Source organism: Streptomyces sp. NPDC005925 (genome assembly GCF_040638805.1).
GTDB lineage: Bacteria > Actinomycetota > Actinomycetes > Streptomycetales > Streptomycetaceae > Streptomyces.
In genome coordinates this window covers 282748-339205 of the sequence record NZ_JBEXVL010000005.1, presented here as the reverse complement: position 1 = coordinate 339205, position 56458 = coordinate 282748, and the positions used below count along the sequence as shown (strand labels likewise).

Below are 56458 nucleotides of genomic sequence, written 5' to 3'. Positions count from 1 at the left end.
GCAGGCGATGCCGAGTCGTCCGGTGCCGTCGACAAGGGTCCACAGGGTCGGCGCGTCGGGGCCCTCGCCCCGTACCGCCTCGCGCAGTGCGGCGAGGACCAGCTCGCGGTCCTGGGGACCGCCGTGGCAGGCGAGGACGCGTCCGGCGGCGGCGCCCAGCGGGTCGGGCCGGTGCACCCAGCGGCGGGCGCGCTCGACGGCGGCGGCGCCGCGCATCCGTTCGAAGGCGTCGACGGCGGCGTCCGCGACGGCGCCCGGGCCGGTGGCGACCCCGCTCTCGATCAGGTCCAGCGCGCGGGGGTCGTCGCCGTCGGCGAGATAGCGCAGGGCGGTGCAGCGGGCGCCGTCGGTGCCGGACGCGGCGGCCGTGAGGATCTCGGACCGGTCCTCGGGTCCGGCGACGGCGGCGAGGCAGCGGGCGGCGGGCACGTGCAGCGCGGCGCCCCGCTCGAGGCCCTGCTGGGCCCAGTCGAAGACGGCCCGCACGCTCCACCCCGGCCGGGGACCGCTCGGCCGCATCTGCCGCTGCCATCGGTCGAAGCAGCCGGTCTCCTGCGCGGCACGCACGCGCGCGGCGATCGATTCGCGCGGGTCCTCGGCCCACAGCCGCCAGGGGCGGGGCTCGAAGGCGTCACGGACGGCGACGGCCAGTTCGGCCTCGCCCTCGGGGCCGGCGGGGAAGCGGGCGAGCACGGGCGCGGCGAGGGCGCGCAGTCCGGCGTCGTCGTCCCGCAGGGCCAGTTCGTCGAGGGCCCAGGCCCAGTTGGCGCCGTGGGCGGCGTACCGGCGCAGCAGTTCGAGGGCGTCCCGCCTGCCGTAGGAGGCGAGGTGCCCGAGGACGGCGAGGGCGAGGCCGGTGCGGCACTCCTCGGAGTCGAGGACGTCCTCGGCGTCGAAGAGGTGGGCCTCGACGGTGTCGAGTTCGCCGTTCAGGTCGAGGAAGAGGCGCGCGTAGTAGAGGGAGCGGTTCTCCAGCTGCCAGTCGTGGCGAGGGTCGCGCAGCACACAGTGGTTCAGTGCCGCGAGCGCCTCGTCCCGGGGCGCGGTGAGCGCGTGCAGCGTGCCGTCGCCGCGGCCCCTCTGGAGCAGACCGAGCAGCGTACCGCTGGGCGCTATGACCGGATCGAACATGGGAAACAGCCTCATATCAAGCGTCGACGCAACCGGGGGACGTGCCTTACCTGGCCGCGGGACGACACGTCGGGGCGTCCGCCGTTTCCTGCTTGCTGCAGACCATCTTCCTCTGCCTCTCGTCGGTGGCCCTCGCGGACCGCATCACGGCCCGCGCGGTGCGGCAACACCTGCCCAGCCATCACGTCCGTGAACCACGACGTCATGATGACCCGGCGGTAAGACCTGCCGCGACCGATATTTCGGCGGCCCTGTACCGCCTCCCCCGTTTTCCGTGTTTTCGCTGCTCAGAACGTGCGGACCGAGACCGTCCGGATAGACCGGCACCGGACGGCCGGACCTCTCGGCACCGTACGCGCGAGTCGACGGGCAGCGTACGGGCGGCACCGGACGGGCGCCGGATCAGTGCACGATCCGTACCGGATCAGAATCGGACGGAAGCGGACGGAACCGGGCCCGACCAGCTGTGGACCCGGTCGGGCCCCGTCGGGAGCGCCCGCGAACGGACCGTGCACCGGCTCACTGCTCGCCGAACAGCCGGAGCATGTCCGTCCGGCCGAACATACGGGCCGTGTCGACGGCCGAGGGGGTGCCCGCGCGCGGGTCCGCGCCGCCCTCCAGCAGCGCGCGGACCACGTCCGCGTCTCCCTTGAACACGGCTCCCGCGATCGGGGTCTGGCCACGGTCGTTGACGCGGTCGGCCCCGGCGCCGCGGGCGAGCAGTGCGCGGACGGCGTCGGCGTGTCCGTGGTAGGCGGCGAGCATGACGAGGCAGTCGCCGCGGTCGTTGGTGAGGTTGGCCGGGACACCGGCGTCGACGTACTCGACGAGAGCCTCCGTCCGCCCCTGCCGGGCCAGGTCGAAGATCTTGGTGGCGAGTTCCACGACCTCGGGATCGGGGGCCTCACTCATCGGCGACATCGGCGGGACCGCCTCTCACTGCGAACGCGACTCGACTCACTGCGAACTCCGGGGACTGCGCGCACGGGGCGAGGGGTGCGCCGCGCGGGTGAATCGCCAGGGTACTGGCTCGCGGGGCGCACGACGGGATGTGCCCGAGGCGAAGATCGGCACAGCACCGGCCGGGCGGGGCAGCGCACCCCGGCAGGCCGGGGGAGACTCACCGAACAAGGCCTATCACCCGCATTTCACCCAGTTGCACCTTTTGTCGTACAGATACATGCTGTGAGCCTGGACGTACTCATGGTGACTGTCCCGCGAACCAGGAGAACTCACATGATCCTCTCCATCTCAGGCGTGGTCCTGTTCGGCATCATCGTCTTCCTCTTCTTCCGCAAGGACGGCCTGAAGGCGTCGCACGCCATCGTGGCCACCCTCTTCGGGTTCTACCTGTCCAGCACGGCCATCGCCCCGGGCATCAGAGCGGGGGGCGAGAGCCTCGCGAGTCTGCTCGGCGGTATCAAGTTCTGATGCCCGTCCACCCGTCCGCACGTACTGTCTGGAGGCAGCGGTGGCCCGGCGCCCCCTCCCCCGCATGGTGAGCACCGGCTCGGCGCAGCTCGCCCGCAGCCGGGAACTGGCCCGGACGGCGGCCGACGGCGCCACCGACGTCCTCCAACCGCTGATCACGATCACCCGCGGGCTGCGCCGACTGGCCTCGGCCGCCCGGCGCAGGTGGTGCGACACCCCCAGGGACAGGCGCGGCTCGCTGCTGTTCCTGGTGGGGTCCGTGTCCCTGGTCGTGGCGCTGGTGCCCTACGGTCCCCTGTTCGCCGTCATCACCCTGATGGGCGCGGCGGCCTGGCAGGGCCGGGGCCGCACACGGTCCGCGTCCGACAGGCTCGACGAGCCACGGGCCCAGCGGCTGCGCTCGCTCTACGAGGCCCTCGTGCCGTACTTCTCGGCGACGGAGGACCCCGCCGCGCTGTACACGCACGGCGGCGAGTGGGACAAGGCCTTCTCGGCCTGGGCGTTCGACGACACGGGCCGGATCGCGCGGCTGGTGATCCACTACCCGGCGTACTTCGCCGACGGCGAGGCCGAGTCGCGCGTCCGCATCGAGCACCTGCTCGCCGCGAAGGCGGGGCGCGGACGCGAGTACCACTTCGCGTGGGACGAGGAGGGCAACCGGCTCACCCTCACCGTCCTCGCGCCGCTGCCCACCGACATCGCCGCCCAGCGTTTCGTCACCGCTCCCGGCGAGACGGTCCTGGGCTTCACCGACCCCACGCAGGTGCAGCGCACACTCCCCGTCGCCCACGGGGAGAAGCAGCGGGACGTGCCGCCCGTCGTCTGGCGCACCGGCGTCCGCTCCACCGAGCCGCACCTCCTCGTTCTCGGCCGGCCGGGCTGCGGCGCTTCCACGCTGCTGCGCTCGATCGCCCTGCAGGCGCTGCGGCACGGCGACGTCGTGATCGTGGACGGCGGCGGCACCGGCGACTACGCCTGCCTGGCCGGCCGGGACGGCGTGCTGGCCGTGGAGCTCGGCCTCGGCGGGGCGCTGGCGGGCCTGGAGTGGGCGGCGCAGGAGACCGAGCGGCGGCTGATCGCCGCCAACCACGCGCGTCAGGCCGGCAACCCGGAGGACCTCGGGCGACCCCTGTGGGTCCTGCTGGACCGGCCGAGCGCGTTCACGCACCTGGCCGCGGCGGACGGCGGCCGGGATCCGCAGTCGCTGCTCCAGGTCCCGCTGCGGCACGGCCGCGCCGCCAACGTGACCGTGGTCGTCGCCGACCAGCTGGACAGCACGGACACCCTGAGTGAGTCCGTCCTGCAGCACACGCGCGCGCGTGTCGTCCTCGGCCCGGCCACGCCGGACCAGCTGGCGGCCGTCCTGGGCGAAGCGCCGCGGACCACCCCCGCCACGCAGGTCCCGCCCGGCCGGGGGTACGCCCGGCTGGGCAGCGGCCCGGTGTACCGCCTCCAGGTCCCGGCGACCCCGGACCCGTACGACGAAGCGACGAGCGACGCGCAGCGCCGGGCGGTCCTGGAGCTGCTCCCGCCGGGCCCGGCCCCGGCGGACGCGGCCCCGGAACCGGCCCCGGCCGAGCCCCCGGGGCGGGAACCGGCACAGGAAGCGCCGCGGGAACCGGCACGGGAACCGAGACCGGTGCTTGTGCCGGAGACGCTGAGCCCTTAGACCGACGCGGACCAGCGGCCGAACGGCCGAGGTCTCGTAACCCGGCGACCGCCTCGCCCACGCCCGTTCCCGGGTCCTCGCCCGTTCCCGGCCCTCGCCCGTCCCGAACCCTGCCGCGCGGAGCCACCGCGGCAGGGCTCGTCGCTCGCCGGGGTGGTACGCCGCCGTCCCGCTACGCCACGAACGTCCGGGGCGGTTCGGCGCCCGCCGTGCCGCCGCTCTCCACCAGGCGGGCCGCCGCCGCGAGCCGTACGGCCGCTTCCTCGGCCACCGCTCCCCCGACCGTGAACGGCAGCCGCACATACCCCTCGAAGGCACCGTCGACACCGAAACGCGGCCCGGACGGCACCCGTACGCCGACGCGTTCGCCCGCCTCCGCGAGCCGCGAGCCCGACAGGCCGCCCGCGCGGACCCACAGCGTGAGACCGCCCCTGGGCACCTCGAACTCCCAGCCGGGCAGCTCACGCCGGACGGCGGCGACGAGCGCGTCCCTGTTCTCCCGGGCCTGGCGGCGCCGCACCTCCACTGCCTGTGCCCAGCCACCGGTGCTGAACAACCAGTTCACGGCCAGCTGCTCCAGCACGGGCGTGCCCAGGTCGGCGTAGGCCCGCGCGGCGACCAGGCTGCGGATCACGTCCGGGGCGGCCCGTACCCACCCGATACGCATGCCCGCCCAGAACGCCTTGCTCGCCGAGCCGACCGTGATCACGGTGGATCCGGCGGGGTCGAAGCCGCACACCGGGCGCGGCATGGCGGCGCCGTCCAGGTCCTCGTCCAGCCACAGCTCGCTCATCGTCTCGTCGGCGACGATCACGGTGCCCGCCGAGCGGGCGGCCTCCACGAGTCGGCGCCGCTGCTCCTCGCCGACGAGGGCGCCGGTCGGATTGTGGAAGTCGGCGACCACGTAGGCCAGCCGGGGCGCGGCGTCCCGCAGCACCTGCCGCCAGCGGTCCAGGTCCCACCCGCCGAGCCCCTCGGCCATCGCGACGGGCACCAGCCGGGCGCCCGCCTCCCGCATGAGCTGGAGGATGTTGGCGTAGGACGGCGACTCGACGGCGACGCGTTCGCCGCGGGGTGCGAAGAGGTGGCAGATGGCGTCGATGGCGCCCATCGCGCCGGTCGTGACCATGATCTGCTCGGGCATGGTGGGGATGCCGCGCGCGGTGTAGCGCTCGGCGATCATCGCGCGCAGCGCGGGCAGCCCGGCGGGATAGTCGCCGTGCGTGTGCGCGTACGGGGGCAGTTCCTCCAGCGCGCCCCGCACGGCGCGGGTGAGCCAGGGTTCGGGCGCGGGCAGTGAGGCGCAGCCCAGGTCGATCACGGAGCCGAGCGCCTCGGGGGGCAGCGGTTCGAGCCCGCGCGCGGGAAGCGGATTGCCGGCCGGGACGGCGGTCCAGCTGCCCGCGCCGCGCCGGGACTCCAGGAAGCCCTCGGTGCGCAGCGCCTCGTAGGCGGCGGCGACGGTGGTGCGGCTGACGGACAGGGCGACGGCGAGTTCCCGCTCGGCGGGCAGCCGCGCGGCGACCGGCACACGCCCTTCGAGCACGAGCAGCCGGATGCCGTCGGCGAGCGCCCGGTAGGCGGGCGGGCGACGGGTGCCCGGTCCGGCCGGACGGTCCTGCTGGGAGGTGAGCAGCCGGGCCAGCTGCGCGGCTCCCACCGCTGAGGTCCACTGAGCCATGTAAATCGGTCCACCTTCCCCGGATTGGCCATGGCTGGCACATCCATCCCGGCCACAGGGTGTCATGCGCAGGCCACTACCACCACTTCAGGGGGCCCATTGTGTTCGCGCGGCAGTCGAGACAGAGACACCTCACCCGGCGCCTGGTCCAGCTCTACGGCGGTCTCGTGCTCTACGGCGCCAGTTCGGCGCTGCTGGTCCGCTCCGGGCTCGGGCTGGAGCCGTGGAACGTGCTGCACCAGGGCCTGGCCGGGCAGACCGGGCTGTCGATGGGCGTGGTGCTGACGATCGTCGGCGCGGCGGTCCTGCTGCTCTGGATTCCGCTGCGCCAGCGGCCGGGCCTCGGCACGGTCTCCAACGTCCTGGTGATCGGGGCCGCCATGGACGCCGCCCTCGCCGTTCTCCCGGACGCCCACGGCCCGGCCCCGCGCATCGCGCTGCTGGTCGCGGGAATCGTCCTCAACGGCGCGGCGACCGGCCTCTACATCGCTGCGCGGTTCGGCCCCGGCCCGCGCGACGGTCTGATGACGGGGCTGACCCTGCGCACGGGGCTGTCGGTGCGCCTGGTGCGTACGGCGGTGGAGATCACGGTCGTCGCCACCGGCTTCGCCCTCGGCGGCACCGTCGGCGTGGGCACCCTGCTGTACGCGCTGTCGATAGGCCCGCTCGCCCAGCTCTTCCTGCGCGTCTTCGCCGTCCCGTCGGCACCGGACGGCGGCGCGGTCGTCGCCTGCGGGCGACCCCGGCGCGCGATACTGCGTCGGTGACCACGCCGACTCGCCACCCCTACCTCGACCATCCCGGCCCGATCGCCTTCGCCCACCGGGGCGGCGCGGCGGACGGCCTGGAGAACACCGTCCGCCAGTTCCGCAACGCCGTCGAGCTGGGCTACCGCTACATCGAGACCGACGTGCACGCCACCCGGGACGGCCGGCTCGTCGCCTTCCACGACGCGACACTGGACCGGGTGACGGACGGCGCGGGCCGCATCGCCGACCTGCCGTGGTCAGCGGTGCGGCGGGCCCGCGTGGCCGGCGAGGAGCCGGTGCCGCTGTTCGAGGAACTGCTGGAGCTGTTCCCCGACGTCCGCTGGAACGTCGACGTCAAGGCCGAACCGGCGCTGCGGCCCTTGCTGGACCTGGTCGAGCGCACCGGCTCCTGGGACCGCGTCTGCGTCGGCTCGTTCTCCGAGGCCCGGGTGGTCCGCGCGCAGCGACTGGCCGGGCCGCGCCTGGCCACCTCCTTCGGCACCCGGGGCGTGCTGGGGCTGCGGCTGCGTTCCTGGGGCCTGCCGGCCGCGCCGCGCCGCTCCGCCGTGGCGGCGCAGGTGCCCGAGTCGCAGTCGGGCATCCCGGTGGTGGACCGCCGTTTCGTACGCACCGCACACGCGCGTGGACTGCACGTACACGTGTGGACGGTCAACGATTCCGATCGCATCCACCGGCTTCTGGACCTGGGAGTGGATGGCATCATGACCGATCACATCGACACGTTGCGCAAGGTCATGGAGGACCGCGGCGTCTGGGTCTGAGGCCCTTCGGTACCGCGCCGCCCCGTCTTCGCGCGGCATTCTCACGGGGAAGCGAGGGCACGGGTGGACACCGACACCGTGCAGGCGCAGGAAGCCGACGGAGTTTCCGCGCGGCGGCGCGAGCAGCGTGGCTGGTACTTCTACGACTGGGCGTGCTCCGTCTACTCGACGAGCGTGCTCACCGTGTTCCTCGGCCCCTACCTGACGTCGGTCGCCGAGTCGGCGGCGGACGCGGACGGGTGCGTGCACCCGCTGGGCATCCCGGTGCGCGCCGGTTCCTTCTTCGCGTACTCCGTGTCCCTGTCGGTGATCCTCGCCGTGCTGGCGATGCCGCTGGTGGGCGCCGCCGCCGACCGCACCGGCCGCAAGAAGCCCCTGCTGGGAGCCGCCGCCTACACCGGGGCAGCCGCGACGGCGGGCATGTTCTTCCTGGACGGCGAGCGCTACCTGCTGGGCGGTCTCCTGCTGATCGTCGCGAACGCCGCGCAGTCCGTGGCGATGATGCTCTACAACTCCTACCTGCCGCAGATCGCCACGCCCGAGGAGCGCGACGCGGTCTCCTCCCGCGGCTGGGCCTTCGGCTACGCGGCGGGCGCCCTGGTCCTGGTCGCGAACCTGGTCCTCTACACCGGGCACGTCAGCTTCGGGCTCTCGGAGGGCGAGGCGGTCCGCATCTGCCTGGCGTCGGCCGGCCTGTGGTGGGGCGCCTTCGCCCTCGTACCGCTGCGGCGCCTGCGTGACCGGCGTACCGCCGTACGGGGCGCCGCGCCGGGCCTCTCCGGCTTCCGGCAGCTCGCCGCCACGCTCCGGGACATGCGCCGCTACCCCCTGACGCTGGCGTTCCTGCTGGCATACCTCGTCTACAACGACGGCATCCAGACAGTGATCACGCAGGCTTCCGTCTACGGCTCCGAGGAGCTGGGGCTCGGCCAGTCCACGCTGATCGCGGCCGTACTGCTGGTTCAGCTGCTGGCGGTGGCGGGCGCCCTGGCGCTCGGCAGGCTGGCGCGCACCCACGGCGCGAAGCGCACGATCCTCGGCTCACTGATCGCGTGGACGGTGACGCTGGCGGCCGGGTACTTCCTGCCGGCGGGTGAACCCGCGTGGTTCTTCGTGCTGGCCGCCTGCATCGGCCTGGTCCTCGGCGGCAGCCAGGCTTTGTCCCGCTCCCTGTTCTCCCACCTGGTACCGCCCGGCAAGGAGGCCGAGTACTTCTCGGCGTACGAGATCAGCGACCGCGGCATGAGCTGGCTGGGGCCCCTGCTGTTCGGGCTCACCTACCAGCTGACCGGCAGTTACCGGGACGCCATCGTCTCGCTCGTGGCATTCTTCGTGATCGGATTCCTGCTGCTCGCCCGGGTGCCCGTGCGGCGGGCGATCGGCGACGCGGGCAACCCCGTTCCCCAGCGGATTTAGCGCTGGAAGCGAAAGGGCTGTAGTGTACGCGTTTGGCCTGCCTGGCGTACCGTTACTGCGCGTCAAAGGTGCCGGAACGCTGTGTTGCATCTCCTGGCAGATGTGACAAATCGGGCGCTGGTGGGTACAACAAGGGGCGGCTACGACGGCGACGCACGACCCGGAACGGGACTCGGATCGGGAATCTTTACCGCCGACCGGACGTTGACCGGATGACGACGACAGCGACACCTGTCCTGTGGGCGACAAGCCCGGGAGGCACGATTCATGAGTGAGCGAGCTCTTCGCGGCACGCGCCTCGTGGTGACCAGCTACGAGACGGACCGCGGCATCGACCTGGCCCCGCGCCAGGCCGTGGAGTACGCATGCGAGAAGGGGCACCGTTTCGAGATGCCCTTCTCGGTCGAGGCGGAGATCCCGCCGGAGTGGGAGTGCAAGGTCTGCGGAGCGCAGGCACTCCTCGTGGATGGCGACGGTCCGGAAGAGAAGAAGGCCAAGCCCGCGCGTACGCATTGGGACATGCTGATGGAGCGCCGCACCCGTGAGGAACTCGAAGAGGTCCTCGAGGAGCGGCTGGCCGTTCTGCGGTCCGGCGCGATGAACATCGCGGTACATCCGCGGGACAGCCGCAAGAGCGCGTAAGCCCCCGCAGGGGCTCCGCGGCTGTTTCCGCACCCGCAAGTGAACCGCGGGCGCCGTACGTCTGACGACGTACGGCGCCCGCGGTTTTTCCGTTCCCGCCCGCGTTTCCCCTTTTGTCGCCGCCGCCGTCTCACACTCCGGCGCTGTCGGCAGGCGGACGGACGGGGCACCCCTCCGCGACGCTCCCCGCAGTGCTTCCGTGAACCGGTGGCGCCCCGTGACCCCGTGACCCCGTGACCCCGTGACCCCGTGACCCCGTGACCCCGTGACCCCGTGACCCCGTGACCCCGTGACCCCGTCAGGATGGTGCTCGCCGTGACCGGTCAGGGCGTCAGCGGCGGCCCCGGGTCCTCGTGCCGACCGGCACCGGGCTCGTCCCGGACGACCTCGCCCGGGACGACCCTGCCGTCGGGCCGGTGCATACGGGCCCGGTGGAAGGCGTCCCCCAGATTTCCCTGGCCACCGGGCGAGGCCTCGCGGAGCTTGCGCTCGAACGTGCGCTCCGCGTAGCGGCTCACCGCCTTCTGGACGGGAGGCAGCAGGATGACCAGGCCCACGGCATCGGAGACCACACCCGGTATCACCAGGAGCAGACCGCCCAGCATCGCCAGGCCGTTGCCCTCACTGTTCCCCTGGCGGGAGGCCGACTGCGGTATGCCGCCCTGCTGCTGTTGCAGCGTCCCGGTGAGGTTCTGGAAGGCCCGGCGGCCGGCCCGCTTGATCACCGCGGAGCCCAGGACGACGCCCGCCGCCAGGATCAGGAAGACCACGAGCCCGCTCGACGCGCCGGCGACCACCGTCAGCAGCCAGATCTCCAGGACGAGCCACGCGGCGACGCCCAGCGGCAGGATCGTACGCACCCGGGGGCGCCGGGGCCGGGCCTGATACGTGGGGGGCTGAGCGCCAGTCGTCATGCGTCCAGTGTGCCTGGACCCGGCTCAGCACGGGATAAGGGCGATCCCGGATCCCTCCCCCGTCCACCCCCTACGGGCATGGCCCCGCCACGGCCCCTACGCCGTCACGGCTGCTTCGGCCCGGCGGACTGCTCCGCGGACTCAGCCACGGACTCCTCCACGGCTTCCGCCGCGTCGGCGGGCCGCGGGGCGGGCCCCTGCTCCGACTGCGCGGAGGGCGTGCCGTCCGACTGTCCGGAAGCCTTCCCGGCGGGCTCCCCGGGAGCCTTTCCCACGGGCTTCCCGCCCCGCCCCACCACCTTCCCGACGCGCTCCCCGACACCCCACGCCGTGACCCGCCACAGGGCCTCCACGAGGATGTCGCGGCTCATCTTGGAGTCGCCGTGCTCACGCTCCACGAAGGTGATGGGCACCTCGACCACGTGGTACCCGGCCCTGACGGCGCGGCGGGCCAGGTCGACCTGGAAGCAGTAGCCCTGCGAAGCGACGTCGTCGAGGCCGAGGCCCTCCAGGGTCTCGCGGCGGAAGGCGCGGTAGCCGCCGGTGATGTCGCGCAGCGGCAGATCGAGGGCGAGGCGCGAGTACAGGCTGCCGCCGCGGGAGATGACCTCGCGGGACCTGGGCCAGTTCACGACCCGTCCGCCGGGTACCCAGCGGGAGCCGAGCACCAGGTCGGCGCCCTTGAGCGCGGTGAGCAGCCGGGGCAGTTCCTCGGGCTGGTGGGAGCCGTCGGCATCCATCTCGACCAGCACGCCGTAGCCGTGCTCCAGGCCCCAGTGGAAGCCCGCGAGGTAGGCGGCGCCCAGCCCCTCCTTGCCCTTGCGGTGCAGCACCTGGACGTGGTCGTCCTGGGCGGCGAGTTCGTCGGCGAGCTTGCCCGTGCCGTCGGGGCTGTTGTCGTCGGCCACCAGGACGTGCGCCTCGGGGACGGCCTCGCGGACCCGGCCGACGATCGCCTTGATGTTCTCGGCCTCGTTGTAGGTCGGGATGATCACCAAGGTGGTGCCGAGCGGGCCGAACCGCCTCTCCTGGGCTCCTGTCGCGGGAGTCCCGTCGCCGTCGTTCACTGCTGCCCCTTCATGTCCGTACGCAGAGGTCCACCATAGTGGGCCCGGCCTGGGCCGACTCGACGGCAGGGTGTCCGGTGGTGGGGATTCGACCAGGGCCGGGCAGCGCAGGGATGTTCTCGCCGGAGGCAGGCCCCTCACCGGCAGACGGAGGCGGTCGTGAAGCGTGAGGCGTCGCGGGTGACCGCGCAGACGGACGCGCCGTCCGGCGTACGGCGGATGGGGGCCCGGCGCCCTTCGGGCCGGCCCGGGACCCGCCGGCTGCGGATCGACCGAAAGCCGTTGTCTACTGGGCCCGGGCCCCATCCGGGTCACACCTCCCCGACCGGCCGGAACGTTCCTCGTCGCCGTGCCTGCGCTGGGCCTGGCTCCCGGCGGCGGTGCCCCGGTGCGGCACACCGCCCCCGACCCAGCGGCGCCGCGACGCGTGCGCGGAGGTTCCCCGGCAGGGCGTCCGGTGGTGGACCCGGCAGAACCTACCGGGCCCCGGCCGCCACGTGTCAACAGCCCTTTGACCTGCGCCTCAGCGGTCGGCGGCCGGGACGGCACGGAGGATGCGCAGGTCGCGCGACCCACCTCCTCCCGATGCCCGGCGGCCGGGCGCTGCCGTAGATCACTCGCCCGGCCGTACGTGGACCGTGCGGCCCCCCACCACGGTGCGCAGGCAGACCGGGAGGTCACGGCCCGGCGTGAGGTCCGGCAGGCCGGGGGTGCCGGAGCGCGGGTCGGTGGACCAGCGCGCGACGCGGTCGTCGGGCGCCTGCACGACCAGCTCCCCGGTGCGCCACACGGCGTAGTCCGCGGGCGCGCCCGGCACCAGGACGCCCGCGTCGTCCCGCCCGACCGCCCGCCATCCGCCCCGCGTGTGCGCGGTGAACGCGGCGCGCACGGACACCCGGTGTCCGGGCGTGCGGTGGAAGGCGGCGGCGCGCACGGTGCCCCACGGGTCCAGCGGGGTGACCGGGCTGTCGGAGCCGAAGGCGAGCGGGACACCGGCCTTGAGCAGGGCCGCGAAGGGGTTCAGGGTGCGGGCCCGCTCGGCGCCGAGGCGCTGGGCGTACATGCCGTCCTCGCCGCCCCACAGCGCGTCGAACGCGGGCTGCACGGAGGCGGTCAGACCGAGTTCGGCGAAGGCGGCGACGGTGTCCGGGGTGAGCATCTCCGCGTGCTCGACGCGGTGCCGTGCGGCGCGTACGCGGGCGAGGCCCACCTTGTCGGCGGCGGCGCGCAGGCCTTCGACGACGGCGCTCACGGCGGCGTCACCGATCGCGTGGAACCCGGCCTGCAGCCCCGCCCCGGTGCAGGCGACCACATGCGCGGCGACGTCGGAGGAGTCCAGGTACGCGGTGCCGGTGAGCCCGGTGTCGGCGTACGGCTGGTGCACGCAGGCGGTGTGCGAGCCGAGGGAGCCGTCCACGAACAGGTCGCCCGCGGCGCCTGCCGCGCCCAGCTCACGGGCCCGGCGGACACCCTCCTGGCCGGCCTCGGCCCAGTAGCCGACGACCCGCGGGCCCGGCTCCTCGGCGGCCAGCCGCAGCAGACCCGCCAGGTCGTCCGCGGAGGAGATCTCGGGCCCCGCGCACTCGTGGAGCGTGCCGATGCCCAGCGAGGCGGCGTGCGCGAGGGCCGTGCGCTGGGCCTCGGCGCGCTGCTCGGGGGTGATCGCGGCGAGGGCCGCGGCGCGTACGGCGTGGTGCGCGTCGGCGGTGAGCGGGCCGTCCTCCCGGGTGACGGCGCTGGGGACGAGGTCCAGCAGGGCGGTGCTGACGACGGCGGAGTGCACGTCGATACGGCTCAGGTACAGGGGCCGCCCGCCGGTGGCCGCGTCGAGCTCGGCCCGCGTCGGCGGCTGCCCTCCGGGCCAGCGCGAGGCGTCCCAGCCGTGCCCGAGGAGGACCCGGTCGGCGGGGCGGGCGGCGGCGAAGTCGCGTACGAGGTCCAGGGCCGCTTCGCGTGTGGCGGCGCCGGACAGGTCGAGCCCGGTGAGGGCGAGTCCGGTGGACGTGGTGTGCACATGGGCGTCGGTGAACGCGGGGGTGACGAGCGCCCCGTCGAGGTCGACGACCTCGTCGACGCCGTCCGCGAAGGCGTCGGCGGCGCCCTCCGAGCCGACCCAGGCGACCTGGCCGCGCTCCACGACCATGGCGGTCGCGAAGGGATCGGCGGGGCTGTGGACCTCTCCGCGGCGGAGCAGGACGGTCTTCGGCGGGGCGGTGCGTTCACTCATGCCGGACAGTGTCGCGCCTGGCACGCCCGTGCCCGCACGCAGGTCCGGCCCGTGCGGGTCACCCGGCGGTCAGAGCCGCGGCGGCCTGGCCTCGTACGGCGTCGACAGGACGACCGTCGTCCGGGTCGAGACGCCGGCCAGGGAGCGCACCCGGGCGAGCAGTTCCTCCAGTTGCCGCGGCGTGGCGACCCGGACCTTGAGGATGTAGTTCTCGTCGCCCGCGACGCTGTGGCACGCCTCGATCTCCGGGACGCCGGCGAGCCGTTCGGCGATGTCGTCGGGGGCGCTGGGGTCGAACGGTTTCACCGAGATGAAGGCGGTCAGGGGCAGACCGACGGCATCGGCGTCGACGACCGCGGCGTAACCGCGGATGACGCCCCGCTGTTCCAGTCGGCGCACCCGCTGGTGCACCGCCGACGTGGACAGGCCCGTGGCCCTGCCCAGGTCTGTGTAGCTCATCCGCCCGTCCTCGACGAGCAGCTGCACGATCTGACGGTCCAGCTCCTCCATGGCGCAAGAACCTACAGGGCGCGTGATCTCCCCGGGTACCTGAACGGCCGGGTCGGACCCGGATGCGATGTGTGCGGCCGTCCGGGCCCGGGCCTGGGACGATCCGGCCGATGACGGGCCGCGGGCCCGCCGCGGACCGGCCCGGTGGCCGGTCCGCGGCGCCTGCTGAGGCCGGAAATCGCGCAGTGGCAGGCACCTGCGAGTGGCATGTGACCAAGACCACAGGTCTGCGACCGTCTCCGTGATGTTCTTGTGATTACCCGTTAGAGCGGACGGGAAGTGCTTGCTGTGGTCGAGGCCGCAGTGCCTTCACGGCCCAGCCCGCCCGAGGGGGAGAATCCCATGCAGAGTCTTAAGCGCCCTGGTCGCCTCACGCCCAAGCGTCGGCAACTGATCGTCGAACCCGAGCCGGAGGGCGTCGAACCCGACGCCTTCGACGACGAGGAGTCCGACGCCTACGAAACCTTCGAGATGTACCGGGTGATCTGCCCGGACTGCGCGCAGCCCATCGCCCTGCTCGCGGACGAGGAGATCCTGCCGGAGCACGCCCTGTGCGCCTCGCCGTGGAACCCGTTCGGCCTCACGGTCTGCGCCGGTACGGGTCGCCGGGCCACCGAGGCCCGGCCCGCGGACGAGTCCGTCCAACCGCAGGAGCAGGACACCGCCCTGCTGCTGACGCTCCCTCAGGGGCTCGACTGGCGCAAGCAGCCCTTCTCGCACGTCGGCGGTCCGGGCTCACGCCCGATGCGCGTCCCGACGATGCGCCGCCGCGCCGCCTGAGACGGCGGGCGAAGCCGCCCCGGCCCGGCGAGGACCCGACGGCGCGTCACCGAGCGCATGACGCGTCGTCACCACATCCCGGGCAGCGGCGAACTCACACTCGATTCCGTCGGCCGGTGACCTGCCCGGCAGGGTCCGCGTTGCCCAGGTATGCCCCACACGCATTCGGCAGCCGGGCGTCCGCGCCGCGTGTTCGTCCCGCCGCCCACCGGATCGATTCCGCTCGGCCTTCCACAGCTATCGGACCCGCCGATCTACCGCGACCTGATGCGCGTCTGGGCCGACGGCGGTCGCACACTGCCGGGGCGCCACGACCCGGAGTGGGTGCGGCTCGCGGCGCCCCTGCGCGGCCTCGGTCAGTTCAACGGGTCTCGGGACCCACGAGGTGACGGGCGATGACCATGCGCTGGATCTGGTTGGTGCCCTCGACGATCTGCAGCACCTTGGCCTCGCGCATGTAGCGCTCGGCCGGGAAGTCGGCGGTGTAGCCGTAGCCGCCGAGGATCTGCACGGCGTCCGTGGTGACCTGCATGGCGGTGTCCGTGCAGTGCAGCTTGGCCATGGCCGCCTGCTTCGAGAAGGGCAAGCCGGCGTCCCGCAGCCGTGCCGCCGCCAGGTACAGCGCGCGGCCCGCCTCGATACGCGTCGCCATGTCGGCGAGCATGAAGCGCAGGCCCTGGAAGTCGGCGATGGGCCGGCCGAACTGCCGTCGCTCACCCGCGTACGCGACCGCCTCGTCCAGGGCCGCCCGGGCGACGCCTATGGCGCAGGCCGCGATGCCGAGCCGGCCGGAGTCCAGCGCGGACAGCGCGATCGCGAAGCCCTGGCCCTCCTCGCCGAGGCGCCGGGCGTCGGGCACCCGTACGCCGTCGAAGTGGATCTGGGCGGTCGGCGAGCCCTTCATGCCCATCTTCTTCTCCGGCGCGGCGGCGCTCAGGCCCGGCGCGTCGCCCGGCACCAGGAACGCCGTGATGCCGCGGTGGCCGTCCTCGCCGGTACGGGCCATGACGGTGTAGAAGTCCGCGATGCCGCCGTGCGTGATCCAGGCCTTGGTGCCCGTGATCACCCACTCGTCCCCGTCCCGGACGGCCTTGGTGCGCAGGGAGGCCGCGTCCGAGCCGGAGGCGGGCTCGGAGAGGCAGTACGCGCCGAGCAGGCCGCCGCCGAGCATGGCGGGCAGGTGCTCCGCCTGCTGGTCCTTGGTGCCGTAGGCGGCGAGGCCGTAGGAGGCGAGGGTGTGGACGCTGGCGCCGAGGCCGACGGTGAGGCGGGCGGCGGCGAGCTCTTCCAGGACCTGGAGGTAGACCTCGTAGGGCTGGTCACCGCCGCCGTACTCGGAGTCGTAGGGCAGGCCGAGGAGGCCGGACTCGGAGAGCAGGGTGAAGACCTCGCGCGGGAAGCGGCCCGCGTCCTCCTCCTCGGCGGCCTTCGGGGCGATCTCGCGCTGGGCGATTTCGCGGACCAGTGACATCAGGTCCCGGGCCTCGTCCGTGGGCAGTTGCCGGTCCACCGGCTGCTGGGCGCGGTCGGGCATGGCGACACTCTCCTCCCTGTCGGGCACATCGACGGACGCGCCTTGGGTGGGCCGCTCCGCCAGGTCATTCCGATGCTCGGCCGAGGCACCGCATCCGGGTCTCGGAGGCGGCTGACCAGCGGCTGTGCGCTGTGAGTATGCCTGATCACAGAGCGCCAGTCACCAGTTAACGACCGCTTACTTCAAGATATCGCCCGCCGCGTCGCGGGGCCATCAGCGCGGGTTCCGGCGGCGTGCGGGGCCATCCGGGACCGCTGGACTAACTTGGTCCGCACCATTGACGCGAGTGGTCTAGTCCTCCTACGGTTTCGCTTCGAATCGCTTTAACGCGTCCATGCCAATCGGCGCGTGTTTCCCTCTCCCCCACGAGGTGACACCCGATGTACAGCTCCCCCCAACCCCGCCCCAGGGTCCGCAGGCTGCTCGCGGCAGCCTGCTGCGCTGCCCTCGGCGCCGGACTGCTGGCCGGCGCGGGCTCCGCGACCGCCAGCCCCGCCGCGGAGAGGACCGAGGCGGCCGCCGGCTCCAAGGTCGTCGGCTACTTCACGGAATGGGGCACCTACGACCGCAAGTACTACGTCAAGAACATCGAGACGTCGGGCTCGGCGGACAAGCTCACCCACATCAACTACTCCTTCGGCAACGTCACCGGCGGCAAGTGCGCGATGGGCGACGCCTATGCGGCGACCGACCGTGCGTACACCGCGGCCGAGTCCGTCGACGGGGTGGCCGACACCTGGGACCAGCCGCTGCGCGGCAACTTCAACCAGCTCCTGAAGCTGAAGAAGAAGCACCCGGACCTCAAGATCCTGTGGTCCTTCGGCGGCTGGACCTGGTCGGGCGGCTTCGGCGACGCCGCGAAGGACCCGGCCGCCTTCGCCCAGTCCTGCTACGACCTGGTCGAGAACTCCAAGTGGGCCGACGTCTTCGACGGCATCGACATCGACTGGGAGTACCCGAACGCCTGCGGCGCGAGCTGCGACACCAGCGGCCGGGACGCCTTCCCCAGGCTGATGTCGGCACTGCGCGCCAAGTTCGGCTCCGACCACCTCGTCACCGCGGCGATCACGGCCGACGCCACCGACGGCGGCAAGATCGACGCGGCGGACTACGCGGGCGCCGCCCAGTCCGTCGACTGGTACAACCCGATGACGTACGACTACTTCGGCGCCTGGGAGGCGGCCGGTCCGACCGCCCCGCACTCGCCGCTGACCTCGTACGACGGCATCCCGAAGGACAAGTACGACACGTCGGCGACGATCGCCAAGCTCAAGGGTCTCGGCGTGCCGTCCGAGAAGCTGCTGCTCGGCATCGGCTTCTACGGCCGCGGCTGGACCGGCGTCACGCAGGACGCGCCCGGCGGCACCGCGACCGGCCCGGCGGCGGGCTCGTACGAGCCGGGCATCGAGGACTACAAGGTCCTCAAGGACAAGTGCCCGGCGACCGGCACGGTGGGCGGCACCGCCTACGCCAAGTGCGGGAACGACTGGTGGAGTTACGACACCCCGCAGACCGTCGCGGGCAAGATGACCTACAAGAACGAGCAGGGTCTCGGCGGCACGTTCTTCTGGGAACTGAGCGGCGACACCGCCGACGGTGAGCTGATCAAGGCCATCGACTAGGCCTTGGCGGGCATCGGTCGGGGCGGAGGCCCGAGGGCTTCCGCCCCTTCCTCACATGTCCGGGAACTCCGGGTGTCCGGACGACCCCACCGGCCGGGGCCGCCTCACGCGTCCCGGCGGGCGGGCTCCGGGGCCGGGTAGGCCGGGTCGATCTCCTCGACGGCCCGCAGGGTGCCGCCGAGCATCCTGACCAGCAGGTCGCTCATGGTCTCGCGGGGCAGCCCGGGCCGGTCGATCCAGTCCAGCGTGGCGCCCTCCACGGCGCACACCCAGCCGAGCAGCGCCATGCGCGCCAGCGGCCCGACGGCGCGGCGGCCGTACGCCCCCTCGGCGATGGTCGCCACCATCGCCTCCCGCACACCGTCCCGGATGGCGTGCACCTCGGTGTCGAAGCCGACGCCGCCGCTGACGATCGCGCGGTACGCGGCGTGATGGTGCTCCGCGTAGCGCAGATAGCTGTCGATGGTGCGGTGCACGCGCTCCGCCGGGGGCAGCCCGACGCCGCTTGCCGCGAGGTCGATCAAGCCGGCCACGGCGTCCTGGATGATCGCCAGGTAGTAGCCCCGCTTGGACTGGAAGTAGTAGTAGATCAGTCCCTTGGCGACATGCGCCTGCCGCGCTATGTCGTCCATCGACAGGGCGTCGTAGGACGTGTCGGCGAACAACTTCCGGCCTATGGCGATGAGTTCGGCACGACGCGCCACGGAACGCTGGGTGCCGCGCGCCCGGTGGGGGCGCACCGCGCCTTGTCGAGTGATGTTCACATTCGGCCCTGGTCTGCAGCGGGCGGCGGGACACCCGCAGTATGGCAGACCGGTGCCAGCCGCTTGTTCGACGCGGATTCGACAGAACCGGCGCCTCCGGCAGGACTGCCGGGCAGGATCAGAACAGGCCGAGCTGGGTGACGAGCATCGCGACGACCACCACGAGGACCCACCCCATGGCGTGCTCGACGATCTCCGGGCCGTCGTCCTTCGGGCCGCCGGTACGGGCACGGGCGGCTGCTGCTGGGTTCGCGGTCATGGCCCCTCGCTGGTGTTCGGAGTCGGTGGACGTCCCCCCACGGACTGTCCACCTTGCCACCCTGAGCGGCTTTTGCGGCGGAGACGTCGGTCACACGGGACGGGGCCCCGGCGTACCGGGGCCCCGCGTCGTACGGCTGTGGTTCAGCGCACGCCCACCGCGGCGAGCGCCTCGCACTGGGCAGCGGTCGGCTGCGCCGGGAAGTACAGGTAGCAGACGCCGCCCGTGCCGGAGACGACCTTGCCGGTGGAGTTGTAGCGCTTGGTGCGGAGCCAGACATTTTCCCACTCGCGACGCTTGTAGACGCGCCGCACCTGCTCGTCGCTGTCCGAGGCGGGGTCGTTGGCGATCACGTCGCCGTCGGCCGTGAAGCCGATCACGGTCATCAGGTGGCCGGAGGTGCCGTACCCGGCCCCGGTCAGCTCCTCCTTGAGGAACGACTGGGACGTGATGGCGGGGATGCCCGCCGCGATCAGGGTCTCCAGGTCGGTGAGGGAACCGAGCCGGGTGACGACGCCCTGGAGTCCGTCGAAGGTGGCCGCGTAGGCGGCGTTGAACGGCCAGTTCCCGCAGCCGGTGTACTGGTGGTCGTAGGTGTGCCGGGCCGCGTGGCACACCTGCGGGTCCGCGAAGGACGGGTCGACCCAGGAGAGCTGCTCGGGGGTGAGCCGGCCGCCCCAGTACTCGATGATCATCTGGGAGGACGTGGGGCTGCACCAGGCCTCGCCGCCGTTGTCGTACTCCGGGTACTGGCCCCGGTGGATCTCCTGCGAGTAGCGCGGCACGGCCAGTTCGCGCGCGAGGCCGGGCGTGGACGCCGGGACGGTGAAGCGGTCCGGGACGTCGGAGCCCATCGCGCCGGCCCGCCACACGGTGGGCGTCAGGTTCGTACCGGGCTTGCGGTAGAGCGTGAGCCGCAGGCGGTACGAGACCAGGCGCAGGCCGGAGGCCGCGTCGTCGATCGCGAAGGTGTCCGTCCAGATGCTGCTCCTGCCGTCGCCCTGGTCGTCGACCGAGGTCCGCCGGATGTCCCGGTCGCTCGCGGCCCAGCGGCCCATCACGTACCAGGGTGTGCCGGTGCCGTCGGAGTAGGTGCCCTGCAGCTCGATCTGGAGCCAGGTCCCGTCGGGCGTGTGGGCGTTCCAGGAGGCGATGGCCTCGGTGGCGGGGACGGTGAGCTTGTGGACGGGGGACGTCCAGGTGGCGTACTCCCAGGCGGCGGTGGTGCCGGTGTGCGGGTCGGTGTAGTCGACGGTCCCGGCCGGGCTGCCGATGGCGACGCCAGGACGGTCCCCGGAGACGACGCGCGTACCCGTGGCCTTGCCGGCGCGCCAGTCGCGGTACGTGGTCCAGGCCCGGTTGTCGACGGGGCGGGCCGGCGTCGCGCGCGGTTTGCCGGCGTGGTGGCCCTGGTCGGCGGCCGCGGTTCCCGTACCGGCGGCGACCGCGGCGGCGAGGGCGGCGGTCAGCACGACGCGGCGGGACGGCTGTTCGGCTCTGCTCATGGGCAGGAGACCCCCAGGTATCGGATTCAGGCAGGTCCGTTGCATGGTCGTGCGCCAACTATGGACGCCCGCCACCGGGTCCGGCCAGCACTTGGGCCCATGCCGCGCCGAGCAATATTGGCCTCTACCACTGGCATGACCCGCCCCGCGGCACACGCGGCCCGACAGCCCCCGCCGTTTACAGTGCTGGGGCCCCACCGACGCACCCCGACCCCAGGGATCAGCCATTCACTCTCTCGCCTCCCGGATCCGCCGCCTCCCGCCGTCCTGCGGGCCGGTCCGCCTGATCGGCGTCGACGGGCACGCCGGGTCCGGGAAGACCACGTTCGCCGCGGAGTTGGCCGCCGCGCTGGACGACGCCCCGGTGCTGCATCTCGACGACATCGCCAGCCACGACGAGTTGTTCGCCTGGACGGGGCGGCTGCGGGAGCAGGTGATCGGCCCGCTCGGCCGCGGCGAGAGCGCGCACTACGCCCCCTACGACTGGCGGGCCGGGCGGTTCGGTCCGCCCCGCGCGCTGCCGCCCGCGCCGGTGGTCCTCGTGGAGGGCGTCGGCGCCGGCCGTCGCGCGCTGCGCCCGCAGCTGGCGCTGCTGCTGTGGATGGAGGTGCCGCGCGAGGAGGCGTGGCGGCGGGGGCGGGAACGGGACGGCGAGGAGCAGCGGGACTTCTGGGCCGGATGGGTCGAGGCGGAGGCGCGGCACTTCGCCGAGGACCCCTCCCGGCCCTTCGCCGACCTCCTGGTGGAGCGGGGACGGCGGGGATGCACGGTGCTTCCGGGCCCCGTCCGGGCCCCCGCCGCGGACCCGCCCCTCACGCACGGTGACGGCCCGCATTCGATGTGGTGAAACGGTGAAGCAGCCGGTCGGGGGAACTTTCGCGCGTGCTCCAACCCGGCTTGACCGGCGAGCCGTACAGGACTTACGTTCTCAATGAGCGGTCCTTAGACGACCGCCGGAAGACGCGAAGCCCCCGATTGTTCCCCCGTGATCGGGGGCTTCGTCCTGTCCTCATCCCCTTCCCGGCGCCTCTTCCCGCCCCCGAGGGACGCCGAACGCTAACCGTGGGTCACCGTGCGGTGTGCGCCCCATGTGCTCCCACCTCGCGGAACGGACTGTGCGGCACCCTTCGGCAGAGCGTCACCACGCGGGTACGATGCCTTCGGTGCGATCTACCGGACGGCTGCTCACGCACCGGCAACTCCGTTCCGCAGCACAGTGGTTCGACCAAAGGCGGCTCTCGGGCGACGGCTCGGCGGCATACCGACGGGGGCACGGTTCTTGGGGGACGTGATGGACTTCGGCACCCGGGGCTCCGAGGGCCCGGCCGATCTGGCCTGGCTCAGGGGCGTGGACGCCTACACCATGGGCGCGTATCCGCAGGCCGAAGAGGAGTTCCGGGCGGCGGTACGGCTGGATCCGGGGATGGCGGACGGCTGGCTGGGGCTGCACGCGCTGCGCGTCGACACGACGACCGCACTGCTGCGGATGCACCGGCACCGGGACCGCTTCGGGGAGCAGCGCGCCCGGCACCGGCGCTCCCTCAACTCCTGGTACTGGCTGGGCTGGTGGGTGCAGCCGGTGCTGGAGAGCCCGCGGGACCTGCTGCTCGCGCACGCCTCGCACTGGCTGGACGGCCGGCACGTACCGGAGCTGGACCGGGCGCTCGCGAGTCTGCCGCCCGTCGACACCGACCCGCAGGTCCGCTTCCTGCACGCGTGCCGCGCCTATCTCGTCAAGGACTGGGAACAGCTCGTCCGGCACACCGACTCGCTCCTCGACGACCCGCTGCTCGGTATCGAGGCGGGCCTGTTCGGCGGGATGGCCCGGGTACGCCTGGAGATGTACGGACAGGCCGAGCCTTTGCTGTCGGCGGCCCTGATGCGCTGCCGCAGCGAGCAGCCGCAGCGCAAGGAGCTGCGCTACTGGCTGGCCCGCGCCCACGAGGGCACCGGCCGGTCGGCGGCGGCGCTCCCGCTGTACCGGGCGGTGCACCGTGTCGACCCGGGGTTCATGGACACCTCCGCGCGGCTCGCGGCGATCGCCGAGGGCGACGGGTACGACGACTCCGCCGACCTCGCGGCGATCACGCTGACGGGCGCCGGGCAGGACATGGTGGACGGCCCCGACCTCCTCGACCCGCTGTTCGGCACCGAGGGCCGCGACCTGAAACTCGGCCCCGAGCCGTCGGCGTCCGCTTCCCTGCCGACGGTGCCGGACCGGGCGGCGCGCGAGAAGTCCGGCGGGCCCGCGCCGTCCCTGCCCTCGGGCCCCACCGACCCGGACCTGCTGCGGGAGGCGCTCGCCGAGCTGGAGCGCATGGTGGGCCTGGAACCGGTCAAGCGCCAGGTCAAGGCACTGTCGGCGCAGTTGAACATGGCGAGGCTGCGGGCCGGGCAGGGCCTGCCGGTGCAGCCGCCGAAGCGGCACTTCGTGTTCTCCGGCCCGTCCGGCACCGGCAAGACCACGGTGGCCCGCATCCTCGGCCGGGTCTTCTACGCCCTCGGTCTGCTCGGCGGCGACCACCTGGTGGAGGCGCAGCGGGCCGACCTGGTCGGCGAATACCTCGGGCAGACGGCCGTGAAGGCCAATGAGCTGATCGACTCCGCGCTCGGCGGGGTGCTCTTCGTCGACGAGGCGTACTCGCTGTCCAACTCGGGCTACGGCAAGGGCGACGCGTACGGCGACGAGGCGCTGCAGGTGCTGCTGAAACGGGCCGAGGACAACCGGGACCACCTCGTGGTGATCCTCGCCGGGTATCCGGAGGGCATGGACCGGCTGCTCGCCGCCAACCCCGGGCTGTCGTCCCGCTTCACGACGCGCGTCGACTTCCCCTCGTACCGGCCGGTGGAGCTCACGAAGATCGGCACGGTGCTCGCCGCGGAGAACGGCGACCAGTGGGACGACGAGGCGCTGGACGAGCTGCGGGCGCTGGCCGGGCACGTCGTGGAGCAGGGGTGGCTCGACGAGCTGGGCAACGGGCGGTTCCTGCGGACGCTGTACGAGAAGAGCTGTGCCTACCGGGACCTGCGGCTGTCGACGTACCCGGGCGTGCTCACCCGGGAGGACTTGGCCACGTTGCGGCTGCCGGACCTGATGCAGGCGTACGGGGAAGTGCTGTCGGGGCGGGGGCCGCAGAACCCGTCGGGGTCCTGAGGCCGCCCGCCCCGGGCGCTCCGCCGGCTAGGTCATGGTCAGTTCCTGCCGGTGGGCCGGGTCGCGGACCTCTCCGACGAGGAGTTCCAGGACGTCCTCCAGGGCCACCAGGCCGAGGACCTTCCCTGAGGCGTCCGTGACCTGGGCGAGGTGGGTGGCCGCCCGGCGCATGACCGTCAGGGCGTCGTCCAGCGGAAGGTCGGGCCTGAGGGTCGTCATGGGGCGCCAGATCTGCTGGGGCACCGCGCGGTCGGAGTCCTCCAGGTCGAGGACGTCCTTCACATGCAGGTAGCCCATGAAGGCGCCGCCGTCGACGGCGATCGGGAAGCGGGAGTAGCCGGTGCGCGCGGTGAGTTCGACGATCCGGCCCGGGGTGACCGAGGGGCTGACCGTGACCAGCGACTCGTGCTTCAGCAGGACGTCCGTGACCGGACGGGAGCCCAGTTCCAGGGCGTCCTCCAGGCGTTCCTGCTCCTCCGGGTCGAGGAGGCCGGCCTGCCCGGAGTCCTCCACCAGCCGGTTGAGCTGCTCGCTGGTGAAGACGGCCTCGATCTCGTCCTTCGGCTCGACCCGGAACAGCCGGAGCACGCCCTGGGCGCAGGCGCCGAGGGCGACCGTGACCGGGCGGCACAGCCGGGCGAAGGCGACCAGGCCGGGGCCGAGCCACAGCGCGGCCTTCTCCGGCGCGGCCATCGCCAGGTTCTTCGGGACCATCTCGCCGATGACGAGGTGGAAGAAGACGACGGTGGCCAGCGCGATGACGTAGCCCAGCGGGTGGATCATCGCGTGCGGCAGGTGGAGTCCCTCGAAGACCGGCTCCAGCAGCTGCGCCACCGTCGGTTCGGCGACGGCGCCGAGGGTCAGCGAGCAGATGGTGATGCCGAACTGCGCTGCGGCCATCATCTCGGGCAGGCGCTCCAGGCCGTGGAGGACCTGGCGGGCGCGGGTGGTGCCGAGGGGTTCGATCTGGCTGCGCCGCACGGACACGAGCGCGAACTCGGCGCCCACGAAGAAGCCGTTGGCGAGTACGAGCAGCGCGGCGAACATCAGTTGCAGGACGCTCATCGGGCGGCCCCCGCGGCCGGGGCGGTCGACTCCACGAGGGGTGCCGTCCGCACGATCCGGACCCGCTCGGCACGGTAGTGGCCGACCTGCCGGACGGTGAGCCGCCAGCCGGGCAGTTCGGCCCGGTCGCCGACGGCCGGGATCCGGCCGAGCAGGCCGGCGACCAGGCCGGCGACCGTCTCGTACGGGCCTTCGGGTGCGGTGAGGCCGATGCGCCGCAGCGCGTCGACGCGGCAGCCGCCGTCGGCGTCCCAGGCGGGCCGGCCGTCCTCGGGCGGGGCGGCGGCGAGCTCGGGCAGGTCGTGCCCGTCGTGCTCGTCGCGCACCTCGCCGACGATCTCCTCGACGATGTCCTCCAGGGTGACGACGCCGGCGGTGCCGCCGTACTCGTCCACGACGACCGCGATGGGCTGCTCGCTGCGCAGCCGGGTGAGCAGGGGCCGTACGGGCAGGGTCTCGGGGACGAGGAGCGCCGGGCGGGCGATGCGGCAAACGGAGGTGCGCAGCCGGTCGCCGACGGGCACGGCCAGGGCGTCCTTGAGGTGGACCATGCCGACGATCTCGTCGATCTTCTCCCGGTAGACGGGGAAGCGGGACAGGCCGGTGGCCCGGGTGAGGTTGACGACGTCCTCGGCGGTCGCCGACGACTGCAGGGCGCTCACTCTCACCCGCGGGGTCATGACGTGCTGCGCGGTCAGCTCGCCCAGGGACAGGGTGCGGACGAACAGGTCGGCCGTGTCCTGTTCGAGGGCGCCGGCCCGGGCGGAGTGCCGGGCCAGGGAGACCAGCTCGCCCGGGGTGCGGGCGGAGGCCAGTTCGTCGGCGGGCTCGAAGCCGAGGGCCCGTACGAGCCGGTTCGCCACGGCGTTCAGCCCGGCGATCACCGGGCGGAACAGGCGCGCGAAGACGTGCTGCGGGCCGGCGACGAAGCGCGCGACCTGCATCGGACGGGACACCGCCCAGTTCTTGGGCACGAGTTCGCCGATCACCATCTGCACGGCCGAGGCCAGCAGCATGCCGACGACGACGGCCACGCCGGACACCGCGCCGCCGGGCACGCCGACCGCGGTGACGGGGCCGCTGAGCAGCGCGGCCAGCGCCGGTTCGGCGAGCATGCCGACCACGAGGGACGTGATGGTGATGCCGAGCTGGGTGCCGGAGAGCTGGAACGACAGTTCTTTGAGCGACTCGACGACCCGGAGGGCGCGTCGGTCGCCGTCGGCGGCGGCCTGTTCGGCCTCGGGGCGTTCGACGGTCACCAGGCCGAACTCGGCCGCGACGAAGAAGCCGTTGGCGAGGATCAGCAGGAACGCGGCTGCCAGGAGCAGCAGGGGGATGGTCATGATGCCGCCGCCTCCGCGTGGGCGCGGACCGGGTCCGCGCTATGTCGGCAGGGGGCGGCGCAGGTACTGCAGGACGATCCGTCCATCGCCGGAGAGGGTCACTCCTCTGATAGTTGGGAGCCCCTGGGCACCGGGCGGGCGTCAGGGGCGGAGGCGCGACGACACGCCTCCGCCAACAGAATATTCAAGACAGGGGCAATTGCGGCAGGGTGGTCGGCGTCGATCGGACGCCGACCCGTTCTCGATCGGGTCTCGATCGGTTTGGGTGCGGTCCGGGTCAGTCGCGGGTGGCCTCGGGGCCGGCGACGGACCGGGCGTCGACCAGCGCACGCAGGGCCCGCGCGTCGGAGAGGGCGCGCTGCCGGGCGATGCCGGGCTGGATGCCGAGCGCGGGCAGGCTGGTGCCGTCGCTGAGGTTCAGGAACACCCACGGGTCGCCGGGGCGGAGGTTCACCGACACGATCTCGGCCCATTCCAGGCGCCGCCTCGTGGTGAGGTTGACCACGGTGACGCCGGACTCCTCGGCAACCACCCGGGGCCGGGACAGCATCAGCAGCACGCCGGCGAGCAGGGCCGCCGTCAGGAGGAAACTGGCGCGCTCCCCCGGTCCGAGGGGCTCCAGCATCAGAGCGACGGTCGTGACGACCGCGAAGATCGCCACGGCCGCGGTGAGCATGACCACGCGGGTCCGGGCCGGCCGGAACGTGACGGGGAGGTCGGGCAGATCGGGCATGGCGCGTCCCTCAGAGGCGGCAGGCGTGGATGGCCGTGGTGAGGATGGCGCGGGCGCCGATCTCGTACAGGTCGTCCATGATCCGCTGCGCCTCCTTGGCGGGGACCATGGCACGGACGGCGACCCAGCCCTCGTTGTGCAGCGGGGACACGGTCGGGGACTCCAGGCCGGGGGTCAGCGCGACGGCCTTCTCCAGCTGCTCGACCCGGCAGTCGTAGTCCATCATCACGTACGTCCGGGCCACCAGGACGCCCTGGAGGCGGCGCAGGAACTGCCGCACCTTGGGCTCGTCGCTGTCGGCGCCGGTGCGGCGGACGACGACGGCCTCGGACGTCATGATCGGCTCACCGATGACCTCGAGGCCCGCGTTGCGCAGCGAGGTGCCGGTCTCCACGACGTCGGCGATGACCTCCGCGACGCCCAGCTCGATCGCGGTCTCCACGGCGCCGTCGAGGTGGACGACGGAGGCGTCGATGCCGCTGTCGGCGAGGTATTTGGCGACGATGCCCTCGTAGGAGGTGGCGATCGTCAGGCCGTTGAGGTCCTCGACGCCGGTCGCGGTGCCGGGCTTGGTGGCGTAGTGGAAGGTGGAGCGGGCGAAGCCGAGCGGGAGGATCTCCTCGGCGCCGGCGCCGGAGTCGACCAACAGGTCGCGGCCGGTGATGCCGATGTCGAGGCGGCCCGAGGAGACGTAGATCGCGATGTCGCGGGGGCGGAGGTAGAAGAACTCGACGTCGTTGACCGGGTCGACGACGCGGAGTTCCTTGGACTCGCGGCGCTGCTGGTAGCCGGCCTCATGGAGCATCTCCCCCGCAGGTCCGGACAGGGAACCCTTGTTGGGGAGGGCGATGCGCAGCATGAGGTCGGCTTCCTTCGCGTGGTGTTGAGGGGGAACGGTGGGGCTCAGAGGTGGGCGTAGACGTCGTCCAGGGAGATGCCGCGGGCGACCATCATCACCTGGACGTGGTACAGCAGCTGGGAGATCTCCTCGGCGGCCGCGCCCTTGCCCTCGTACTCGGCGGCCATCCAGACCTCGGCGGCTTCTTCTACGACCTTCTTGCCGATGGCGTGGACGCCCTTCTCCACCAGTTCCGCGGTGCGGGAGGTGGCGGGATCGCCGTGGGCGGCCTTGTGCTGGAGCTCGGTGAAGAGCTCCTCGAACGTCTTCTTGGACATGGTGTCGCCCACTTTACGCGTAGTGCCGGACCTACTGGCGCCACGGTTCGGATACCGAGCGCAGCGTGGCCGCCGTGGCGACCGCCGCCGTCACCGCCTCGTGTCCCTTGTCCTCGTTCGAGCCGGGCAGGCCGGCGCGGTCCAGGGCCTGCTCCTCGGTGTCGCAGGTCAGGACACCGAAGCCGACGGGGACGCCGGTCTCGATGGACACCTGGGTGAGGCCCTGGGTGACGCCCTGGCAGACGTAGTCGAAGTGCGGGGTGCCGCCGCGGATGACGACGCCGAGGGCGACGACCGCGTCGTAGCCGCGGCCGGCGAGGACCTTGGCGACCACGGGGAGCTCGAAGCTGCCCGGGACGCGCAGCAGGGTCGGCTCGTCGATGCCGAGTTCGGTGAGGGCGCGCAGGGCGCCGTCCACCAGTCCGTCCATCACCTTGTCGTGCCACTGTGCCGCGACGACGGCGACCCTGAGGTCTCCGACGTTCTGTACGGACAGTTCCGGTGCGCCCTTGCCGCTCACGTTCTTCGTCTCCTCGGTGGATGGTGCGTGGGGTGGGTGGTGCGTGGTGGGTTACTGGTTGCCGCAGGCCGCGACGGGGGCGGGGGCGTCCAGCCAGGGCAGGTCGTGGCCCATCCGGTCGCGTTTGGTGCGCAGGTAGCGGAGGTTGTGCTCGCCGGCGGTCACGGGCATGGGCTCGCGGCCGGTGACCTCGATGCCGTGCCGGACGAGGGCGGCGGTCTTGTCGGGGTTGTTGGTCATGAGGCGGACGCCGCGCACGCCGAGGTCCTCGAGGATCCGGGCGCCGGCGCCGTAGTCCCGGGCGTCGGCGGGCAGGCCGAGTTCCAGGTTGGCGTCGAGGGTGTCCCGGCCGCGCTCCTGGAGTTCGTAGGCGCGCAGTTTGGACATCAGGCCGATGCCGCGTCCTTCGTGGCCGCGCAGATAGACGACGACGCCCCGGCCGGCGGCCCGGATGCGGGCGAGGGAGGCGTCCAGCTGGGGGCCGCAGTCGCAGCGCTGGGAGCCGAACACGTCGCCGGTGAGGCACTCGGAGTGGATCCGGACGAGGACGTCCCGGCCGTCGCCGATCTCGCCGTGCACGAGGGCGACGTGCTCGACGCCGTCGACGGTGGAGCGGTAGCCGTACGCCGTGAACGTGCCGTGGGCGGTGGGCAGCTGGACCTCGGCCTCGCGGCGGACGGTGGGTTCGGAGTTTCGGCGGTAGGCGATCAGGTCCTCGATGGAGATGATCGTCAGGCCGTGCTTGCGGGCGAACGGGACGAGTTCCGGCAGCCGGAGCATGCTGCCGTCCTCGCCGGCGATCTCGACGATCGCGCCGGCCGGGCGCAGCCCGGCGAGCCGGGCGAGGTCGACGGCCGCCTCGGTGTGGCCGTTGCGCACGAGGACGCCGCCGGAGCGGGCGCGCAGCGGGAAGATGTGCCCGGGGCGCACGAGGTCGTCCGGCTCGGCGGTGCCGCTCGCCAGGAGCTGGAGGGTGGTGGCGCGGTCGGCGGCGGAGATGCCGGTGGTGACGCCGTGCGCCCCGGAGGCGTCGACGGAGACCGTGAACGCGGTCTGCATGGACTCGGTGTTGTCCTCGACCATCTGCGGCAGCCGGAGCCGGTCGAGTTCGTCGCTCTCCATGGGAGCGCAGATCAGGCCGCGGCACTCGCTCATCATGAACGCGACGATCTCGGGCGTGGCCATCTCGGCGGCGATGACGAGGTCGCCCTCGTTCTCGCGGTCCTCGTCGTCGACGACCACGACCGGGCGGCCGGCCGCGATGTCGGCGATGGCCTGCTCGACGGGGTCGAGGGCGAGGTCCTCGAACGTGCCGGTGCTGTACAGGACGGGTGCCGCGGTCATGCTGGGGCTCCTTCCGGGACGGGCCGCGCTGCTTCGCGGGAGCGCAGCCACCAGTCGCGCAGGCCCCACAGGACGAGCGCGCCGTAGAGGACGTAGACGAAGCCGGAGAAGGCGAAGCCGTTGGCGAAGTTCAGCGGGACGCCGACCAGGTCGACGAGCAGCCACGCGAACCAGAACTCGACCATGCCGCGCGCCTGGGCGTACATGGCGACGACGGTGCCGACGAAGATGTAGGCGTCCGGCCAGGGGTCCCAGGACAGGGACGGGTAGAGGGTGAACAGTCCGCCGACGGCGAGGGTGCCCACGGCGGCGGCGCCGGCCAGCGCGCCGCGCTCGCCCCAGGTCGCGAACCGTACGGCGACGGAGCCGTCCTTGGCCTGACCGGTGTCGCGCCGCCACTGCCAGAAGCCGTAGCCGGCGACGAGCATGACGACGATCTGCTTCCCGGCGCTGCCGGAGAGGTGGGCGGTGGCGAAGGCGGCGAAGAGGACGAGGCCGGAGACGAACTGGGCCGGCCAGGTCCAGATCGAGCGCCGCCAGCCGAGCGCGAGGGCGATCAGACCGATCACGTTGCCGATCATGTCCGACCATCGGATGTGCTGGTCGAGGATGACGAAGGCCTCGGAGTTGAGCCAGTTCACCGGGTCACCTCACGGTCGCCCAGCATGCGCTCGACGTACTTGGCGATGACGTCGACCTCGAGGTTGACCGGGTCGCCGGGCTGTTTGAGGCCGAGCGTGGTCAGGGCGAGGGTGGTGGGGATGAGGCTGACGGTGAAGAAGTCGGGGCCCGCGTCGACGACGGTGAGGCTGATGCCGTCGACGGTGATGGAGCCCTTCTCCACGACGTAGCGGGAGAGGCCGGCGGGCAGGGAGATCTTCACGATCTCCCAGTGCTCGGAGGGCTCGCGCTCCAGGATCTCCCCGGTGCCGTCGACGTGGCCCTGCACGATGTGGCCGCCGAGGCGGGCGCCCACGGCGGTGGGGCGTTCGAGGTTGACCCGGGAGCCGACGGCGAGGGCGCCGATGCTGGAGCGGTTCAGGGTCTCGGCCATCACGTCGGCGGTGAACTCGTCGCCCTCGTGGTCGACGACGGTGAGGCAGACGCCGTTGACGGCGATGGAGTCGCCGTGTTTCGCGCCGTCGGTGACGACGGGGCCGCGCAGTCGGAAGCGACAGGCGTCGTCGAGGTTCTCGACGGCGGTGATCTCGCCCAGCTCTTCGACGATTCCGGTGAACACTTCCCGGGTCCTCCTGCCTCGTGGGGCGCGGACTCCGGGGCTGTCGATGACGACAGGGTTCAACGGACGGGAGCACCGGGGGCAAACGCCGGACGAGGCTCGCTCCCGCGGAACGAACCGGTACGGCGGCGCACACGCATGCTCGCCCGCCGCGCACTGCCTCCCATCCGGACTTTAACCGTCGGTCCAGGAATTTCACCTGGTCAACCGGTCACTGGAGGTGACCGGGTCGCGGACTTTAACCGCCGGTTCGGACTTTCACCGACCCCGGAGTGCGCTGCTGCTTGTACACGCCCAGTCTGCCATGCCCGGTCCGCACACCCATACGGGTCAGAAGTGTGGGGAGTCTCACAGGCCGTGACCAGCTGTTCTCCGTCCGTGCTCCATCATCTTTCGACCGTGTCCGCACCGGCGGGCGGTTGTCCCCGGCGGCGACGGCTACTCGGTGCCCGTTGGCGAGGGCGCTCCGTCCGGGGGCGCCCCGGCGTGCGGAAGGGCTGAGCGGTATGACCATGATCCTGGTGACCGGTGGCACCGGAATCCTCGGCCGTCATGTCGGCGAGCGGTTGCGCGCGGACGGGCACGAGGTGCGTGTCCTCAGCCGCCACTCCCGTCCGTACGCCGTCGATCTGCGCGAGGGCGGCGCCGGGCTGGACGCGGCCGTGGCGGGCGTGGACACGGTCGTGCACTGCGCGACGAGCCCGCGCGGCGGGGACGAGGAGGCGGCGGGGCATCTCCTGGCGGCGGCGCGGCGGGCGGGCTTGGGGCACCTGGTCTACATCTCGATCGTCGGCGTCGACCGGGTCCCCTTCGCCTACTACAGGACGAAGATGGCGGTCGAGAAGCTGGTCGAGGAGTCGGGTCTGGACTGGACGGTGCTGCGGGCGACGCAGTTCCACGATCTGCTCGTGCAGGTGTTCGGCGTGCTGTCCAGATCGCCGGTGATGATGCTGCCGGCCGGGGTGCGGGACCAGCCCGTCGAGGTCACGGAGGTCGCCGGGCGGCTCGCCGAGCTGGCCCTGGGCAGGCCGGCGGGGCGGGTGGCGGACATGGGCGGGCCCGAGGTGCGGTCGCTCGAATCGCTGGCCCGTGCCTACCTCGCGGCGGCCGGGCGGCGCCGTGCGGTGGTGAACGTGCCGATGGCGGGCCGGGCGTACCGCGCCTTCCGCGCGGACGGGCACCTCACGCCGGAGCGGGCGGTGGGCGCCGGGACGTTCGAGGAGTACCTGGCGGCACGGTTCGGCGCGCGGCGGCATGCCTGAGGGGCGCAGGGGGCACGGCTCGGGGCCGGGCGGCACGGTGGGCCGTTCGGAGCCGGCTCGTCACCGGCGGGGTGCGGGGGCGAACAGGTCGTCCTGGGCGTGGTCCCGGGCCGTCAGCAGGGCGCCGCGCAGGACCGCTTCGCCGCCCAGGGTGCTCGGGCGTACCTCCGTGGGCAGCGGGGACATGCGGGCCAGCCGGGTGCGGACCCGGTCGGCGAGGGCTTCGCCGCCGGCCCGGCCCACCTCGCCGGCGAGCACCACGCAGCCGGGGTCGAGGACGGACACGACGGCGGCGGCGCCGAGCACGACGCGGTCGGCGAGGATGTCGAGGAAGCGTGCGGCGGACGGGTCCGTGCCGGCGTGTCCGACGGCCGCGCGGACCAGGGCCGCGGCGTGCGGTTCGTGCCGGGCGGGGTCGGCGGTGACACCGTGCCGCGCGGCGAGTGCCGCGACCGCCGACGCGCCGGCCAGGGCGTGGAAGCCGCCGCCGCAGTCGGTGGCCGACGGCAGCCCGCCCGTCCCGGGCACCGGCAGGAACCCGATCTCGCCCGCGCCGCCGGACCGGCCCCGGCGCAGCGTGCCGTCGAGGACGAGCGCGGCACCGATGCCCATGCCCAGCCACAGCAGGACGAACGTGTCCCGGTCGCGGGCGGCGCCGTCGCGCTGTTCGGCCAGGGCGGCGAGGTTGGTCTCGTTCTCGACGCTGACCCGGGCCTGCGGAAGGCGTTCCTGGAGGGCGGCCACCAGGCTGCGGTGCCACTGGGGCAGACCGGTGGAGTCGCGCAGTTCGCCGCCCGCCGGGTCGATCAGGCCGGGCGCGCCGATGCCGACGGTGTGCAGCCGGTCGGCCCCGGCCTGCCGGGCGACGCGTTCGACCAGGGCGACCGCCTGCTCCACGGCGGGCTCGGTCCCGGTGGCGGCGTCGATGGGCAGGGCTCCCTCGGCGAGCACCCGGCCGAGCAGGTCGCAGACGGCCACGGCGACGCCTTCGGTACGTACGTCGAGGGCGGCCAGGTGGGCGCGGTCGGCGACGATGCCGTACAGCTTGGCGTTGGGGCCGCGGCGCTGCTCGCCCGTCTCGCCGACGACGGCGATCAGGCCGGAGTCGGTGAGGCGTTCGACGAGGTCGGCGACGGACGGCCGGGACAGGCCGGTGAGCTGCTTGAGCTGCCCCGCCGTCAACGGGCCCTCCTGCTGCAGGAAGCGCAGGGCGAGCCGGTCGTTGATGGCCCGGGCCGTGCGCGGGGATGCGGGCATACCGGGATCCTTCCAGATGGGCGCCGACGGGCTGCCGGCCACCGGCGTGGCGGGACACCGCCGTGGCGCCGGACGCAGCCGTGCGTCGGGGGATCGAGACACCGCGTGGGACCCCGGTCGAGGCACCGCCGGGGACACCACTATCTATCAGGCAGGGTCCCTGATAATTTACGCCGTCGGAGACGGACGGTACACGTGGGAGGGGCGGAGAATGAGCGACGTGGTCTACGGGCAACGCGAGGTGAAGCGGGCGCGGTACGCCGTGGCCGCCGTTTTCGCCGTGCACGGCGCCGTCACCGGTTCGTTCGCCACCCGCGTGCCGTGGATCCAGGACCACGCCGGGGCGAGTGCGGGCCAGCTCGGTCTGGCCCTCGCCTTCCCCGCGCTCGGCGCGTCGGTCGCGATGCCGCTCGCGGGCAGCGTCAGCCACCGCTTCGGCGCTCGCAACGCGCTGCGCGGACTGATCGCCCTGTGGACGCTGTCGCTGATCCTGCCCTCCCTCGCGCCGAACCTGCTCACCCTGTGCCTGGCCCTGTTCACGTACGGGGCCACCGCCGGCATGGCGGACGTGGCGATGAACGCCCTCGGGGTCGAGGTGGAGAACCGGCTCGGCAGGTCGATCATGTCCGGACTGCACGGCATGTGGAGCGCGGGCGCCCTGGTCGGCTCGGCGGCCGGCACGCTCGCCGCGCACCTGGGTGCCGACGCCCGCCTGCACCACGTGCTGGCGGCGGCGGTGCTCACGGTGCTCGGTGCGACCGCGTGCGCCTGGGTGCTCGACCTCCAGCCCGCCGAGGACGAGGAGGCACCGCCGCGCTTCGCGCTGCCGCCCAGGTCGGCGCTGCTGATCGGCGCGGTCGGATTCTGCGCGGTGTTCGCCGAGGGCGCGAGCCTGGACTGGTCGGCGGTGTACCTGCGCGACCGGCTGGAGGCCTCCGCCGCGCTCGCGGCGGCGTGCACCACCGGCTTCACGCTGACCATGGCGCTGGCCCGGCTCGCCGGCGACAAGGTCGTGGACCGATTCGGGGCCGTGCGGACGGTCCGGGCGAGTGGTGTGCTCGCCGTGCTCGGCGGGCTGCTCGTCGTCGTGTCGGGGCATCCGGCGGTGGCCATGGCCGGCTTCGCGCTGATGGGTCTCGGGATCGCGGTCGTCGTACCGCTGTGCTTCGCGGCGGCGGGCCGCAGCGGCCCCCGCCCCAGTCAGGCCATCGCCGGCGTCGCGACCATCACGTACACCTCGGGTCTGGTCGCGCCCGGTGCGATCGGCGGGCTTGCCCAGGCGACCAGCCTGGTGGTGTCGTTCGGGCTGGTGACGCTGCTGGCGTGCGGGGTGGCCGGTTTCGCGGGCGTGCTGCGCGGCGCCGACCTGGACCGGTCGAAGACGCCCACCGCACCGCGGACGCCGGAGATCAGCCTGCCGGGCGAAGCAGTGCGCGACCCGCAGCTCTGAACCCCTCGCTCCAGGGCGCCGGGCGCAGCGTCCCGGCGTCCAGCCGCACCAGCACCCGGGTGCCGTGCGCGTACGTCACGGCCCCGTCCGCCGAGCAGAGCCGGAAGCCGTAGGTCAGGCCGGTGGTGCCGAGCCGCTCGAGCCACAGGTGGACGGCGTACGGGCCGGGCCTGGTGACCGGGGCCTCGTAGCTGACGCGGAGTTCCCTGACCGCGTTGCAGGCGTCGCCGGCCGCCGTCCAGTCCCCGTCGAAGCGGATGCCGTTGCCCTGCCACAGCTCCGCCCAGGCCCGCTCGACCAGCAGGGGGTAGCGGGCGTTGTGCAGCAGGCCGAGCGCGTCCAGGTCGTCGAAGTGGACGGTGACGGGGACGAGGCGTCCGTACGGCGGGGCGGGTGCGGCCGGGTCTTCGGCGGTCGGGCCTTCGACGGCGGGTATGTCGGCGAGCGGTGCTTCGGCGGTCACGGCTGGTGCTCCTGGGACGTGCGGGATGGTTGCTGGATACACGGACGACGGCGCGCCGCCCATCCTAGGCGGACGCTCACGTGTGCGAATCACCGTCCGGTGCCCCCCCACAATGGACCCCGACCTGCACATACGACGAAAGCGACACTCGACATGGATCTCGGCGTCCGCTGGAAACTGCACGGCGACGGACGCACGCCCGCGCCCGGAGCGGTGGTCCGCCCCGACGAGCGGCTCTCCTGGCCCCGGACCGTGGGGCTCGGCGCGCAGCACGTGGTGGCCATGTTCGGGGCGAGCTTCGTGGCGCCGGTGCTCATGGGTCTGGACCCCAACCTCGCGATCATGATGTCGGGCGTCGCGACCGTCGTGTTCCTGCTGGCGACGCGCGGCAGGGTGCCGAGCTACCTCGGCTGCTCGCTGTCCTTCGTCGGTGTGGCCGCGGTGATCCGCGCCCAGGGCGGCACGAGTGCCACGGTGACCGGCGCGGTCTTCGTCGTCGCCGTCGCGCTGTTCCTGGTGGGGCTCGCGGTGCAGCGGTTCGGGGCGCGGATCATCCACGCCGTGATGCCGCCGGTCGTCACCGGCGCGGTGGTCATGCTGATCGGTTTCAACCTGGCGCCGGTGACGGCCTCGACGTACTGGCCGCAGGACCAGTGGACGGCCCTGCTCGTCATGCTGTTCACCGGCCTGGCCGTGGTGGGCCTGCGCGGATTCTGGTCCCGCGTCGCGATCTTCCTGGGCCTGGTCTTCGGCTACGGCGTCTCCTGGGTCCTCGACCGCGTCTTCGGGAGGATCCACTCGGCGGACGGCAGCGGCAAGGTCACCGACCACTGGCGGCTCGACCTGTCCGCCGTCGGCAAGGCCGACTGGATCGGCCTGCCCGGCCTGCACGGGCCGTCCTTCCAGTGGTCCGCCGTCCTCGTCGCGCTGCCCGTCGTCATCGCCCTGGTCGCGGAGAACGCCGGGCACGTCAAGGCCGTCGGCGAGATGACCGGCGACAATCTGGACGACAGGCTCGGCACGGCGATCTCCGCGGACGGCGTGGGCTCGATGCTGTCGACCGCGCTGGGCGGGCCGCCCACCACCACGTACTCCGAGAACATCGGCGTGATGGCCGCGACCCGGGTCTACTCCACCGCCGCCTACTGGACCGCCGCCGGCTTCGCGCTGCTGTTCGGCCTGTGCCCGAAGTTCGGTGCGGTCGTCGCCGCGATCCCCGGCGGCGTACTGGGGGGCATCACCGTCATCCTGTACGGCATGATCGGCCTGCTCGGCGCCCAGATCTGGATCAATGCGGGTGTCGACCTGCGCAACCCGCTCAACCTGGTACCGGCCGCCGCGGGCATCATCATCGGCGTCGGCAACGTCACGATGAAGTTCACCGACACGTTCTCGCTGAGCGGCATCGCGCTGGGCACGGTCGTCGTCATCACCGGCTACCACGCGCTGCGCGCCTGCGCGCCCGCCCATCTGAAGACGCAGGAGCCACTCCTGGACGAGGGCACGTCGTCCTACGACGAGGGCGCCCGGCGGGCCGATTCGTAGGCGTACGAGGGCTCGTGCGCGTTCGTGGCCGTACCACGACTCGTGCGGCTGCGGGGGCGTGCGGGGTGAGCGCCAGGGGGTCCAGCGCGGCGAACACGCGGTCGGGATCCTGCCTCGCTGCCGGCGGAGCACCCCCGGCTGCCGGACCCCCGCCTCACCGTGGGCGCCCCCGCGGTGGGCACGTACTCCCCCGCGGTGGGCAGGTACTCCCCGGCGGCGGGCGCCTTCGCCCGATCCGGGGACGTACCGCGCTCTCCGCCTCCGCGGCCACGGCAAAACTGCGACTCTGCCCGCATGGCGCACAGCGATCGAGTCCCCGGCGGCAGCAGTGCCGTGAACGCCGCCGGCCCGGCCGGCACAACGGTCAGCACAACGGTCGGGAGGGCTGACACGGCCGACGCCATAAGCGGGACGACCGGCAGGGTCGATGCGGTCATCGCCCGGATGCGGCGTCTTGACGCGGCTCTGCCCGCCCGGGACGGCGTCGCCGTATTCAACCGTGTCTACCTCGCCGTCACGGAGACGGTCGACCGGCGCATCGACGCCGGGGAGTTCAGGGACCCGCTCGCCGCGGTGACCCTGGACGTGCGGTTCGCGGAGCGCTACCTGGACGCGGTCGGCACGGCCGCGCGGGGCGGCCGCCCGCCCGCCTGCTGGCGGCCCCTGTTCCAGTTCCGCCGCCATCCCGGCGTACGGCCGCTGCAGTTCGCCCTCTGCGGCATCAACGCGCACATCGGACACGACCTGGCCCTCGCCGTCGTGGACGTCTGCCGCGCGCTCGGCTGCGAACCGGTCGATGTGGAGGACGAGTTCGACCGGGTGGGCGACCTTCTCGTCTCGCTGGAGGAACGCATCCGCGAGGACCTGATGCCGGGCCCCGGCCTGCTCCGGATCGCCGACCCGCTCACCCACCTGCTCGGCTCATGGAGCCTGGAACGGGCCCGGGACGCCGGCTGGGCCGCGGCCCGGGCCCTGTGGGCACTGCGGCCGCTGCCCGATGTCGCCCGGGATTTCACCGAACGGCTGGACGCGGTGGTGGGCTTCGCGGGCCGCATGCTGCTGACCCCGCTGCCGGACTGACCGCGACGCCCGGGCGGCCTCAGTCCTCGGGGAGCTCCACGGGCGCGATCTCGTCGTACACGTCACCCGGCCCCGGATTGGCCGGGTCGGTCGTGCCGCCGAGGTGGTGCATGACGCCCCACACCGCGTTGAGGGCGGTCTGCACGGCGCCCTCGGCCCAGCCGGCCGTCCAGGAGATGTCGTCGCCGGCCAGGAAGACGCCCCGCTTGTCCTCGGGCAGCTCGTCCTGCATGAAGTGCGTGAACAGGCGCCGCTGGTAGCGGTAGTGGCCGGGCAGGTTCGCCTTGAACGCGCCCATGAAGTAGGGCTCGTTCTCCCAGGACACGGTCACCGGGCTGCCGATGATGTGCTTCCTGATGTCGACCTTGGGATAGATCTCGCCGAGCGACTTCAGCATGACCTCCATCCGCTCGTTGGCGGACAGCGGCAGCCACTTCAGGCTGTCGTCGCACCAGGTGTAGGAGAGGCAGATGACGGCGGGCTCGTCGGGCCCGTTGCCGAGCAGGTAGGTGCCGCGCGTCATGCGGTCGGTGAGCGTCATCGACATGACGTCCCGCCCGGTCGGGTTCCCCCTGTCGTCGACGGCCTTGTCCAGCCAGAACGGCCGGTCCACGGGCACGAAGAGCTTGCTGGACTCCATGTAGTGGGTGCGCTCCATCGCCGTCCAGTGGTCGATGGGGAACAGCGAGTCGTCGCACCGGATCTTGGACAGCAGCATCCAGGACTGGGCGGTGAAGATCACCGCGCGGTAGGTGCGGATGTCGCCGTTCGCGTCGGTCACGGTGACGCGGTCGCCCGCGGTGCGGTGCAGCCGGGTCACGGCCGGGCGCGGCTCGCCGTGCGCGTGCAGGGACTTCAGCGAGGTGCCGTACGGCCAGTGCACGATCTTCTCGGGCTCGCGCTCCCACAGCCTGAGCGGCAGCTGCTGGGAACCGCCGACGATGCCGCGGTGGTGGTCGTCGGCCTCGGTGTAGACGACGCGCAGGATCTCCAGGATGGAGTTCGGGAAGTCGGTGTCCCAGCCTCCGGTGCCGAAGCCGACCTGGCCGAAGATCTCACGGTGCCGGAACGACGCGAATGCCTCCGACTCGCAGAGGAAGCCGTAGAAGGTCTGGTCGTCGAGCTTCTCGACGAGCCGGCTCCAGATCTCGCGGATGCGCGGAACGTCGCGTTCGCGCAGGGCGCGGTTCATGCCGGAGAAGTCGGCGCCCTCTTCGAGGCACTTGCTCCAGGCGGCGGCGACGTCCCGGTAGACCTGCGGCAGGTCCTCGGCGGTCTCGGCGTAGTGCGACTCACCCTTGAGGTCCACGACCGTGGACGGCGTCGCCTCGGCGAGCGGGTTCGGGAAGGGGCTGGTCTCGAGGCCGACGAGGTCGATGTAGTGCTGGAGGGCCGTGGAGGACGGCGGGAAGCGCATCGCGCCCATCTCGGCGGTCAGCGACGGGTCGCAGCCGTCGAAACCGACCGTGCGCAGGCGCCCGCCGATCTGATCGGCCTCGTACACGACCGGCCTGAGGCCCATCTTCATCAGCTCGTAGGCCGCGACGACGCCGGACAGGCCACCGCCGATCACCGCGACCTCGGTGCCGTGCTCGGTCGCGGGTATCTGGCCGAGGCCCGCCGGGTGGGCGAGGAAGTCGTCGTACGCGTACGGGAAGTCCGGGCCGAACATGGTGATCGGCGGCTGCTGCTCGTCGGTGTGTTCGACGGCGTTGGGCACCGTGGACGTCATGGGGTACGGACTCCTTGCACGGGTGACGCGGGGTGGGAGAGAGGGGAGGCGAGGGCTCAGGTCAGGGACCCGTACAGGCCGGGGCGGCGGTCCTTCAGGTACGGGTTGGCCTCGCGGGACGCGGCGAGGAAGACGGGGTCGACGTCGGCGAGGACGAGTTGCTCCCCGCGCCCGGCCCGGGTGCGGGCGATTCCGTCGGGCCCGGCCAGCGTGGACAGCCCGACGAACTCGAACCCGCCCTCCGGGCCGACCCGGTTGACGTACGCGACGTACATCTGGTTCTCGAAGGCGCGCACCGGCACGACGGACTCGGCGACGAACTGGAACGGATGCATCTGTGCCGTGGGCACCAGCAGGAGGTCGGTGCCGGCCAGGGCGTGGGCGCGGACGTTCTCCGGGAACTCCACGTCGTAGCAGATCATCAGGCCGACGGTGAGGCCGTTCAGCTCGGCCTGGACGAGCGTCCGGTCGCCGGGTGTGAAGTGTTCGCGTTCGAAGCAGCCGAAGAGGTGGGTCTTGCGGTAGTTCGCGAGGGGCACGCCGTCGGCGGAGATCAACTGGGCGGAGTTGTGGACCGTCTCGCCGTCGCGCTCCGGGTAGCCGTAGGCGACGGCGAGACCGTGCCGGGTGGCGATCCCGGCGACGGCGACGGCGCAGCCGCCGTCGGCGGGCTCGGCGAGCCGGGCGATGTCGTCGCCGATCGCGTAGCCGGTGAGGAACATCTCCGGCGCCACGAGCAGCCCGGCCCCGGCGGCCGCGGCACGCCCGGCAGCGTCGTCGAGGACCTTCAGGTTCTCGACGGTGGAGCCGGGTCGTCCGGAGCTCTGGAGCAGGGCGGTGCGCATGCGTGGTCCTCACCGGTCTACGCGGGGTGTCAGGGGTCTGTTAGACGGTACGGTCGGCGCGCTCGGGCGGACAAGGCGGAGCCGTTGCGCGCCGATACGCCGATCATTGCGTCGGCGCCGGGGTGGGCGGCGATTCGTTGCGCGACTCCCCCGGGACCGCTTCCGGAACTCCTTCCGGCACCTCTTCCCGGACCTCTTCCCGGACCTCTTCCGGAGCAGGTCCCGGGCGGGGCTTGCCCACAGGAGGCCCTCCCGCCCGGGGTGCTCCCGCACCAGGCCTTCCCGTACGGGCCCCTCCCGCCCGGGGCCGTCCCGCGGTGGCGGCCAGGATCAGGGCCGTGACCAGGTAGGGCACCGCGCCCCACACGAAGGCGGTGCCGTGCGAGGTCGCGGCGGCGACGGCCGCGTACGGGAGGTACACCGCCACCGTGGCCAGGTCGGTGCCGAGCCCGGCGAGCGAGGTCACGGTGGCCCGGCGCGCGTCGCCGACCCGCTCCTGGAGCCGGGCGTCGGCCAGGACGTTGGCCAGCTGGAAAGTGCCGAAGGCGAGGGCCACCAGGATGACCGCGCAGGCCGTGCCCGTGACGGCGCCGACGGCCAGGGCGAGCGCGGCGCCCGCGAGCAGGGCGGCGAGGCCCTTGTCGCCGAGGCGCCCGGCGGGTCCGGCCAGCAGGCTGCCGACGGTGACGCCCGCCCAGATCACCAGCAGCAGCGGGGGCACGGTCCCGTCGGCGACACCCGTGTCCCGGACGAGCAGCGGCGTGTACTCATCCAGCGCGCCCCACACGGCGGCGACGGCCGGGACCAGCAGGAGCGCGCCGCGTACCCGCCGGTCGCGCCGGACCTCGGCGAGACCGGCCCGCAGGGTCACCGTCCATCCGTCGTCACCGTCGTCGGTGTCCTGGCCTGCGTCATCCGCCGCCGGGGTGCGATGCTCCGGGAAGCGGGTCGCGGTCGCCGCGGCCAGCAGGCATGCGGCCACGCTCGCGGCGCCGACGGCCGGGTAACCGCCCAGCGCGAACAGGGAGCCGCCCAGCGCCATCGCGCCCATCACGCCGATCTGGCCGGCGGCGCGGGCCCGGCCCATGACGCGGGCGTACCGGCCGGCCGCGCCGAGCCGGTCCAGCTCCTCGTGGACCAGGGCCTCCAGCGCGCCCGAGCCGAGCGCGCCGCCCGCACCCCACAGCACGAACCCGGCCGCGAACGCGCCGTACGAGGGGACCAGCACCCACAGGGCGAAGCCGGCGGCGGTCAGCAGCGGGCCGAGGCACAGCAGCAGCCGACGGGAGAACGCGTCCGCCCAGGCGCCGGAGGGAACCTCCAGCAGCACGCCGGTGACCGACCACAGGGCGAAGAGGGAGGAGATCTGCCACAGGGGCAGGCCGGTGTCGCTGAAGAGCAGCGCGTACACCGGATAGAGCAGGACGAAGTCGTCCAGGAACGAGTAGCCGTACAGCGTGGCCGTGAGCCGTCGGGCTCCGGTGCCGGGCACACGCGCGGGTGAGAGTGTCATGAGGCCTTCCCGGGGGGACTGTTCGGACGCCGTTGGTCAGGCGTTCGAGGCGGCCCTCGGGAGGCACGGCTGGTGGATCAATGTCGCCGGGTCATGCCACGAGGCTAGACCGGGACGGTCGGCCCCGGCCAGCCGTTTTACCCACGGCCCGTGCGCGGACGCCGTGATGCCGTGCGCGTACGCCGTTATGCCGGCGACCCGGACGAGAAGCGCCGCAACAACGGCGACAGCACCAGCACCGATCTGGTGCGCTCCACGAACGGCTCACCCGCGATGCGTTCCAGGACCCGTTCGAAGTGACGCATGTCGGAGGCGAAGACCTGGGCGACCGCGTCGGCGTCGCCGGTCACCGTGGAGGCGGCCACGACCTCCTGGTAGCGCTCCAGGCCCCGCTGGATGGTCTCCGGCGAGGTGTTGCCGCGGCAGTAGATCTCGACGAACCCCTCGGTCTCCCAGCCGAGGGCCGCCGGGTCGACCCGGACGGTGAAGCCGGTGATCGCCCCGGTGGCCCGCAGCCGGTCCACGCGCCGTTTCACGGCGGGCGCGGACAGGCCGATCTGCTGCCCGATGTCCGCGTAGGAGCGGCGGGCGTCCTCGGCGAGGGCGTGCACGATGCGTTCGTCGAGATCGTTCAGCACGGTGGGGGGTTCACTTCTCCGGTGGTGCGAGTGGTGCGCCGGCCGGCCGCGAGCGGCGATGGCCGTACAGGAAGTAGACCACGAGGCCGACAGCCGTCCGGGCACCGAGGACGACCCGGGTGACGGCGTCCGGGCTGCCCGTCGTCCACAGGCAGAGGGCGGGGCCCAGCGCGGGCCGGAGCGGCGACAACGGCACGCGGGAGGTCCGCGCGGACCGGTCCCGGTCGGCAGCCGCACCACGTCCCGGCTGCCGACCCCGACCTCGACGGCGGCCACCGCCTACGCGTACTGCGGTCATTCCGGGACGCCTTTGGCGCGGCACCACGACGGCGATGCCGGCCGGCCCCGGGGTCTGCCGCCGGTCGATCCGGACGTCAGTCCTGCGGTGGCCGCCTTCCGGCTGTCGGACCTGCCGCGGCCCGTCTCCCGGCCGCCGGGCACGCCGGGCACGCCGCGAGTCGGTTCCCGAGGCCAGGTCTGCCGCAGGCCGCCGGACGTCAGTCCTGCCGCGGTCCGTCCCCCGGGCGCCGGGCCGACGGGCCCCCGTGTGCCTCCGGGGTGCCGGGCCGACGGGCGGCGTACGCCTCCCGGGCGGCCCGCCCGCTCGTCCCGAGCGCGGCCCCGATCTGCGACCAGGAGGCGCCGGCCTCGCGGGCCGCGCGGACGGTGAGCAGGCGGCCCTGGGCGGCCTTGCGGGCGACGGCCTCGCCGAGGGCGAGGAGTTCGAGCAGTTCGGCCCTCTCGAGCCGCCCCTCGCCGGCGGCGTCCCCGGCGAGCGTCCCGCGCATGCGCAGCTCGTCGAGGCGGGCCACCGCAGTCGGCAGGGTGAACCGCGGCGCGACGCTCTGCGGTGTGGTCATGCCTCCAGGCTCCGGCCCGTGCTCCCCGGCGTCAAAAGGACCTCGCGAGGGGCGGGACAGGGCCCCCGGAAGAACCGGAGGCACCGGCACCGGCCCCGGCCGTCAGCTCCAGCTGGCGTGCAGCGGCTTGCCCTCGGCGTAACCGGCGGCGCTCTGGATGCCGACGACGGCCCTCTCGGCGAACTCCTCCAGGCTCGCCGCACCCGCGTAGGCGCACGACGAGCGGACGCCCGCGATGACCGAGTCGATCAGGTCCTCGACACCGGGCCGTTCCGGGTCGAGGAACATGCGGGACGTGGAGATGCCCTCCTCGAAGAGCGACTTGCGGGCCCGGTCGTACGCGGACTCCTCACTGGTGCGGTTGCGGACCGCGCGCGCGGAGGCCATGCCGAAGGACTCCTTGTAGGGCCGGCCGTCGGCGTCGTGCTGGAGGTCGCCCGGCGACTCGTAGGTCCCGGCGAACCAGGAGCCGACCATCACGTTGGACGCGCCGGCCGCGAGCGCCATCGCCACGTCGCGCGGGTGGCGGACGCCACCGTCGGCCCACACGTGCTTGCCGTACTTCTTCGCCTCGGCGGCGCACTCCAGCACGGCGGAGAACTGTGGCCGGCCCACGCCGGTCATCATGCGCGTGGTGCACATGGCGCCCGGTCCGACGCCCACCTTGACGATGTCGGCGCCCGCCTCGATCAGGTCGCGCACGCCGTCGGCGGACACGATGTTGCCCGCGACGACCGGCACCGCCGGGTCGAGGTCGCGCACCAGCTTGACGGCACTGATCATGGACTCCTGGTGGCCGTGCGCGGTGTCGATGACGAGGGTGTCGACGCCCGCGTCCAGCAGTTGCCGCGCCTTGTCCGTCACGTGGCCGTTGATGCCGACGGCGGCGGCGACGCGCAGCCTGCCCCGGTCGTCGACGGCCGGGGTGTAGAGCGTGGCGCGCAGCGCGCCCTTGCGGGTGAGGATGCCCGCGAGGCGGCCCTCGGAGTCGACGGCGGGCGCGTAGCGGCGGTTGGCGGCGTCGAGGGTGTTGAAGGCCTCGCGCGGGTCCATGTCGGCGTCGATGAGCAGCAGGTCCTTGGACATGACCACTTCGAGCTGGGTGAAGCGGTCCACGCCGGACAGGTCGGTGTCGGTGACGACGCCGACCGGCCGCTGCTCCCCGTCCACGACGACTCCGGCGTTGTGCGCGCGCTTGGGCAGCAGGGCGAGCGCGTCGGCGACGGTCTGGTGCGGGGCCAGCACGATCGGGGTGTCCAGCACGAGGTGGCGGCTCTTGACCCAGGAGACGACGTCGGTGACGACCTCGATGGGGATGTCCTGCGGGATGACGACCAGGCCGCCGCGCCGGGCCACGGTCTCGGCCATGCGGCGTCCGGCGATGGCGGTCATGTTGGCGACGACCAGCGGGATCGTGGTCCCCGTCCCGTCCGGGGAGCTCAGGTCCACGTCCTGCCGCGACCCGACCGCCGAGCGGCGCGGCACCATGAAGACGTCGTCGTACGTCAGGTCGTGGGCGGGCCGGCTGTCATGGAGAAAACGCACGTGCTGCACATCCCAGTCGATCAGAGGTGGCCCCCGGACAGGTCAGCCAGGGGGAAGAGCACGTACTTCATTCTCCCACGGCGCCTGCAACGCGCGGTCCTGGCTCATCGTCCAGGCAGGTCAGAGGCCCGTTAGGAGGAAGCTCCAAGGGCCAGCAGCACGGCGAGCCGCGGAGTGCGGCCTGCCGCCTCGGCGAACACGTCCTGCGCGGTCTCCCACTCGGCGGGCCGCGCCTTCGCGTACGCCCGCCACCCGGTGACGACGAGCAGCAGCCCTCGCTCCACCGAGCCCTCGGGCCAGAGGGCGTGGTCGGAGAGGGAGTCGGCGAGGGCGTCCCAGTTGCGTCCGAACCAGTCGGGCAGCGCGAGGGCCCCGGCGCAGCGGTCCATCAGGGCCGCCTTGTCGGTCACGCCGTCGAGGTCCAGTGTGACCAGCAGCCGGCCGGCCAGGTCGTCCGTCATCTCAGTACCGCCCTGAAGGATCGATGGTGGTCGTCGGTGTAGTAGATCTCGCCGCCCCGCCCGGTGACCAGTCTCCCGGGCCCCGCGGTCGTCGGAGCCCGGCGTCCGCACCGTGTCCTGCCGGTGGTGGCCCACTCGTGATCCGGCGGCGGCTTCTCGGCGTTCCCGAGGACCGCGCCGTCTCTCCGATACGGGAACGGCCCGCCGGTGTCGACGGGTTCCCGCGCCCCGCGCGCCTCGCCGGGCATGGGCGGGTCGTCCGCCTGGACGGTGGCCGTGCCGCCGCGCCCCGCGAGGGTTCGACACCGCCGGTGCCGGAGGAGTTGGCGAGCAGCAGTTCCAGCACGGGAAGCAGACCCGCGGGCACACACAGGCACGCCCACGGGCACCCTCACGGGTAAGGCCCCTCGCGCCCGCCTGCTGAGCCCCGTCAGGCCCTCAAGCCTCGCCTGCCGAACCCCGGTCGCCGGCCGGCCCTGCCCGGCCCTGCCCGGCCCCGTCAGGCCCCGTCAGGGTCGGCCCGATTGAGCGCGGGCCGGGGCGTGGTGCCCGCCGTCATCAGGTAGTCCGCGGCCGACGTGTCCGTCACCAGGCTGGTGACGAGCCCGGAGCGCAGTACCGCGTCGATGGCGGCGGCCTTGCGCTGCCCGCCCGCGATGGCGACGACCTCCGGGATGCGCCGCAGCTGGTCGGCCTTGACGGTGATGCACCGCTCCCCCAGGTCACGGCCGACCCGGCGACCTTCGGCGTCGAAGAGGTGCGCGGACATCTCGGCGGCGACACCGAGCGAGGCGTAGTGCGCCCGCTCCTCGTCGCTCAGCATGTCGTGCACGGTCGAGATGCCCGGCTCCCAGGAACCGATGGAGACGCAGGCGACCGTGACCTTGTCGAAGTACTCGAAGGCCCGGGCGAGCCCGGTCTGGTTGCGCAGCGCCGTCGCGGTGGCCGCGTCGGGCAGCAGCATGGGCGCGTAGATGGGGTGCGCGTCGCCGCCGGACACCTGCGCCGCGCGGCGGACGGCCTCGACGGAGCCGCGCTCGGCGGTCCCCGCGTCGTAGACGCCCGTCAGCTGTACCACCGTGCAGGGCGGCAGCCGGTTCAGGGCCGCCGCCATGTGGATCGTGGAACGGCCCCAGGCCAGGCCCAGGACGTCTCCCTCGTTGAGCAGTTCGCCGAGCAGGTCGGCGGCCACTTCCCCCAGGTTCTCCGGATCGGGCGTCTCCTCGGCGTCGGCCGGGGATTCCACCACGACTGCGTGCCTCAGGCCGTAGCGGGCGCGCAGCGCGTCGGAGCGCTCGGCGTCCAGCTCGGCGGGAACCCTGATCTCGATTCGTACGAGGTCCCGTTCGAGGGCGGTCTCCAGGACCCGGGCCACCTTGAAGCGGCTGACGCCGAACTCCTCCGCGATCTGGATCTTGGACTTCCCCTCGAGGTAGAAGCGGCGGGCCATGGCCGCCGCCTGCACCAGCTCAGCGGGTCCCATCCGCATGGCTGACCGGCCCGCCGACATACCCGACACGGCGTTCTCCTCACTGCTGTTCACACTCTGGATTCGCCGTTCATCCTTGCAGATCCGGCGCGGTCGATCAGCTCTGAAGGGAGCCGTTCATGTTCCTGTGGGTTCAGTGGCCGGCCGCCCAGGACGCCTTGGCCGTCGCCGCCTCCGCCTGGTTGCGTAGTGCACGTACCGCCTCGGCCGGGTCCGACGCCCCGTAGACGGCCGACCCGGCGACGAACACGTCGGCGCCGGCGTCGGCACACTGTTCGATCGTGGACGCCGAAACCCCGCCGTCGACCTGCAGCCACAGCTGGAGCCCGTGCTTGCGGACCAGCTCACGGGTGCGGCGGATCTTCGGGAGCATGATGTCGAGGAACGCCTGTCCCCCGAAGCCCGGCTCCACCGTCATGATCAGCAGCATGTCGAGCTCGGGCAGCAGATCCTCGTACGGCTCGATGGGCGTCGCCGGCCTGAGCGCCATGGAGGCGCGGGCGCCCTTGGCCCGGATTTCGCGGGCGAGCCGTACGGGCGCGGCGGCGGCCTCGACGTGGAAGGTGACGGAACCGGCCCCCGCCTCCACGTACTGGGGCGCCCACCGGTCGGGCGCCTCGATCATCAGGTGGCAGTCCAGCGGGGTGTCCGTGGCCCGGGCGAGCGACTCCACGACCGGCACGCCGAGCGTGAGATTCGGTACGAAGTGGTTGTCCATGACGTCGACGTGGAGCCAGTCGGCTCCCTCGGCCGCCTTGGCCTCGTCCGCGAGTCGGGCGAAGTCGGCGGACAGGATGCTGGGGTTGATCTGCGCGGCCATGCCCCCAGCCTGCCATGCCCTCCGGGGGAGAGAGGCATGGGTGCCGGTGCCGGTGCCGGTGCCGGTAAGTGGCACGGGTATCGGTACCGGTACCACGGCGGGTACTGGTAAGTGGTGGCCGGCCGCGCGGTTCCCGCGCCCCTGGACGGGCTGCGCCCGGCCTCACGCCTCCGAAGGGACCCCGCCGTGCGGGCGTGCCGGTCCGTCGTGGCCCCTCGCGCAGTTTCCCGGGCTCTTGATGGGCGTTCCGTGCCGGGTCCGTAGTGGTGGCGGGGTGCGGGCCCGGATCAGGCTGTGCGGCGGATGAGGGCCAGGTACATCGCGTCCGTGCCGTGCAGGTGGGGCCACAGCTGGATGTCGGGGCCCTCACCCAGGGACGGGACGCCGGGAAGGAGGGGGCGGGCGTCGAGGAGGTCGGCGCCGGGGTGTTGTCTGAGGATGTCGGCGACCACGGCTCTCGTCTCGGCGAGGTGCGGTGAGCAGGTCGCGTAGCCGACGACGCCGCCGACCCGTACCGCCTCCAGGGCGCCGCGCAGCAGGCCGCGCTGGAGCGGGGCGAAGCCGTCGAGGTCGTCGGGGCGGCGCCGCCAGCGCGCCTCCGGGCGGCGACGAAGGGCGCCGAGCCCGGTGCAGGGCACGTCGACCAGCACCCGGTCGAAGCTGCCGGGCCGCCACGCCGGCCGCGTACCGTCGGCGGTGATCACCTGGTACGGGCCGGGGTTGCCGTCCAGGGCGCGGGCCACGAGCCCGGCACGGTGCGGCTGCTTCTCCGACGCGAGCAGGAACGCGCCCCGCTGCGCCGCGAGCGCGCCGAGCAGCGCTGCCTTCCCGCCGGGCCCGGCGCACCCGTCCAGCCACCGCTTGTCGTCGCCCTCCAGGGGCACGTTGGCGAGGGCGAGCGCGACGAGCTGGCTGCCCTCGTCCTGCACACCGGCCCGGCCGTCCCGCACGGCGTCGATCGCCCCGGGCTCGCCGCCCTCGGCCAGCCGCACCGCGTACGGCGACCAGCGCCCGGGTACGGCGGCGTCCTCGCCGAGCAGTTCGTCGGGGGTGGCACGGCCCGGGCGGGCGACGAGGGTCACCTCGGGCCGCTCGTTGTCGGCGCGCAGCAGGTCCTCGATGCCGGTGCGCCCGCCGCCGAGGGAGTCCCACAGGGCGGACACGACCCAGCGGGGGTGCGAGTGCACGACGGCGAGGTGGTCCTCGGGGTCGTCGTCGTAGGGCGGCGCGACGCGCTCCAGCCAGCCGTCGAGATCGTGCTGGGCGATCTTCCGCAGAACCGCGTTGACGAACTTCGCCCGCCCGTCGCCGAGGACGACCCGGGCGAGCTCGACGGTCGCGGACACGGCGGCGTGCGTCGGGATGCGCGTGCCGAGCAGCTGGTGGGCGCCGAGGGAGAGCACGTCGAGCACGGGCGGGTCGACCTCGCGCAGCGGCCGGTCGACGCACTCGGCGATCACCGCGTCGTAGGTGCCCTGCCGGCGCAGTGTGCCGTACACCAGCTCCGTCGCGAGGGCCGCGTCACGGGTGTCGAAACCGTCCTTCTCACGCGCCTTGCGCAGCAGGGGCGGCAGGACGAGGTTGGCGTACGCGTCCCGTTCGTCGACGGCCCGCAGCGCCTCGAAGGCGAGGATGCGGACGGGGTCCTTCTGGGGCCGCCGGTAGGGCTTGCCGGGCTTGCGGGGCCGACGGGGCTGCTCGCTCACGAAAAAGGTGCTCCGGTGGTGAGATGAAGTGCGCGCTCCAGCCTACGTCGTCCCGGCAGGCCCGGACCGCCCGCCCGTGTCAGGCGCCGAGCAGCTCGCCGTCGGCGATCCGCACCCCGCGCGCCCAGTCGGCCGCCTTCATCGGCTTCTTGCCCTGGGCCTGCACCCACAGCAGCTCGACGGCGTACGAGCCGGTGCCGGCGTGCACGCTGTTCTTCCCGACGGCCAGGTGCCCGGGTGCCAGGTCCGTCCGCTCCGGCACGGGCGTGACCTGGACGAGCTTCAGCCGCTCGCCGCGGAACGTCGTCCAGGCGCCCGGCGCGGGCGTGCAGCCGCGGACGACCCGGTCGACACGCAGGGCGGGCGCGTGCCAGTCGACCCGGGCGTCCTCGACGGTGATCTTCGGCGCGAGAGTGATGCCCTCGGCCGGCTGCGGTACGGCCTTCAGGGTGCCGTCCTCGATGCCGTCCATGGTGGCGGCGAGCAGCCCGGCGCCCGCGAAGGCGAGCCGGGTGAGCAGGTCGCCGCTGGTGTCGGTGGGCCGGATCTCCTCGGTCACGGTCCCGTGGACGGGGCCGGAGTCGAGCCCCTCCTCGATGAGGAAGGTGGACGCGCCGGTGATCTCGTCGCCCGCCATGATGGCGTGCTGTACGGGTGCGGCACCGCGCCAGGCGGGCAGCAGCGAGAAGTGCAGGTTGACCCAGCCGTGCACGGGCACGTCCAGCGCGATGCGGGGCAGCAGGGCGCCGTAGGCGACGACCGGGCAGCAGTCGGGGCCGATCTCCCGCAGCCGCGCGAGGAACTCCGGGTCCTTCGGCCTCACCGGCTTCAGCACCTCGATGCCGGCCTCCTCGGCGCGCTCGGCGACGGGGCTCGCGACGAGCCTGCGTCCGCGCCCGGCCGGTGCGTCGGGCCGCGTGACGACGGCGACCACCTCGTGCCGCCGGGAGGCGAGCAGAGCGTCGAGAGCGGGAACGGCGACCTCGGGGGTACCGGCGAAGACGAGCTTCATGGAGTGGTTCGGGCCTCTCGGGCGGGGTCGGCGGGCAGGGCAAGTCTAGGACGGCCCCCTGCACGGAGCCGCCGGCACCGACCGGGCCCGGCGGGCAGGCCTTCGATCATCCGACGGGAGGGCCGGCCGGGGCTGGACCCCTCCCACCCGGTCGGCAAAACCCCCCGCGCGGCTACCGGAGTGGCCCTGCTTCCGCCCCCGGACGGGTGGTGCGACGGCCGGGCACGGGCGCACAAATATGTCCGCACGCCCCCGACCCGTGACCCAGGGAGCGAATCGGCGTTGGTCAAGAAAGAGTTGACCACTCGGGGCCACGATCGCGGCCCATTCCTTTCAACGCCGGTTCGAGAGGCTTGTTCATGGCCGACCACGCAACCCACGACGCCCAGGCTCGGGCCAGCCTGCACTTGCTGGTGCGGGACATCGAGCGGGTCCGCCGGCAGGTGGACGCACTGCGCACACTCACCGCCCAGCTGGGCAACGTCTACCGCCCGCGCCGCTCCGGCCCCTCCACGGGCTTCGTCGTCTACGGACGCGCGCCCGCTCCCACGGTCCGTCTCGCCCAGGAACTTCGGGACAGCGTCGAGACGCTGGTCACGGCCGCGGTGGACTTCGACCGCTCGCTCGGCTTCTCGTGGGACGCCGTGGGGTCGGCGCTCGGCGTCACCAAGCAGGCCGTACACCGCCGTTACGGGGCTCGCCGCGCCACCGCCCCGCAGGAGGCCGCGCCCGCCGCCGAACCCCCGAGCGCCCCGGAGCCCGCAGGCACCCGTCCGGTCATTGTGGGCTCCGGCATTCCGACGGTCCCCGCGGCCCGCTCCATGCCGACCCAGCCGACTGCGGGCAGCCCGTCCCTCCGCGAGGAGACCAGGCCCGCGCCCTTCCCCGGCCCGCGAGCGGGCTGACAACGCCGACCACGCCCGCTCTGCCCTCCCAGGCTCCGGCCCGGGAGGGCAGCGGTGTCCTCGCGCACCCTCTGGTGTCTGCCACCCGGCGCCCCCTGTCACCCGATGTCCCCTGTCACCCGATGTCCGGCGGATCGATCCGTACCCACACCGGTTCCGCGCCGCCCCGTGCCATGCGGGCCGCCTGCGCGGCCTTCAGGGCGGCGGCCAGGGCGGCTCCGCTGCCGGGCGGCACCCGGACCAGTGCGCGGTCCCACTGCTCGCCGGGCGGTGGCGCGCCGGGGCGGCGTTGCCGTCCGGCCGCCGTGACGGGCAGCGGGACCGGGCCCAGCACCTCGGCCTCCGGCGGAAGCTCCACGGCGTCGAGAAACGCGGCCAGCGCCGGCGGCGGTCCCGACACCGACGCCATCCGCGACACCGGCGGAAAGCCCAGCTCGGCCCGCTCCCCCAGCTCCCGCACCGCGTGCCCGACGGGGTCCCAGCGCACCAGCGCCTGCACGGGCCGCAGCGTGGGCTCCGCGACGACGACCACGGTGCCGCCCGAGCCGTGCGGCCGGACCAGCGACGACGCGGCGATCCAGCGCCGCAACGCGTCCTCGCCCGCCCGCAGGTCGGGCCGCCCCAGCATCGCCCAGCCGTCCAGCAGCAGCGCCGCCGCGTAGCCGCCCTCGGCGACCGGCTCCGCGCCCGGCGTGCTCACGATCAGCGCGGGCGTCCCCGGCACCGTGTCCAGCACATGCTCACGCCCCGATGTGCGCACCGGCACGGCGGGGAAGGCCCGCCCGAGCTCCTCGGCGGTGCGCCGCGCCCCCACGACCTGCGCCCGCAGCCGGAACCCGCCGCACTCCGGGCAGTGCCAGCCGCCCTCCTCGCGCCCGCACCAGCCGCAGCGCAGCGCCGCCGCGTCCCGCGCCTCCAGCGGCCCGGCGCAGTGCCGGCAGCGCGCCGACGCCCGGCAGGCGGCGCACGCCATCCTTGGCACGTACCCGCGCCGGGGCACCTGGACCAGCACGGGCCCGCCGCGCAGCCCCTCCCGGACGGCCTGCCAGGCGAGCGTGGGCAGTCGCGCGGCCCGCGCCGCCTCGTCCCTCGCGAGGTCCTGGTCGCTGACGGTCCGCACCAGCGGGGCGGCGGCCCGCACCTGCTCCCGCGTGGCGACCAGCGGCCGGGCCCAGCCGGTCTCGACGAGCTGCGCGGCCTCCACGGTGCAGCTCCAGCCGCCGAGCAGGAAGCCGCACCCGTCCTGCGCGGCCCGCAGCAGCAGAACCTCGCGCGCGTGCGGCTGCGGGGCGTGCTGCTCGCTGTGGCTGTCGTCGCCGTCGTCCCAGAGGGCGACCAGGCCGAGGTCCTGGACCGGGGCGAACATCGCGGCCCGGGTCCCGACGACGGCCCGTACCGCGCCCCGGCGCACTGCGAGCCACTGCGCGTACCGCTTCCCCGGCCCGGCGTCGGCGGTGAGCACCGCGTGTCTGCCCTCCCCCAGCAGCGTGCTCAGCGCGGCGTCGACACGGGCGACGGCCCGGCCGTCGGGGACGACGACGAGCGCCCCTCGTCCCGACGCGAGCGTCGCCGCGACGGCCCGCGCCACTTCGTCGCTCCACTCGGGTCCCGGCAGCGCGTTCCACACGGCTCGTGGTGCGCCGCCCGCCGAAAGGGACTGCAGGAAGGCCGCCCCGCGCTCGTACCGCGCCCACGGTCCGGCGTCCGGCGCGGGTGGTGGCGGCAGCGGCGCGGGTGAGGGGCGTCGCTCGGCGCCGGCGTTGCGCGGTGGCACGGCGAGTTGCAGTACGTCGGCGAGACTGCCCGCGTACCGGTCCGCGACGGCCCTGGCCAGGCCCAGCAGCTCGTCGCCGAGCACCGGCTCGGGCGACACGACCTGGGCCAGGGCGGCCAGCGGCCCGGAGTAGTCGGACTCGGGGAGCCTCGCCACGAGGAAGCCGTCGATCAGGCCGCCGCCCTCGCGCCGCCCGCCACGCACCTTGTGCCGCCCGGCCCCGAACCGCACCCGCACCCGCACCCCGGGCTGCGCGTCCGCGTCGAGCTCCTCGGGCACCGCGTAGTCGAAGTACCGGTCGAGATGCAGGACGCCCTTGTCGACGAGGACGCGGGCGACGGGCAGGTCCTTGGCCAGCGCGGCGCCCCGCCAGGTCCGCGGCTTGGCACGCGGCGTCTTCGCCCTGCGCACGCTCTCCCGGATGAGCGCGAGCTGCTCGGGCGGCGCGTCCCCGGCACCGCGGTCGGCCTGTTCGTCCTCGCTGCTCACGCCTGCATTCTCGCAAAGCCCACTGACATCCGACGGCGCCCTTCGGGCGGGCGGCACCCGGCGCCGTCCGGGCAGTCACCGGACACGCCGGGGCCCGGCTCCCGGAAGGCGGAAGGGCGCCGGGCCTCGCGACGTGCGGAGAGAAACCGTGCCGGCAGAGACCGTGTCCGACAAGGTCGGCCGGGCCCGGCGCATCGCCGGGCCCGGCCGACCGAAGGACGGTGGACTACAGCCCCGCGGCCTCGCGCAGCGCGTCCACGCGGTCCGTGCGCTCCCAGGTGAAGTCGGGAAGCTCACGGCCGAAGTGGCCGTACGCGGCGGTCTGGGCGTAGATCGGGCGCAGCAGGTCGAGGTCGCGGATGATCGCGGCCGGGCGCAGGTCGAAGACCTCGTCGATGGCCTGCTCGATCTTCTCGGTGTCGACCTTGGCGGTGCCGAAGGTCTCCACGAAGAGACCGACCGGCTCGGCCTTGCCGATCGCGTAGGCGACCTGGACCTCGCAGCGGGAGGCGAGGCCCGCGGCGACGACGTTCTTGGCGACCCAGCGCATCGCGTACGCGGCCGAACGGTCGACCTTGGAGGGATCCTTGCCGGAGAAGGCGCCGCCGCCGTGGCGGGCCATGCCGCCGTAGGTGTCGATGATGATCTTGCGGCCGGTCAGGCCGGCGTCGCCCATGGGGCCGCCGACCTCGAAGCGGCCGGTCGGGTTGACGAGCAGGCGGTAGCCCTCGGTGTCGAGCTTGATGCCCTCGTCGACCAGCGCCTTCAGCTCCGGCTCGACCACGAACTCCCGGATGTCCGGCGCCAGCAGCGAATCCAGGTCGATGTCGGAGGCGTGCTGCGAGGAGACGACGACCGTGTCCAGGCGGACCGCCTTGTCGCCGTCGTACTCGATGGTGACCTGCGTCTTGCCGTCCGGGCGCAGGTAGGGGATCGTGCCGTTCTTGCGCACGTCGGACAGGCGCTTCGACAGGCGGTGCGCCAGGAAGATCGGGAGCGGCATCAGCGTCGGCGTCTCGTCCGTCGCGTAGCCGAACATCAGGCCCTGGTCGCCGGCGCCCTGCCGGTCCAGCTCGTCCTCGTCGCCCTCGACACGGGCCTCGTAGGCGGCGTCCACACCCTGGGCGATGTCCGGGGACTGCGCGCCGATCGACACCGAGACGCCGCAGGAGGCTCCGTCGAACCCCTTCTTGGAGGAGTCGTAGCCGATCTCGAGGATCTTGCCGCGGACGAGGGTCGCGATGTCCGCGTAGGTCTTGGTGGTGACCTCGCCGGCCACGTGCACCAGGCCGGTGGTGATCAGGGTCTCGACCGCGACCCTGGAGGCCGGGTCCTCGCGCAGGAGCGCGTCGAGAATGGTGTCGCTGATCTGGTCAGCGATCTTGTCGGGGTGACCCTCGGTCACGGACTCCGAGGTGAACAGGCGACGGGACACAACGCTCCCTGGGGTTGCAGCGGCTGCTGGCTGATCATGGGTGGACGGGCCGGGGGCTGCGCCCGGCGGTGTCCGCGAAACAGTTTATCGGTCGCGTTCGGTTACTGGACCCCCGTCTCACCTCGCGGGAGCGCTGTGACCTGCGGCACCCGCATTCTGCCCAATCGAAAGCACCCTTGGCCAGACTCGCCGCGCCCACGGAGGCGTGGTTTCAGGAACCTGTGAGTCAGCTGCAACTTTCAGCGCAGACGTGCCGTCACGAGATCCCACACGATGTCGGCCAGCGCCTCCTTCGGTCCGTGCGGTACGGCGGTCTCGCTGCCGTCGGCGCCGAGCACCACGGCCTCGTTCTCCTCGGCGCCGAAGGTCTTGCGCTCTCCCACCTCGTTGACCACGAGGAGGTCGCAGCGTTTGCGGGCGAGTTTCTCGCGGCCGTTGGCGAGGACGTCGTCCGTCTCGGCGGCGAAGCCGACGACGACCTGGCCGGGCCGGGCGCGGTCGGCGGAGATCTCCGCGAGGACGTCCGGGTTGCGGACCAGGGTGACGGGCTCGGGCTCCCGGTCGTCCTTCTTCTTGATCTTCCCGGTGGCGTAGACGGCCGGGCGGAAGTCCGCGACGGCCGCGGCCATGACGACCGCGTCGGCGTCGGCGGCCGCCTTCAGGACCTCCTCGCGCAGTTGGAGGGCCGTGCCCACCGGGACGACGTCGACGCCCGCCGGGGCGGGAAGCCCGGCGTTCGCCGAGATCAGCGTGACGCGGGCGCCCCGGGCGGCGGCGGTGCGGGCGAGGGCGTAGCCCTGCTTGCCGGAGGAGCGGTTGCCGAGGAAGCGGACGGGGTCGAGCGGCTCGCGGGTGCCGCCGGCGCTGATCACGACGTGCCGCCCCGCGAGATCGGGTTCGGTGAGGCCGCGGGCCAGCA

At 73.2% G+C, this 56458-nt stretch carries 52 protein-coding genes, 1 pseudogene and 1 riboswitch (2 of these 54 running past the window's edge); of the genes and pseudogenes, 15 read left to right on the top strand and 38 right to left on the bottom strand.

All coding sequences use genetic code 11. The features are described from left to right. A protein-coding gene (locus ABZ354_RS10160; protein ID WP_358654923.1) for a HEAT repeat domain-containing protein crosses the window boundary here: on the bottom strand, positions 1 to 1131 show its 5' portion. It extends 288 nt beyond the left edge of the window; the window shows 1131 of its 1419 coding nt (coding positions 1-1131); it begins with the start codon at positions 1129 to 1131; the stop codon falls past the left edge of the window. A gap of 519 nt (positions 1132 to 1650) precedes the next feature. Then, positions 1651 to 2043 (bottom strand): ankyrin repeat domain-containing protein, encoded by a 393-nt coding sequence (locus tag ABZ354_RS10155; RefSeq protein WP_358654921.1) that lies wholly within the window; start codon positions 2041 to 2043, stop codon positions 1651 to 1653. 324 nt (positions 2044 to 2367) lie between these two features. Between ABZ354_RS10155 and ABZ354_RS10150 the strand changes: the two genes are divergently transcribed. Further along, positions 2368 to 2562 (top strand): hypothetical protein, encoded by a 195-nt coding sequence (locus ABZ354_RS10150; protein ID WP_358654919.1) that lies wholly within the window; start codon positions 2368 to 2370, stop codon positions 2560 to 2562. Between the two features lie 40 nt (positions 2563 to 2602). After that, entirely contained in the window at positions 2603 to 4231 is a 1629-nt protein-coding gene (locus ABZ354_RS10145; RefSeq protein WP_358654917.1) for a hypothetical protein, read from the top strand. A gap of 172 nt (positions 4232 to 4403) precedes the next feature. On the opposite strand, the gene ABZ354_RS10140 is transcribed toward ABZ354_RS10145, so the two are convergent. Continuing rightward, positions 4404 to 5912 (bottom strand): PLP-dependent aminotransferase family protein, encoded by a 1509-nt coding sequence (locus tag ABZ354_RS10140; RefSeq protein ID WP_358654915.1) that lies wholly within the window; start codon positions 5910 to 5912, stop codon positions 4404 to 4406. A gap of 101 nt (positions 5913 to 6013) precedes the next feature. Between ABZ354_RS10140 and ABZ354_RS10135 the strand changes: the two genes are divergently transcribed. From ABZ354_RS10135 to ABZ354_RS10120, 4 genes are all read left to right on the top strand, one after another. Next, positions 6014 to 6679, top strand: coding sequence for a hypothetical protein (locus tag ABZ354_RS10135; protein ID WP_358654913.1), 666 nt, complete (start codon positions 6014 to 6016; stop codon positions 6677 to 6679). Continuing rightward, the gene (locus ABZ354_RS10130; protein WP_358654911.1) at positions 6676 to 7443 is read left to right on the top strand and encodes a glycerophosphodiester phosphodiesterase; all 768 of its coding nucleotides are present in this window, start codon (positions 6676 to 6678) and stop codon (positions 7441 to 7443) included. The genes ABZ354_RS10135 and ABZ354_RS10130 overlap by 4 nt, the downstream gene beginning before the upstream one ends. Before the next feature lie 63 nt (positions 7444 to 7506). Continuing rightward, on the top strand, positions 7507 to 8859 hold the full coding sequence (locus ABZ354_RS10125; protein ID WP_358654909.1) for an MFS transporter: 1353 nt from the start codon (positions 7507 to 7509) through the stop codon (positions 8857 to 8859). Positions 8860 to 9126: 267 nt separating this feature from the next. Then, entirely contained in the window at positions 9127 to 9501 is a 375-nt protein-coding gene (locus ABZ354_RS10120) for an RNA polymerase-binding protein RbpA (protein ID WP_003977404.1), read from the top strand. A gap of 323 nt (positions 9502 to 9824) precedes the next feature. On the opposite strand, the gene fxsA is transcribed toward ABZ354_RS10120, so the two are convergent. The 4 genes from fxsA to ABZ354_RS10100 form a co-directional block, all read right to left on the bottom strand. Then, entirely contained in the window at positions 9825 to 10415 is a 591-nt protein-coding gene (fxsA, locus tag ABZ354_RS10115; protein ID WP_358654907.1) for an FxsA family membrane protein, read from the bottom strand. Between the two features lie 104 nt (positions 10416 to 10519). Then, on the bottom strand, positions 10520 to 11482 hold the full coding sequence (locus ABZ354_RS10110; RefSeq protein WP_358654905.1) for a glycosyltransferase: 963 nt from the start codon (positions 11480 to 11482) through the stop codon (positions 10520 to 10522). 613 nt (positions 11483 to 12095) lie between these two features. After that, the gene (locus ABZ354_RS10105) at positions 12096 to 13709 is read right to left on the bottom strand and encodes an amidohydrolase (RefSeq protein ID WP_358654903.1); all 1614 of its coding nucleotides are present in this window, start codon (positions 13707 to 13709) and stop codon (positions 12096 to 12098) included. 69 nt (positions 13710 to 13778) lie between these two features. Continuing rightward, complete coding sequence (locus ABZ354_RS10100; RefSeq protein ID WP_358654902.1) at positions 13779 to 14219, bottom strand: Lrp/AsnC family transcriptional regulator; 441 nt, start codon at positions 14217 to 14219, stop codon at positions 13779 to 13781. A gap of 342 nt (positions 14220 to 14561) precedes the next feature. Here ABZ354_RS10100 and ABZ354_RS10095 point away from each other — a divergent pair, with 342 nt between their 5' ends. After that, a complete protein-coding gene (locus ABZ354_RS10095; RefSeq protein WP_358654900.1) occupies positions 14562 to 14999 on the top strand; it encodes a hypothetical protein in 438 nt (145 codons plus the stop codon). A 361-nt stretch (positions 15000 to 15360) separates the two neighbouring features. On the opposite strand, the gene ABZ354_RS10090 is transcribed toward ABZ354_RS10095, so the two are convergent. Beyond that, entirely contained in the window at positions 15361 to 16533 is a 1173-nt protein-coding gene (locus tag ABZ354_RS10090) for an acyl-CoA dehydrogenase family protein (protein ID WP_358654898.1), read from the bottom strand. Positions 16534 to 16913: 380 nt separating this feature from the next. Between ABZ354_RS10090 and ABZ354_RS10085 the strand changes: the two genes are divergently transcribed. Beyond that, positions 16914 to 18155 (top strand): glycoside hydrolase family 18 protein, encoded by a 1242-nt coding sequence (locus ABZ354_RS10085; protein WP_358654896.1) that lies wholly within the window; start codon positions 16914 to 16916, stop codon positions 18153 to 18155. Between the two features lie 104 nt (positions 18156 to 18259). Here the strand turns inward: ABZ354_RS10085 and ABZ354_RS10080 are convergent, their stop codons facing one another. The 3 genes from ABZ354_RS10080 to ABZ354_RS10070 form a co-directional block, all read right to left on the bottom strand. Next, positions 18260 to 18919 (bottom strand): TetR/AcrR family transcriptional regulator, encoded by a 660-nt coding sequence (locus tag ABZ354_RS10080; protein WP_358654894.1) that lies wholly within the window; start codon positions 18917 to 18919, stop codon positions 18260 to 18262. Between the two features lie 118 nt (positions 18920 to 19037). Further along, positions 19038 to 19178, bottom strand: a complete 141-nt coding sequence (locus ABZ354_RS10075; protein ID WP_358654893.1) for an SCO1431 family membrane protein — start codon at positions 19176 to 19178, stop codon at positions 19038 to 19040. 143 nt (positions 19179 to 19321) lie between these two features. Next, positions 19322 to 20683 carry a peptidase C39 family protein gene (locus ABZ354_RS10070; protein ID WP_358654891.1) on the bottom strand — a complete coding sequence of 454 codons (1362 nt, stop codon included), beginning with the start codon at positions 20681 to 20683 and terminating at the stop codon, positions 19322 to 19324. A 226-nt stretch (positions 20684 to 20909) separates the two neighbouring features. Here ABZ354_RS10070 and ABZ354_RS10065 point away from each other — a divergent pair, with 226 nt between their 5' ends. Next, positions 20910 to 21530, top strand: coding sequence for a hypothetical protein (locus ABZ354_RS10065; protein WP_358654995.1), 621 nt, complete (start codon positions 20910 to 20912; stop codon positions 21528 to 21530). 444 nt (positions 21531 to 21974) lie between these two features. After that, entirely contained in the window at positions 21975 to 23837 is a 1863-nt protein-coding gene (locus ABZ354_RS10060; RefSeq protein WP_358654889.1) for an AAA family ATPase, read from the top strand. A 27-nt stretch (positions 23838 to 23864) separates the two neighbouring features. Here ABZ354_RS10060 and ABZ354_RS10055 read toward each other — a convergent pair whose 3' ends face one another. The 9 genes from ABZ354_RS10055 to ABZ354_RS10015 all read right to left on the bottom strand — a co-directional run bounded on the left by ABZ354_RS10055 (position 23865) and on the right by ABZ354_RS10015 (position 31258). Further along, complete coding sequence (locus ABZ354_RS10055) at positions 23865 to 24902, bottom strand: hemolysin family protein (RefSeq protein WP_358654887.1); 1038 nt, start codon at positions 24900 to 24902, stop codon at positions 23865 to 23867. Then, complete coding sequence (locus ABZ354_RS10050) at positions 24899 to 26245, bottom strand: hemolysin family protein (RefSeq protein WP_358654885.1); 1347 nt, start codon at positions 26243 to 26245, stop codon at positions 24899 to 24901. The genes ABZ354_RS10055 and ABZ354_RS10050 overlap by 4 nt, the downstream gene beginning before the upstream one ends. A 277-nt stretch (positions 26246 to 26522) precedes the next feature. After that, entirely contained in the window at positions 26523 to 26978 is a 456-nt protein-coding gene (locus ABZ354_RS10045) for a PH domain-containing protein (RefSeq protein ID WP_358654883.1), read from the bottom strand. Positions 26979 to 26988: 10 nt separating this feature from the next. Then, entirely contained in the window at positions 26989 to 27837 is an 849-nt protein-coding gene (gene hisG / locus ABZ354_RS10040) for an ATP phosphoribosyltransferase (RefSeq protein WP_358654881.1), read from the bottom strand. Positions 27838 to 27881: 44 nt separating this feature from the next. Beyond that, positions 27882 to 28154 carry a phosphoribosyl-ATP diphosphatase gene (locus ABZ354_RS10035; RefSeq protein ID WP_358654879.1) on the bottom strand — a complete coding sequence of 91 codons (273 nt, stop codon included), beginning with the start codon at positions 28152 to 28154 and terminating at the stop codon, positions 27882 to 27884. Between the two features lie 31 nt (positions 28155 to 28185). Then, positions 28186 to 28674: a 6,7-dimethyl-8-ribityllumazine synthase gene (gene ribH / locus ABZ354_RS10030; RefSeq protein WP_358654877.1), complete on the bottom strand. Its 489-nt coding sequence runs from the start codon at positions 28672 to 28674 to the stop codon at positions 28186 to 28188. 51 nt (positions 28675 to 28725) lie between these two features. Further along, positions 28726 to 30018, bottom strand: coding sequence for a bifunctional 3,4-dihydroxy-2-butanone-4-phosphate synthase/GTP cyclohydrolase II (locus ABZ354_RS10025; RefSeq protein ID WP_358654875.1), 1293 nt, complete (start codon positions 30016 to 30018; stop codon positions 28726 to 28728). After that, on the bottom strand, positions 30015 to 30659 hold the full coding sequence (locus tag ABZ354_RS10020; RefSeq protein WP_358654873.1) for a nicotinamide mononucleotide transporter family protein: 645 nt from the start codon (positions 30657 to 30659) through the stop codon (positions 30015 to 30017). Before ABZ354_RS10020 ends, ABZ354_RS10025 begins: the two co-directional genes overlap by 4 nt. Then, positions 30656 to 31258, bottom strand: coding sequence for a riboflavin synthase (locus tag ABZ354_RS10015; protein WP_358654872.1), 603 nt, complete (start codon positions 31256 to 31258; stop codon positions 30656 to 30658). The genes ABZ354_RS10020 and ABZ354_RS10015 overlap by 4 nt, the downstream gene beginning before the upstream one ends. A gap of 149 nt (positions 31259 to 31407) precedes the next feature. Next, a riboswitch (FMN riboswitch) is annotated at positions 31408 to 31538 on the bottom strand. Positions 31539 to 31764: 226 nt separating this feature from the next. On the opposite strand from ABZ354_RS10015, the gene ABZ354_RS10010 reads away from it, so the two are divergent. Then, on the top strand, positions 31765 to 32520 hold the full coding sequence (locus tag ABZ354_RS10010) for an NAD(P)H-binding protein (RefSeq protein WP_358654870.1): 756 nt from the start codon (positions 31765 to 31767) through the stop codon (positions 32518 to 32520). A gap of 60 nt (positions 32521 to 32580) precedes the next feature. On the opposite strand, the gene ABZ354_RS10005 is transcribed toward ABZ354_RS10010, so the two are convergent. Beyond that, the gene (locus ABZ354_RS10005; protein WP_358654868.1) at positions 32581 to 33777 is read right to left on the bottom strand and encodes an ROK family transcriptional regulator; all 1197 of its coding nucleotides are present in this window, start codon (positions 33775 to 33777) and stop codon (positions 32581 to 32583) included. A gap of 211 nt (positions 33778 to 33988) precedes the next feature. Here ABZ354_RS10005 and ABZ354_RS10000 point away from each other — a divergent pair, with 211 nt between their 5' ends. Next, entirely contained in the window at positions 33989 to 35227 is a 1239-nt protein-coding gene (locus tag ABZ354_RS10000) for an MFS transporter (RefSeq protein WP_358654866.1), read from the top strand. Here the strand turns inward: ABZ354_RS10000 and ABZ354_RS09995 are convergent. Then, positions 35187 to 35663: a thioesterase family protein gene (locus ABZ354_RS09995; protein WP_358654993.1), complete on the bottom strand. Its 477-nt coding sequence runs from the start codon at positions 35661 to 35663 to the stop codon at positions 35187 to 35189. The genes ABZ354_RS10000 and ABZ354_RS09995 overlap by 41 nt on opposite strands. 180 nt (positions 35664 to 35843) lie before the next feature. Between ABZ354_RS09995 and ABZ354_RS09990 the strand changes: the two genes are divergently transcribed. Beyond that, positions 35844 to 37235 carry a solute carrier family 23 protein gene (locus ABZ354_RS09990; protein WP_358654864.1) on the top strand — a complete coding sequence of 464 codons (1392 nt, stop codon included), beginning with the start codon at positions 35844 to 35846 and terminating at the stop codon, positions 37233 to 37235. 402 nt (positions 37236 to 37637) lie between these two features. Continuing rightward, complete coding sequence (locus tag ABZ354_RS09985) at positions 37638 to 38315, top strand: DUF5995 family protein (RefSeq protein WP_358654991.1); 678 nt, start codon at positions 37638 to 37640, stop codon at positions 38313 to 38315. A gap of 19 nt (positions 38316 to 38334) precedes the next feature. On the opposite strand, the gene ABZ354_RS09980 is transcribed toward ABZ354_RS09985, so the two are convergent. From ABZ354_RS09980 to fmt, 13 genes and pseudogenes are all read right to left on the bottom strand, one after another. Continuing rightward, positions 38335 to 40047: an NAD(P)/FAD-dependent oxidoreductase gene (locus ABZ354_RS09980; RefSeq protein WP_358654862.1), complete on the bottom strand. Its 1713-nt coding sequence runs from the start codon at positions 40045 to 40047 to the stop codon at positions 38335 to 38337. A 56-nt stretch (positions 40048 to 40103) separates the two neighbouring features. Then, positions 40104 to 40892, bottom strand: coding sequence for a carbon-nitrogen hydrolase family protein (locus tag ABZ354_RS09975; RefSeq protein ID WP_358654860.1), 789 nt, complete (start codon positions 40890 to 40892; stop codon positions 40104 to 40106). 103 nt (positions 40893 to 40995) lie between these two features. Further along, positions 40996 to 42405 carry an MFS transporter gene (locus ABZ354_RS09970; RefSeq protein WP_358654858.1) on the bottom strand — a complete coding sequence of 470 codons (1410 nt, stop codon included), beginning with the start codon at positions 42403 to 42405 and terminating at the stop codon, positions 40996 to 40998. A 185-nt stretch (positions 42406 to 42590) separates the two neighbouring features. Continuing rightward, on the bottom strand, positions 42591 to 43043 hold the full coding sequence (locus ABZ354_RS09965) for an Lrp/AsnC family transcriptional regulator (RefSeq protein ID WP_358654856.1): 453 nt from the start codon (positions 43041 to 43043) through the stop codon (positions 42591 to 42593). 10 nt (positions 43044 to 43053) lie between these two features. Next, positions 43054 to 43251, bottom strand: a pseudogene (locus ABZ354_RS09960) (amino acid permease); the annotation flags it as partial. Positions 43252 to 43540: 289 nt separating this feature from the next. Next, on the bottom strand, positions 43541 to 43903 hold the full coding sequence (locus ABZ354_RS09955) for a hypothetical protein (protein ID WP_358654854.1): 363 nt from the start codon (positions 43901 to 43903) through the stop codon (positions 43541 to 43543). Between the two features lie 102 nt (positions 43904 to 44005). Further along, positions 44006 to 45448 carry a GuaB1 family IMP dehydrogenase-related protein gene (locus ABZ354_RS09950; RefSeq protein WP_358654852.1) on the bottom strand — a complete coding sequence of 481 codons (1443 nt, stop codon included), beginning with the start codon at positions 45446 to 45448 and terminating at the stop codon, positions 44006 to 44008. Between the two features lie 131 nt (positions 45449 to 45579). Beyond that, positions 45580 to 45909 carry a barstar family protein gene (locus ABZ354_RS09945; protein ID WP_358654850.1) on the bottom strand — a complete coding sequence of 110 codons (330 nt, stop codon included), beginning with the start codon at positions 45907 to 45909 and terminating at the stop codon, positions 45580 to 45582. Beyond that, on the bottom strand, positions 45906 to 46157 hold the full coding sequence (locus tag ABZ354_RS09940; RefSeq protein ID WP_358654848.1) for a ribonuclease domain-containing protein: 252 nt from the start codon (positions 46155 to 46157) through the stop codon (positions 45906 to 45908). Before ABZ354_RS09940 ends, ABZ354_RS09945 begins: the two co-directional genes overlap by 4 nt. Before the next feature lie 251 nt (positions 46158 to 46408). Further along, positions 46409 to 47452 (bottom strand): sugar-binding domain-containing protein, encoded by a 1044-nt coding sequence (locus ABZ354_RS09935; RefSeq protein WP_358654846.1) that lies wholly within the window; start codon positions 47450 to 47452, stop codon positions 46409 to 46411. Between the two features lie 79 nt (positions 47453 to 47531). Next, on the bottom strand, positions 47532 to 48218 hold the full coding sequence (gene rpe, locus ABZ354_RS09930; protein ID WP_358654844.1) for a ribulose-phosphate 3-epimerase: 687 nt from the start codon (positions 48216 to 48218) through the stop codon (positions 47532 to 47534). Positions 48219 to 48505: 287 nt separating this feature from the next. Next, on the bottom strand, positions 48506 to 49924 hold the full coding sequence (locus ABZ354_RS09925; protein ID WP_358654842.1) for a transcription antitermination factor NusB: 1419 nt from the start codon (positions 49922 to 49924) through the stop codon (positions 48506 to 48508). A gap of 79 nt (positions 49925 to 50003) precedes the next feature. Next, positions 50004 to 50936: a methionyl-tRNA formyltransferase gene (fmt, locus tag ABZ354_RS09920; protein ID WP_358654840.1), complete on the bottom strand. Its 933-nt coding sequence runs from the start codon at positions 50934 to 50936 to the stop codon at positions 50004 to 50006. Between the two features lie 359 nt (positions 50937 to 51295). Between fmt and ABZ354_RS09915 the strand changes: the two genes are divergently transcribed. Continuing rightward, complete coding sequence (locus ABZ354_RS09915) at positions 51296 to 51841, top strand: hypothetical protein (protein WP_358654838.1); 546 nt, start codon at positions 51296 to 51298, stop codon at positions 51839 to 51841. Positions 51842 to 51956: 115 nt separating this feature from the next. On the opposite strand, the gene ABZ354_RS09910 is transcribed toward ABZ354_RS09915, so the two are convergent. From ABZ354_RS09910 to coaBC, 3 genes are all read right to left on the bottom strand, one after another. Continuing rightward, positions 51957 to 54104: a primosomal protein N' gene (locus tag ABZ354_RS09910; protein WP_358654836.1), complete on the bottom strand. Its 2148-nt coding sequence runs from the start codon at positions 54102 to 54104 to the stop codon at positions 51957 to 51959. Between the two features lie 226 nt (positions 54105 to 54330). Then, entirely contained in the window at positions 54331 to 55539 is a 1209-nt protein-coding gene (gene metK, locus ABZ354_RS09905; RefSeq protein ID WP_358654834.1) for a methionine adenosyltransferase, read from the bottom strand. Between the two features lie 239 nt (positions 55540 to 55778). Beyond that, positions 55779 to 56458, bottom strand: partial view of a bifunctional phosphopantothenoylcysteine decarboxylase/phosphopantothenate--cysteine ligase CoaBC gene (gene coaBC / locus ABZ354_RS09900; protein ID WP_358654832.1) — the 3' portion only. 523 nt of this gene lie beyond the right edge of the window; 680 of the gene's 1203 nt are visible here — the last part of the coding sequence; its start codon lies beyond the right edge, outside the window — the gene reads right to left on this strand; its stop codon occupies positions 55779 to 55781.

Coding starts and splice junctions, on each gene's coding strand:
- ABZ354_RS10045 (WP_358654883.1), bottom strand. CDS start 26,978: ATGCCCGATCTGCCCGACCTCCCCGTCACGTTCCGGCCGGCCCGGACC.
- ABZ354_RS10025 (WP_358654875.1), bottom strand. CDS start 30,018: ATGACCGCGGCACCCGTCCTGTACAGCACCGGCACGTTCGAGGACCTC.
- fxsA (WP_358654907.1), bottom strand. CDS start 10,415: ATGACGACTGGCGCTCAGCCCCCCACGTATCAGGCCCGGCCCCGGCGC.
- ABZ354_RS10085 (WP_358654896.1), top strand. CDS start 16,914: ATGTACAGCTCCCCCCAACCCCGCCCCAGGGTCCGCAGGCTGCTCGCG.
- fmt (WP_358654840.1), bottom strand. CDS start 50,936: ATGAAGCTCGTCTTCGCCGGTACCCCCGAGGTCGCCGTTCCCGCTCTC.
- ABZ354_RS10055 (WP_358654887.1), bottom strand. CDS start 24,902: ATGAGCGTCCTGCAACTGATGTTCGCCGCGCTGCTCGTACTCGCCAAC.
- ABZ354_RS10035 (WP_358654879.1), bottom strand. CDS start 28,154: ATGTCCAAGAAGACGTTCGAGGAGCTCTTCACCGAGCTCCAGCACAAG.
- ABZ354_RS10060 (WP_358654889.1), top strand. CDS start 21,975: ATGGACTTCGGCACCCGGGGCTCCGAGGGCCCGGCCGATCTGGCCTGG.
- ABZ354_RS10000 (WP_358654866.1), top strand. CDS start 33,989: ATGAGCGACGTGGTCTACGGGCAACGCGAGGTGAAGCGGGCGCGGTAC.
- ABZ354_RS09975 (WP_358654860.1), bottom strand. CDS start 40,892: ATGCGCACCGCCCTGCTCCAGAGCTCCGGACGACCCGGCTCCACCGTC.
- ABZ354_RS10075 (WP_358654893.1), bottom strand. CDS start 19,178: ATGACCGCGAACCCAGCAGCAGCCGCCCGTGCCCGTACCGGCGGCCCG.
- ABZ354_RS10010 (WP_358654870.1), top strand. CDS start 31,765: ATGACCATGATCCTGGTGACCGGTGGCACCGGAATCCTCGGCCGTCAT.
- ABZ354_RS10140 (WP_358654915.1), bottom strand. CDS start 5,912: ATGGCTCAGTGGACCTCAGCGGTGGGAGCCGCGCAGCTGGCCCGGCTG.
- ABZ354_RS10105 (WP_358654903.1), bottom strand. CDS start 13,709: ATGAGTGAACGCACCGCCCCGCCGAAGACCGTCCTGCTCCGCCGCGGA.
- ABZ354_RS10100 (WP_358654902.1), bottom strand. CDS start 14,219: ATGGAGGAGCTGGACCGTCAGATCGTGCAGCTGCTCGTCGAGGACGGG.
- ABZ354_RS10120 (WP_003977404.1), top strand. CDS start 9,127: ATGAGTGAGCGAGCTCTTCGCGGCACGCGCCTCGTGGTGACCAGCTAC.
- ABZ354_RS09980 (WP_358654862.1), bottom strand. CDS start 40,047: ATGACGTCCACGGTGCCCAACGCCGTCGAACACACCGACGAGCAGCAG.
- ABZ354_RS09945 (WP_358654850.1), bottom strand. CDS start 45,909: ATGACGGACGACCTGGCCGGCCGGCTGCTGGTCACACTGGACCTCGAC.
- ABZ354_RS10005 (WP_358654868.1), bottom strand. CDS start 33,777: ATGCCCGCATCCCCGCGCACGGCCCGGGCCATCAACGACCGGCTCGCC.
- ABZ354_RS10070 (WP_358654891.1), bottom strand. CDS start 20,683: ATGAGCAGAGCCGAACAGCCGTCCCGCCGCGTCGTGCTGACCGCCGCC.
- ABZ354_RS09990 (WP_358654864.1), top strand. CDS start 35,844: ATGGATCTCGGCGTCCGCTGGAAACTGCACGGCGACGGACGCACGCCC.
- ABZ354_RS10090 (WP_358654898.1), bottom strand. CDS start 16,533: ATGCCCGACCGCGCCCAGCAGCCGGTGGACCGGCAACTGCCCACGGAC.
- hisG (WP_358654881.1), bottom strand. CDS start 27,837: ATGCTGCGCATCGCCCTCCCCAACAAGGGTTCCCTGTCCGGACCTGCG.
- rpe (WP_358654844.1), bottom strand. CDS start 48,218: ATGGCCGCGCAGATCAACCCCAGCATCCTGTCCGCCGACTTCGCCCGA.
- ABZ354_RS10095 (WP_358654900.1), top strand. CDS start 14,562: ATGCAGAGTCTTAAGCGCCCTGGTCGCCTCACGCCCAAGCGTCGGCAA.
- ABZ354_RS09970 (WP_358654858.1), bottom strand. CDS start 42,405: ATGACACTCTCACCCGCGCGTGTGCCCGGCACCGGAGCCCGACGGCTC.
- ABZ354_RS09955 (WP_358654854.1), bottom strand. CDS start 43,903: ATGACCACACCGCAGAGCGTCGCGCCGCGGTTCACCCTGCCGACTGCG.
- ABZ354_RS10150 (WP_358654919.1), top strand. CDS start 2,368: ATGATCCTCTCCATCTCAGGCGTGGTCCTGTTCGGCATCATCGTCTTC.
- ABZ354_RS10155 (WP_358654921.1), bottom strand. CDS start 2,043: ATGAGTGAGGCCCCCGATCCCGAGGTCGTGGAACTCGCCACCAAGATC.
- ABZ354_RS10050 (WP_358654885.1), bottom strand. CDS start 26,245: ATGACCATCCCCCTGCTGCTCCTGGCAGCCGCGTTCCTGCTGATCCTC.
- ABZ354_RS09940 (WP_358654848.1), bottom strand. CDS start 46,157: ATGCCCGGCGAGGCGCGCGGGGCGCGGGAACCCGTCGACACCGGCGGG.
- ABZ354_RS09915 (WP_358654838.1), top strand. CDS start 51,296: ATGGCCGACCACGCAACCCACGACGCCCAGGCTCGGGCCAGCCTGCAC.